This window comes from Roseiflexus sp. (assembly GCF_057785375.1).
Genome location: NZ_JBYNRX010000052.1, coordinates 1 through 57,671, shown reverse-complemented (window position 1 = coordinate 57,671; position 57,671 = coordinate 1). Strand labels below are relative to the sequence as shown.

The following is a 57,671-nucleotide window of genomic DNA, read 5'->3' as shown; positions in this document are numbered from 1 at the left end:
TGTTTCAACAGAGCGGCGCCGTATCCTTTGCCGAGACGGGTTTCACCGAGCAGATAGACCGAATTGATTTTTCGGCGTCCAAACCCTGGCGTATCGACCATCAGGTCGCGCGGGAACGACAGCATACTGACACGACCGGTGCGCGGGTTGATGTGGAGCAGGATGATCGCATCGGTGCGACTGATCTCCTCATCAGCGCGCGCATCGGCGCCGAGGAGCAGAATATTGACCGGATCATCATTCTCTGGCGCAACCGTTGGCGCGACGGTAGGAAGAGGAACAGGGAGGACAGGACCCACCGATGTGTCGGCAGGCGCCGGAGCGCTGATCACCGGTTCAGGGGTCGGCGCCAGGACGACAGGCGTCACGATCATCGCGTCCACATCGTCGAGCGCCTGTTTCCATTCGAAGCCGAGACGGGCAATGGCGATGATGCCGGTCAGCGCCATAACGCCCAAAAGGACAAGAACGAAGCGACGACGCATACCGGGGTGACGTATCAAGCGCACAACTCCGTGGTTTTTCAGACGTTCACCCTGCTACTATACCACATATTTGCAGCGGCGATTCAGAAAAGGATCTTTGCCAGGCGCAGCACGCCTTGTTTCCACGGGACGCGATGCGAGACGCCCGAAGCGCCTTCGAACTCCTGCAGATGTTCAATATACCAGCGATAGTTACGAACGAGCGCCTCTTTGTTCGAGTACTTCGGCGTGAACCCGAGCAACCGTTCAGCTTTTTCGATCGACACGAACGAGTCGGTGGCGGCGGTTTCGTACACCCACTTGTAGAGCGGCGAGAGGCGGAGCGCCTCCAGAGCGCGCAACGTCCAGATCGCCGGCGCTGCGGGGAAGGGAATGATCTTCTTGCCGAAACCGGCAGCGTCCAGCACAGCCTGATAATCTTCGCGCATTGTCGTGAACTCTTTCGCGCCAATGTTGAAGGTGTCATTCACACGATCCCGATCAAGCGTCGCACACAGGTAGATCGCTTCGCACAGGTCTTCGACATCGAGCAACTGATAGCGGTTATTACCGCTGCCGATCATGGGGAAGTTCTTCCCGTCCTTTGCCCAATCATAGAGCAGCGCAAATACGCCAAGACGCTCTGGTCCGACGAATGATTTCGGGCGAATAATCGGCACACACATCCCTTTGGCGCGATACTCCAGGCAGATCTGCTCAGCCTTCACCTTCGCCTCACCGTAGGGACCGACGCCGTGGAGCGGGTCGTCCTCGGAGAGCGGGTGATGATCAGGAATCCCGTAGACCGCCGTCGAAGAGATATGGATCACCCGATCGACGCCGTGCTCGAAGGCTGATTGCAGCACATTGCGCGTGCCGTCGAGGTCAGTGGAGAAGATGTCTTCTTTTTTATACAGTGGCAGCGCCGCCGCCGCATGCACAACGATCTGCACGCCCTCCATGGCGCGATCAACGCTCGAACGATCGCGGATATCGCCTTTGATTGCTTTGACCTGGTTCCGTTCCGGGTAGTTGAAGTCGGCAATATCAAGCGAGACGACGGGATGCCCACGCTCCAGCAGGTAGCGGATCAGATTAATGCCAAGAAAACCGGCGCCGCCGGTAATCAGAAAGGTAGATGCTGTCATGGGTGTAATCCTTGCTGCGCCAGGCGATCCTGCAAGCGAGCGATGGTTTCGCGAACGGCCGCCAGGCCGTCGCGTTCGCGTTGCACCACAGCCGCAGGCGCCTTGTCAACGAAACCAGGGGTGGACAGTCGCGCTTCGCGCCGCGCCGCTTCCGCCTGCGCCGCTTCCAGTTCTCTGAGCAGACGCGCGCGCTCGGCTTCCAGGTCAATCATACCGGCAAGCGGCAGATAGGTCTCGACCGCTCCGATCACGAGGGTTGCGGCGTTCGATGGCGTCTGATCGAGCGCTTCGATGATCGTCAATTGATTGGCATCGACACGCGCCAGACGCGCAATGATCGAACGTTGTGATTCGATCAGCGTCATCTGTGCGCCTGCCACGATCGTCGCCGCAATCAGGCGCGCCGGTTCGACTTTGTATTCGGTGCGGATGTTGCGGATGCCGGTGATCAGCGCCTGGACGAGCGCCCAATCTCGCTCAACGCGCTCATCGATCTGCGTCGGGTCTGGTTGTGGATACGACGCGATCATAATCGACACCGGAGCAGTGTCGGATCGGCGGTCGTCCACCAGATACTGCCAGGTTTCCTCGGTCACGAACGGCATAAACGGGTGCAACAGACGCAATGCGCCTTCCAGCACCGTATAAAGCACGGCGCGCGTCGATGGCCTGAGCGATCCCTGCTCGAACTGCACTTTTGCGACTTCGACGTACCAGTCGGCGAATTCGCTCCAGAGGAAATCCTGGATGCCGCGCCCCGCCTCGCCGAAATTGTATGCCTGCATCAACCGATCCACATCTGCTGCCAGACGATGGTAGCGCGACAGGATCCAGCGATCGGCGAGCGTCGCCGGTTGAGGATCGCCGATGGCTTGTGACCCGTTCGCGTCGTCCAGTTTCGAGAGCACGAAGCGGGCGATGTTCCACAATTTGTTGGCGAAGTTGCGCGCCGACTCAATGCGCTCCGGATTGAGGTTCAGGTCCTGACCGGGCGAACTGCTGGTCGCCAGCGTGAAGCGCAGCGCATCGGCGCCATACTGGTCGATCACATCCAGCGGATTGACCACATTGCCATAGGTTTTCGACATCTTGCGTCCATCTTTGTCGCGCACCAGCCCGTGGAGGTAGACCGTATGGAAGGGCGTTTCGCCTGTCAGGTAGCACCCCATCATCATCATGCGCGCGACCCAGAAGAACAGGATGTCGTACCCTGTTTCCATAACGCTGGTAGGATAGAAGCGCCGCATATCCGGCGTATCGTCGGGCCAGCCAAGCGTCGAGAAGGGCCAGAGCGCACTGGAGAACCACGTATCGAGCACATCCGGGTCCTGAACCAGCCCTTCACCCTGTGGATCGGGATCGTCGGGACCGGGCACGATCATCTGGCCGTCGGGCGTGTACCACACGGGAATGCGATGACCCCACCAGAGCTGACGGCTGATGCACCAGTCCTGAATGTTTTCGAGCCAGTGGAAGAACACTTTCTCGAAGCGTTCCGGCACAATGCGGGTGCGTCCTTCGCGCACTGCTGCGAGCGCCAGATCAGCCAGCGGTTTGGCGCGCACGAACCACTGCTCGCTGAGAAGCGGCTCAACGACTTCGCCGCCGCGCTGACTGATCCCCACTGACATACGATGGGGACGCACCTCGACCAGCAACTCCTCGCGTTCCAGGTCATCGATCAGGCGCCGCCGCGCCTCGAAGCGATCCAGCCCGGCATACGGACCGGCTTCGGCGTTGAGGGTCGCATCGGCATTCATGATGTTGATCATCGGCAAATGGTGGCGCTGACCCACCAGATAGTCGTTCGGGTCATGCGCCGGCGTGATTTTCACCGCGCCGGTGCCGAACTCCGGGTCGGCGTAGTCGTCGGCAATAATCGGTATCAGGCGGCCAATGGCCGGCAGCGCGACCATCCGCCCGATCAGATGTCGGTAGCGCGGATCGTCGGGGTTCACCGCCACTGCGGTATCACCCATGATCGTTTCCGGGCGCGTGGTGGCGACGGTGATAAACTCTGGGGCGCCGGCAGCCCACCGACCGCTGCCCCAGACGCCAGGACGCCAGTCATCGCTGGCGAGCGGATAGCGCACGTGATACATCGCCATGTCGCGCTCTTCATATTCCACCTCCAGATCGCTCACCGCAGTTTGCAGGTTGGGCGACCAGTTGACCAGGCGATAGCCGCGATAGATCAGGCCGTCGTCGTACAGCCGCTTGAAGGCGGCGCGCACCGCACGCGAGAGCATCGGGTCGAGCGTAAACCGCTCGCGCGTCCAGTCGCACGAGGCGCCGAGGCGACGCAACTGACGGGTGATTTCGCCGCCGTACTTTTCTTTCCACTCCCAGGTGCGGCGCAGAAACTCCTCACGACCGATCTGCTGACGACTCGTCCCCTCGCTCTGGAGCAACCGTTCGACCTGCAATTGCGTGGCGATGCCGGCGTGATCGGTTCCGGGCAACCAGAGCGTCGGCTCGCCGAGCATCCGATGCCAGCGCACCATGACATCCTCAATCGTGACGAACATCGCGTGCCCCATGTGGAGTTCGCCGGTCACATTCGGCGGGGGCATTGAAACAACGAAGGGCGGACGGTCGGACGTTTCGGGCGGCGTGAAGAAGCCGCTGCGCTCCCACCATTCGTAGAGGCGCTGCTCAACGCGCTGCGATTCGTAGGCTTTCGCCATTTCAGCCGGTCGCTGACTATCGGGCGTTTTCATGGCACTGATCACTTACCGCGTAGAGATGGCAAAAAAGTGCGCAGAGCGATCCGCCGTCATTGCGGTGCGCTGCTGCGACAGACAGTACGTATTATAGCGGATTCTGTGATCAGCACAAGACCACTCACGTCCAGACGCGCAGAACCTGTTTTCGCAACTCGCCGTGCGCCGGAACCTGAAGATCAGCGCCGGTTTTCGTCCGTGGCGTTTCAAGGATCGACCGCCGGTCGAACCAGAGGTGGCTGCATTTTGTACAGCGCCCTCGGAAGGCTGGACCGTGCTGGCGACCGTCGATACCCTCACTATTGCTGCGCCGCCGCCCGGAAATGAATATGCTGCCGTAACCGGCGCTGACGGAATGCGTTCCGTTTGCACAGCAACAGGACTGGGGGGCGATATGCGCATTATCTGCGACTCACCCGGAGGAGGGACATTGAGCGTCAAGGAGTATACGTGGCCAGGATGGCAGGCTCGGGTAAATGGAGCGCCTGCTGTTCTTCTGGAAGGACCCTGGCTCAACACTGTCGTTCCGCCAGGGAAGATTGAGGTGATCCTGCGCTACCGTCCCTGGGACGCACCTCCTGGCATCGCGCTCTGCATCGTCGGGCTGGCAATCTCCGTATGGATGTGGCGATCAGAACGCCAGAACCCGCCAGTGGACCCTGAACCGCTTGTCGCTTCCAAAGAGGAGTGATCACGGCTGCCAGGACCCTCTCGCCCCTCGCCCCTCGCCTCTCGCCCCTCTCGCCTCACCCCTGCACCCGCTCGACCAGCCACGTCACCGTGCCGGGGAAGAGGATGACCAGGATCAGCACGACGAGTTGCAGCGCTATGAACGGCAGCGCCCCTTTGTGGATATCGGCGGTCTCAACTTCGGGAGGCGCGACGCTCTGGAGGTAGAAGAGCGAAAAGCCGACCGGCGGCGACACGAACGCCGTCTGCAAATTGACCGCCATCATAATGCCGAACCAGATCATATCGACGCCGAGTGCAGTGGCAGCGGGAACGAAGAGCGGCATCACAATGAAGCAGATTTCGACGAACTCAAGGAAAATGCCGAGCAGAAAGACAACGATATTGCTCACGATAACGAATGCCAGAATCCCACCGGGCAACCCGGTCAGGACCTCAGTCACGAACTTCGTGCCGCCGAGCGCCTCGAAGATCAATGAGAAGAACGTCGAGCAAAACAGGATCATAATCACCAGCGTACTCGTGCGCGCCGTACTGAGCGCCGAGTCCGCCAGCAATTTCCAGTTCAGGCGTTTATTCGCCCACGCCAGCAGGATCGCGCCGACCGCGCCGACCGAACCGGCTTCTGTCGGCGTTGCCAGACCGAAGAAGATACTGCCGAGCACAGCGAAGATCAGCGCGATCGGCGGTACCAGCGCCTTCAACGACTTCAGGAGGAGCGCCCGACCGCGGATCTGGCGCATTTCCAGCGGCAGCGGCGGCGCGAGTTCCGGCTTCAGATAGGCGATCACCACACAGTAGAGCGCATACGAGCCGGCCAGCATCAACCCCGGTATCAGCGCGCCGGCAAACAGGTCGCCGACCGAGACGCCAATCTGATCGCTGAGGACGACGAGCACCAGGCTTGGCGGAATCATCTGCGCCAGCGTTCCCGACGACGTAATGGCGCCGGTTGCAAGACCCTTATCATACCCCAGGCGCACCATGATCGGCAGCGAGATCAGCCCCATGGCGATGATGGTCGCAGCGACGACGCCGGTTGTGGCCGCCAGCAGGGTTCCCACGACAACCACTGCGAGCGCAATGCCGCCGCGCAACGGACCAAGCAGAATGCCGACGGTTTCGAGCAATTCTTCAGCCAGACCCGATTTTTCAAGAACTGAACCAAGGTAGATAAAGAAGGGTATCGCCAGCAGGGTGAAATCGGACATTGTACCAAACCAGCGGTTCGGCAGAAGGCGCAGCAGGTCGATTTTGACTGCATCGAGCGACAACCCGATCAAACCGAAGATGATTGCTGTTCCTGCAAAGGAGAATGCCACCGGGTATCCGCTGATCAGCAGGAAGAAGAACCCGACGAACATGGCGATGGCCAGCCACTCGTACCCCATCGTACACTCCTATTCAACTAAAGGCGCGTGGTATTCCTCGATCTGCGCCGCCTTTTCAGCGCGCACCATATTGGTGATAATTGCAAAATACTTGATAGCCTGGGAAATCGCCTGCAACAGCAGTAACACGAAAGCGACGATAATCATCGACTTAATCGGCGCGCGCGGCAGGCCATCCGGGTCCGGCGACACCTCCCAGGTTCCCCAGTTGCCATTCGGAAGACGGCCCCATGAAAACAAGACCGGATTGATGGTCACAACGATGGCGAGGATACAGAAGGGGATGAGGAACAACAGCGTTCCGGCGAAATCGATCAGGGCGCGTCGTCGGGGGGGCCAGTTGGCATACCAGAAATCGACGCGCACATTCAGGTTATGCTTCAGAATATAGGCGAAGCCCAGGAAGAACATGATCGAGAACAGGTACCACTGCAACTCAATAATCGCATTCGAGGTGAGGCGTGTGCCAATGAAGCGCCCGACATAGCGCGCGACGACATTGACGAAGCCGATGGCGACCATCGCCATGACGATATACGCCGTTTTGCTGCCGATCCACTCATTGATCGCATCAATCGCATCACTCACGCGCAAAAGCACTTGCATAGAACGTCGCTCCCTTTTCTTGAGCCTGGAGACCTTCGCAGCACAGGAGACGCATAAGGAGACTTACCCCTGTACGACAGGCGCACGGTCATTCACTGCGCATCATGGCGACAGCGGAGCATTCTTATGAAATATTGTATCAGATGAACAACAAGAAGGCAGAGAGACTACCTGACAACGTTTATTATACCATAATTCTCGCTACACAATTGCCAGCACAATCGTCAGCGTTACGATGCTGAGGAGGGTGGAAAACAGGACGGTTGTGATGACGAATTCCGGCAGCAGGTCATTTTCGACTGCAATGATCGACGCCAGGACGGCGGCAGGCATGGCCGCCTGCAACACGCCAACCGCGCGTTCGATGCCATCGAGACCGAAGAGCGGCGCCAGCAACAGCGCCAGCGCCGGTCCTGCAACCAATCGAGCGGCGGCTGCCAGCACGGTATCGAGCGTCAGGCGCGGCATGCCTGCGCCGGAGAGCTGCACGCCGAGCGCCACCAGCATGGTGGGAATCATGGCAGCGGCAAGGAGACTGATCGAGCGTGAGAGGAGCAGCGGCAGTTCGATCTGCAGGCTGTTGACCAGCAATGCCGGCGGAACGGCAATGAGGGCTGGCGTTTTGACCACGGCAAGCGCAGCGCGCCAGGCGCTGCCGCGATGCCAGTTGGCGGCGGCGACGCCGACGACAAAGGCGATGCTGGAAATTGCCAGAAAGTAGACGGTCCCGGCGACCAGCGCCTGATCACTGCCGGGAAAGCGGAACTGAATGATCGGGATGCCAAAGTTCCCGACGTTGCCAAAGATGGCGATGAGCATGTAGGCGGCGACCATCTTCGGCGAGCGGCGCAGCAGCGTGGCAACCACATACCCTACGCCGGCGCACGCCAGATGCACAACCACCGTATAGGCGACCATCTGACCGGCAAGCGCTGCGCCAATGCGCGCGCTGCTCATCACATCGAACGTGAAGGCGGGTATCAGGATGAAGTAGGAAAAGCGGGTCAGAGTGCGCGATTCGAGACTGAGACGGGGACCAGCGACATAACCGAACGACACGAGCAAGAAGACCGGCGCCAGAACGTTGAGAAAGATCGACAGCAGGGCAGGCACATTCTACTCCATACAATCAACGCAGCGAAAAGAACGACCGCACGATCCGCGCCCTTCGACACGCGGGAAGGGCGCAGACAGGCGCTCTGGCGCCAGGAATATCCGTCGTCTTATCGTGCGGTCGGGATAGAGACAGGCATTATCCGCCGCTGGCGCGCTGCCGGAGGTAGCCGAGCAACGCCTCGATTGCAGCGCGCTGTTGATCGGTCGTCTCCTGGCGCTGCGATGCGCGCGCCAGCAACTCCTGCGCCTGCTGCACCGCCTGATTATAGCGCAGGAGATCGCTCAACACAATGGTATAGTTCTGGCGCGCTTCCAGGTTGTCCGGCTGTAATCGCACCGCCTCGGCAAATGCGTTCGCGGCGGTTTCGAGGTCGCCAGCGCGCACCGAGAGCAGACCGATGATCGATGACAATTGCGGGTCGTTGGGACGAGACGCCTGCGCTGCGCTGTACGTGTCGCGCAGGCGCGTCAACTGCGCCGGGTCGGACGAGAGCGCCGATGCGATTGCGCTTATCTGTCCATCGAGCGCGGACGAGTCACGGGCCAGCAACGTCAGATACTGATCGACAGCTTCTGCGTACCGTCCCTGCGCCCGCAGGATCTCGCCCTTTCGCAGCAGCGTATCATTGTAGAGCGGATCGAGATTGCGCGATGTTTCGAGCAGCGCCAGGGCTTTGTCGTAATCGCCGGATCGTGCAACTGCGCTGGCATACTCGTTCAGAATGGCAACATCCTGGGGGGCGATTGCGTGCGCTTTTTGATACCACTCGATTGCCTGCACAAGCGCGTCACGATCCTGACCGCCGCTCAGGTTCTGATACCAGAAGTTGTACATACGCGCCAGGTTGGCGGCGTGGTCTTTGTTGAGCGGCGCAAGTTGCTGGGCGCGCAACAGGACGGCGCGGGCGTAGCTCATCAATTCCATGGGCGAGCGCTGCAGCACAAACGCCTGCAGCGCCGCCGTGTCATCGAGTTGCAGCAGGGTGGCGACGCTGGCATTCGGATTGACCTGGCCAAGGGGGGCGCCGGTGCGGCGCGCTTCATCGGCGCGTATCGAGACCATGGTCATGAGCGACCGGCCAAGCGTCAGGTAGTAGAAATCCTGGCCCGGCTCCATACGGATCGCATCCAGCAGATACCCTGCGCCGACGATCTGCTGATCCAGCCGGGCGCGTGGATCGTCGATGTACCCCTGCGCCTGCTGCAACCGCATATCCGCCAGGACGCTATCCACGTTGAACGTCCAGACGCCGAGGAAGGCGAGGATCAGAATGATGGCATAGACCGCCATCGCCGCGGTGCGTCCTTCGGAGCGGGTACGGGAAGCCGCTGATCGACCGGTTGACGGTGATCCGCGCTTAACCGCCTGGGCGCGCCGTCCGCCGCGCTGGCGCGCTGGCGCCGCCGGGGTGGCCACGGCGGGCGCCGGCGCTGGCGCTGTTTGAACCGGTGCAGCGCCTGGCAGATGATACTCGCCAGCGATTCCTCCCACGACCACGACGAGCGCAAACGACACCCACTCGAGCATGAGCGTCGATACGATCGGAATACCGGTCAACCCCTCGATCGCGTGCGCCGTCACTGCAGCGACTGCCGCCGTGATCAGCACTTGCAGTCCCCAGTCCGTCACACGGGTCGCCAGACGCCACGCCAGCGCAAAGAAGCTGAACAGGAGGAAGAGATAACTTATGAGACCCAGGATGCCCTTGTTGATGATTTCATCAAGGTACGCCTGGTGCGACCGATCCGGCGATGCCGTACGCGCCTCGAGGCTGGTCAGGGACGGCGGATAGAAGGGATTGTACGCCACGAACATGGTTTCGGGACCCCACCCGACGATCGTGCGCAATGGATCAGACCGGATGAGCGCAGCGGCGCCGCCGGCTTTGTCGTCGCCAAACCAGATCAACCAGCGCACCCGCCCGGTGCCGGTCTCGACTTCGAGCAGGCGACCCATGCGACCGATATACGGCACATCGCGCAGTTGCTGGAACACCGGCGCATCGGAAAGGTTGAAGGCCGCCAGAAAGCCTGCCAGTGCAATCGCAAGCGCCACCTCGCCGATGAGCAACCCTCGCCAGAGGCGCGCGCGCGCCTGGTTGCGCTGCTGCGCCCGGCGCAGCGCCAGGATCAGGAGCATGGTAAAGAACACGAACAGCGCCGCAAAGCCGCCCAGCCATGGTCCGCGACTCTGAGTGAAGAAGATGGCCGCCAGGAGCAACGCGGCAATGGTAAACGCGCCAACCGCTTCAAGAACGAGACCGAAGCGCGACGGTCCGGCAGTACGGCGAGGGAGCAAGATCAGCAGCGCATACCCAGACGTCATAAGCGCCACTGCGATGCCCAGCCAGAGAGGCCACTCGACGCCGGGACGACCCTCGAGCGGAACCACGCGCTGGTTCGGTCCCTGTCCCAGCGTATACGACATACCGAGGAAGACGACATACCCCAGCATCAGGACGCCTGGCATGAACATGCTGAACGTGAGGCGTTCGGCGCGGTGCGGCGCCAGCGCAATAAGCAGGAACAATCCGCCAGCGACGACCAGTGCGCCGGGGTAGACCCACCAGTAGCGCAGGTCGGCGGCGCGCACGACGGCGCCGAACATCATTGCGGCAAACACCAGCGCCAGCGCAGACAGCGCCAGCAAGACATACGCTGCGCCCCATCCCAGATCGATTGGCGGACGGGACGGTGAAGCGTCTGCGTTCCGCGCCTGATGGACGGCGACGATGCCGCGGTAGAGCGCATAGGGCAGCACCATAATCATGTAGGCGGCCACGAAGATTGAGTTCCCCATCGTGGACGCCACACGCGACACCACATCGCCGCGCCAGGGAAGCGGATCGAGCTGCATGTGCTGAACCAGACCGTAGCACGCGGCGATCAGACCGGCGAGGATCATCACTATCACCAGGCGATCGAGTTGCTCGCGGCGACGGAGATAGAGGGCAATGAACGCGCCGAGGCCAATGTACGAGAGGTTGGTGAACGTCCCCTGCAGGCGCTGGTACGACCCCCAGAAACTGACCGCTGGCGCGATCGAGACGGCCGTTGCCAGAAGAAAGACTGCTGCATAGATAATGGTCGGAACAGCCAGCGGCACAGCAGCGATGCGCCGGAACCAGGGCACATTGGACGCATCCTCGGCGGCGCGACGGTTTGTCAGGCGTTCGAGCGCGTCGATCAGCGCAACCGCCAGCATGACCATCACAATCGAGCGCAGCGTAGTCGCTTTATCCGGCTCGAAGTGACGCGCCGATAACAGATTGAAGTAGGTTGGTATCAGCAAGAGGGCAAGCAGCCATCCGCCCTCAATCATGCGCTCACACCAGATCGAAACAGATGATCGAGACACCGCGAATCCTCCCGCGACGAACTGCATCAGCGCCGGATCATGACGTGCGCTCAACACCGACGCGCAGCGGCTCTGGCGCCAGGTCGCGTTCGAGCCGCTGCTTGTACGCCCGCGCTCGTTCGAGCATGTCGAGCGCGCTGCGGAGACTATGCTCGCTCACCGGCGTACCATCGAGCATAGCAGCGATCTCGTGCGCCCGTTGCGCATCGTCGAGCCGCTCGACCACCGTTCGCGTTCGTCCATCACCGAATACTTTCGTGATCGCATAGTGCGCATCGGCGAACGTGGCAACCTGCGGCAGGTGGGTAATACAGATGACCTGATGGCGATCACTGATGCTCCAGAGTTTTTCCCCCACCACCTGACCGGCGCGACCGCCGACGCCGACGTCGATCTCATCGAATACCAGGGTGGGGATATCATCAACGCGCGAAAGGATCGATTTCAGCGCCAGCAGGAGACGTGCGCTCTCGCCGCCCGATGCAATCCGCGCCAGCGGCTTGAGCGGCTCGCCGGGATTGGGCGAGAGCAGAAACTCAATCGTATCGATGCCGGTGCGATCAAACGCCAGGCGACGTTCGACCCCACAGTCAACCAGCGGAACGCCGTCAGGGTCTTCGGTGCGCTCGATACTCACCGCGAAGCGCACATGCGGCAACGCAAGATCGCGCGCCGCCTGATCCACGGCATGCGCCAGGCGGTCACCCGCCTCCCGGCGACGTTGAGACAACTCAGCGGCAAGATGGCCGATCTCCGCGAGCAGGCGACGTTCTTCCGCCTCAAGGTCCGCCAAATGTTCGGCGCTGCGGGTCAGGCGTTCGATTTCCGCTTCGGCGGACGCTGCTCGTTCGAGGATCTGATCGATGCTGCCGCGGTACTTCCGCTGCATATCGCGGATCAAGGTCAGACGATCCTCGATGGCGTCGAGTCGCGCCGGATCGAATTCCATCGCATCGCGGTAAGCGCGCACGCGCGTCGCAAGATCCTCGACATTGTAGAGGAGATCGGCCGCCTGCTCGGCAGCCGGCTGCAACGACGGATCGAGACGCGCCAGTTCGGCAAGCGCATCGCTGATAGCGCCGAGGAGTTCGACTGCCGACCGGGCAGCGCGCCGGCCAGTCTCATCGCCGGTGTAGAGCAGCGCATAGGCTGTCGCAACCAGTTCGGTAATACGCGCGCCATTCTGGAGCAGGGCGCGTTCGCGCAGCAATTCATCTTCTTCGCCAGGACGAAGGCGCGCTGCGCGGACATCTTCCAGAAGGAAGGTCAACTCCTGAATGCGTTCGGCACGGCGCGCCGCAGCGCTGCGCAACGTTGCGAGTTCATCGCGCACATGGCGCAACGCCGCGACCTGTGCGGCAATCTGCTCACGCAGCGGGATCAGACCGCCGAAACGGTCGAGCATCTCGCCGTGGGTGCGGCTGTTGAAGAGCGACAGACCCTCGTGCTGACCGTGGATATCGACCAGGCGACTGCCAATGTCGCGCAGCACGGCGCTGCTGACCGCGCGCCCGTTGACGCGCGCAACACTCCGCCCGCTTTCGCGGATTATCTCGCGTGACAGGATCGCCTGATCGTCGTCATCGCGCAGACCATACTCATCAAGGAGCGACAGGAGATCGGGACGGTCGGCAATGCTGAACACCCCTTCGATGCGGGCGCGTTCGCAGCCGGAGCGCACAAGGGAAGGATCGGTGCGTTCGCCGCGCAGCGTTCCCAACGCATCGATAATAATCGACTTGCCGGCGCCGGTCTCGCCGGTAAGGACATTGAACCCGTCGCAGAAGCGCAGATTGAGGCGCTCAATAATTGCGAAATCGCTGATGTTGAGTTCAAGCAACATGCACGTGACGGCGTATGCGTCGCACCTGAATGGACAGGCAACAGCATTGTACCATATTCCGTCCCGGCAGGGCGTTCCGTCCTCGTTTACTTGCCACGTTCCACTGCGTGGATGGGACGTTTTGCGACCGGCTCGGCGCGACTCTGGAGCCACACATGGACAAAGCGCTGGATTGCGGTGATGTTGCTCAGGACCGCCAGACACCAGAGCATCAGCGTCACCCAGCCGGTCAGCAATCCAAGGACGATCAGGGCAATCCGCTCGGGGCGCTCGAGCAATCCGGCTTTACCATCGAAGCCGCACCCTTCAGCGCGGGCGCGGATGTAACTGGTCAACAGCGAACCGATTGCGGACGCGAAGATCAGCAGCGTTTCGACGGCGTGAGGCATCAGACGTTCAAAATAGATCAGCAATCCGAGAAGGATAACCATATCTGCATAGCGGTCGAGCGTCGAGTCGAGAAACGAACCGAAGCGACTGACCTGATTCGTTGCGCGCGCCAGAGCGCCATCGAGCACATCGAACAGACTGGCGAACGCGACGATCAATCCGCCGACGAAGAACTGGCCGGATGCCAGCCACCAGACGCTTGCAATCGTCAACAGCAGATTCAAAACTGTCAACATCGACGGATGCACACCGGTTCGACCGAGCGTTCGCGCTGCCAGATCAGCCGTCCATTGACGGATATGCTTATTGTACCGTTTTGTGAACATCGCCCCGACCTCCGCCGCCTGCATGTCTTCAGAAGAGCAAGATCGTCTTTGGAATAACCGACCGGCGCTATCTATCCATTGACAGACGATCAAAGAACTCCTGCATCTTCTCCTCGGTATGAAACACGATCGTCACCCTGAGATCACGGTCGGTACGGACCAGGCTCACCGGCGTACCGAGCAAACGTTCGAGTTCGCGCCGGATGTTCTGATCGTCCGGCGACAGGTCGGATGACCGGGAAGCGCGCTGGCGTTTGACCGGCGTCTCTTCCGGCAGACGCGGGCGGACCACCGAGAGCGCGCGATGGATGTCGCCGGTCGTCCGGGCGTGGTCGGTGAGACGCTCCACTTCACGAACATTCAGGTCATAATCGATAATTGCCGCCACTGTCGCTTCCTGCGCCGCATCATCGGCGAGTTTGAGCAGCGCACGTCCATGGCCGGCGCTGATGCGTCCGGCAAGGAGCGCCTGTTGCGCGACCGGCGCAAGTCCCAGGAGGCGGCGCGTATTGGCGACCGCTTCGCGGCTCCGACCGACGCGCTGCGCGATGGCTTCATCGCTGAGACCGAACTCATCCTTCAGAGTCTGGTAGGCGTGCGCCTCTTCGAGGGCGTTGAGATCAGCGCGCTGAATATTTTCGATCAGTGCAATTTCGAGCGCCTGCTGGTGGGTGCTTTCGCGGACAATGATCGGCACGCGATCAAGCCCGGCGCGACAGGCGGCGCGCAGGCGACGTTCGCCGGCGATCAACTCATAGCGACCATCGTCTCGTTCGGTGACGATCAATGGCTGGATAATCCCATGCTCGCGGATGGATGCCGCCAGTTCGTCGAGCGCGGCTTCATCGAAATCGGTGCGCGGCTGATACGGATTGGCATCGATGCTGTCGATTGACGTCTCCCGCACCACAGCGCGTTCCGTATCGCCGGGAATCAGCGCAGCAAGACCGCTGCCAAGCCCACGAGGACGTTTCATTGCACAACCGCCTGTCGATCAATACGGCGCAGCACTTCATCAGTAAGCGCTGCATATGCGAACGCACCACGGCTGGAAGGATCGTACTCCGCAATCGTGCGCCCGTAGCTGGGCGCCTCGCTGATGCGCACACTGCGCGGGATCAGGGTTTGGAAGATGCGTTGCGGGAAGTAACGACGCACCTCTTCGACGACCTGCTGCGCCAGGTTGGTGCGACCGTCGAACATGGTCATGACCACCCCGACAATCGTCAGACGCGGATTGAGATGGTCGCGGACCCGATCGATCGTCCCCTTCAACTGCGCCAACCCCTCGAGCGCCAGGTACTCGCACTGAAGCGGTATGATAACTCCACGCGCCGCGCAAAGCGCATTCAACGTCAGCAATCCCAGGGAAGGCGGACAGTCGAGCAACACCCAATCATACCCGACCACCTGGCCAAGCGCGTCGGCAAGGCGCCATTCGCGGCGTTCAGCCGTGACCAGTTCGACCATGGCGCCGGCGAGATGTTCATTTGCTGGCACGATGTCCAACCCGGCGCGGCCAGTTGACCGGATTGCCCGATCCAGACCGGCGACGCCGACGATCGCCTCATATGTCGAATAGCGCAGATCGCGTTTGGGGACTCCCAGGCTGGTCGTCGCGTTGCCCTGCGGATCGCAATCAACCAGGAGCACCTGCTGACCGCGGCTCGCCAGTTCACCCGCGAGGTTGACGGCGGTCGTCGTCTTGCCGACGCCGCCCTTCTGGTTCGCCAGAGCGAGGATGTACGGTTCCGAAGCGCCGATGGTTGACATTGCAGTACTGTTTCACGTGAAACGTCGATCGCCTCTCCGACGCTGCCTCATTGTAGCATGAGGAAAGAGTTTGCGCGAACTGCCGTGATATGGGTGTGGACCTGATGGGTCGACGAAATGCCGTATCGCTGCGGTTTGGCGCCCCCGCCGGGAACGTGAACGCTCATACGGGGCTGTACGCACACGGGACAACACAGGAGGGCACGGCGTGGGCTTCGACAGGCTCAGCCCACGCCGTCTGTGATCAGGCCGGCGGTATAGACAACATTGGGAGGGTATGGCGTCGCACCCGCAGTACATCACACACCGCCTCCGCCGCAGGCGCTTCAGGTATGGCGCCAGGAAAGATGGCGCGATTGCGGACAAATTCACGCCGTCTCCCCGCGCCGCTGTCCAATCCTGCGCACGCGGCAGCCCCGCCGGGGCGTGCGCACGGGCTTTCGCCCGCAGCGCCGGGATGCCGTCTGACTATGCATGGACCCGACCTTCTGATTCCGCCTTGACGTACCAACTCACACCGTGTTAGTATGGAAGCTAGCGCTACTATCAGACATCTTTACGCTTGCCGTGCTCAAACGCGCAAGCGATCCTCAGAAAGGTCGATCGATGATCCGTGTAACTGTTGACAGCATCCGCGTGAGTCTGCTGACACAGCACCGTGTCGTCGTCCTGCGCGAAGCCGAGAGTCGGCGCTACCTGCCGATCTGGATTGGCGCCTTCGAAGCCGACGCGATCGCGCTCGCCATGCAAGGGCACGAACCACAGCGTCCGATGACGCACGATCTGCTCAAATCAGTCTTCAGCGAATTGGGTTCGACAATTAGCCACATCGTCATCAACGACATCCAGGATAGTACGTTCTATGCACGGATTGTCGTTGAGCAGGGCAGTCACACCATTGAGATCGACGCCCGTCCAAGCGATGCGATCGCGCTTGCCGTGCGCGCCGATGCGCCGATCTACGTCGAAACCCATGTCTTCGAGACTGCCGGCGTGCTCTTCGAGGAAGAAGAAACTGCCGCCGCCGATGAGAAACCCAAGAGCGCGTCGCGCACGCTGGCTGGTGCAACCGAAGCCGACGAACCAGAAGCGGATACATCAACTGATGAGAGTCTCTCGCTCTTCCGCGATTTCATCAACACGCTGGATATCGACGATGACGAAAAGAACAAGGGGAAGAAACAGTAGTCCGCCGGCCACGTCGGTTCCTCAATATGAGTCTCGTCGAGCGTCCTCCTGAATTCAGGAGGACGCTCCCGTTCAATGCGCAGGACTGGCGTGCCATTGTCGTGGAAAACATACATGAGATCCTGTGGATACGTCGGTGGAGCAGGGGCGCGTTGATGGTGGAAGAAGGTGAACACATCCTCCACGTCCAACGTTTCTCTGGATAGATTGCGGAGATCTCTCCACCAGTTGTTCTACAAGGTTTGCGCGCTCTGGACGATTGTTCACCGCTCTTTCCACACTTCCACACACACTACTATGACGGTGATCATCTTCTCCAATTATGAGAAGAGAGACTCCTCCGGGCAGGAAATCGCATGGATTGACAGCAACCCGACTCTATCGTATACATAACATGAGATGACAGAATGAGCGCATCGCTCTCACCAAACTGATCCGCGCGCACCGATTTCGCTTACGGTGGGGTAACCGATATGGCCGCAACAATCCTCGTTGTTGAGGATGAGGAGCCGATTCTCAACCTGGTCGTCGCCTATCTGAGGGCTGACGGCTTTGTCGTGCATACGGCGCGCGATGGCGAGGCAGGGCTGATGCTTGCGCAGACGCTCCGTCCCGATCTGGTTATCCTTGATCTACTGCTGCCGGGACTGGACGGTCTTGAAATCTGCCGGCGTCTTCAGCATGATGGTGGACCATATGTGCTCATGCTAACAGCGCGCGCTGAGGAAGTTGATAAAGTTGTGGGGTTGTCCGTTGGCGCGGACGACTATCTGACCAAACCATTCAGCCCGCGTGAACTGGTTGCGCGCGTTAAGGCGATCCTGCGTCGGCGACGCCACGCGAGCGCCGCCTTCTCCCCTGAGTCCGCCCTGTTGACCTTTCGCGATCTTCAGATTGATGTGGCGCGGCGAGAGGTGCAGCGTCGCGGCGTGCCGATCACGTTGACGGCGCGTGAGTTCGATCTGCTCTATACACTCGCAGCAATGCCCGGGCGCGTGTTTACTCGTGAACAGTTGCTCGAACGGGTCTGGGGGCATGATTTCGATGGGGTTGATCGCGTGGTTGATGTCCATATCAGTCTGCTGCGGCGCAAACTGGAGGATGATCCGACTGAACCGACATTGATCCAGACCGTTCGCGGCGTCGGATACAAATTCACCGGTTGATACGATTGTTCGGCGCGGAAACCGCCGGTTGCTCTTCCATGTTGCGTATGAACTGGTTCCATCAACTCCGCTGGAAACTGTTCGTCTCACACGCGATCATTATTGTGATTGCGATTGTGGTGCTGCTTGGCGCCGCGCAGATTCTGGTGCGCAGCAGTATGATGGAGGGCGCTGCGATTGCATCATTGTCCAGAGCAGAAGCAGAAGATGATATGCTGGTTCTGGCGGGAGAAACGGCAATCCAGCGTCGTTTCCAGTCCATCCTCGAACAGGCGCTGCTACTGGCAAGTTTCGGCGCTCTGGCAGCGGCGGTGGTCGTCAGCCTGTTCGTCTCACGGCGCATCGTCGAGCCGCTCCAGGACCTTACCGCAGTGAGTCGCCGTCTGGCGCAGGGGTATTATCGGGAGCGGACGTTTATTTATTCGGATGATGAACTGGCTGAGTTGAGTCAGAGTATCAACCATCTGGCGGAGGCGCTCGACCGCACCGAGCAGCGGCGTCTGGCGTTGATCGCCGACGTAGCGCATGAACTGCGCACGCCGCTGACCACCATCGAGGGATATATGGAAGGGCTGCTGGATGGCGTCATCGCACCGGATGAGCAGACCTTCACCCTGATCCGGCACGAAGCGGCTCGCTTGCGGCGCCTGACCGAGGAACTTGGTCTGTTGTCGCGTGCGGAAGCCGGGGAATTGCACGTTCAGCCGCGCGTTTTCGATGTCTGTTCGTTGTTGCAGGAGTTGATCGCCCGTTTCCAGCCGCAATTTGTTGCGTGCGAAGTGGATCTGCGCCTTCATGTGCCTGTCCCCGCCCTCGATATCTATGCCGATCCTGATCGGCTGATGCAGGTGATGGTGAATCTGCTGTCGAATGCGTTGCGCTACACCCCCGCCGGCGGTCAGGTTGAGGTGTCGCTGACGCCGCTTGGTGAGTATGTGCGCATATCGGTGCGCGATACCGGGATCGGTATTGAAGCCGAACATCTTCCGCTGATCTTCGAGCGTTTCTACCGGGTCGATAAGTCGCGCACGCGCAATAGCGGCGGCACCGGCATCGGTTTGACCATTGCCCGGCACCTGGTGTATGCCTGCGGCGGTGAAATCTGGGCTGAGAGCGATGGCGTCGGAAAAGGCTCGACGTTTCATGTGACTCTGCCAACCGCCGTTGTCCATCAACCGGTTCGCATCGCCGTGGCTGAATAGGCAGGCATCCCGCTCCTGATCACAAAGGAGGCTGTTCTGAACTGGACCGGTCTGCTCATTGGGGCGACGTTCTGGCTGGCGATGATCGCGATTGCGCTCATGTTGCTGACGTTGCTGTTTCCGCAACTTGAGCGCCGCGCCGATGACCGCCGCCGCGCGTCGCCGCTGCTGCATGTGCCACGCCGACAGAATGAACGGCGCGACCTGCCGGCAGTAACGATTGTTGAAACGCAGAAGACCGCTGCACTGTCACCTTCCGAACAAGCCGTCTACTGGTCGTCGAACGTGCGTGTGATTGTCGTTCTGCTCCTCGTATGGGCTGGCGGCGCGTTTCTCTCCCCTCTTCTGGCGCCTGCCCTGACTCAGATCCGGGTATTGACCGGCTTTCCGCTTGGGTACTTCCTTGGGGCGCAGGGCGCCCCGCTTCTCTTTCTGGCGCTGACGGCGCTCTACACGGCGGTGATGACACGGCGCGACCGTCGCTTTGGCGGTCGCGTCGTCGGAACCGCGCCGGCGATGACCGATACCTTGCTGCCGGTAGCCCTGGTGGTGGTCGGCGGCGTCCTGATTATTGTCGCTGATGTTGTGCTCTCTCTGCCGTTGACTGTTATCGGTTGGGGGGCAATTGCGCTGACTATTGCCATCTACGCCGCGATTGGCGTCCGTAGCCGCGCTGTCGACCTGGACGAGTATTATGCAGCCGGACGACGCATTCCGGCGTTTTTCAACGGGCTGGCGATCAGTGCGGACTGGATGAGCGCCGCGACATTCATTTCACTTGCCGGGACGCTCTGGATGCTGGGCTATGAGGGTCTGGCGTACATCATTGGCTGGACCGGCGGGTATGTGTTGCTGGCGCTGCTCCTGGCGCCCTATCTCCGCAAGTTTGGTCAGTACACGATTCCTGAGTTTATCGGCGTGCGGTATGCTTCAACCGCAGCGCGCCTGGTGGCTGCGGTCGTGACGGTGATTGTCTCGTTTACCTATCTGACGGCGCAGGTGTCGGGCATTGGCCTGATTATGGGGCGCTTCCTCGGCGTCAACTATCTGTTCGGCGTGGCGATCGGACTTGGCGCTGTGCTCTTCTGTTCCTACCTGGGAGGGATGAAAGCCGTCACCTGGACGCAGGTCGTTCAGGCGATCGTGATCGTCGTGACCTATCTGACGCCGGCTGTGCTGCTCTCGCTTAAGGATACGGGAATTGCGCTGCCGCAGGTGATGTATGGCGCCGCTTTCGATGTGATTGCCGATCTGGAAGCGACACAGGGGATCGCCAGGTCGTATGCCGACCCGTTCAATGACTGGTCGGTCTGGCAGTACCTGGCGCTGGCAGCCTGCCTGATGTGCGGTACAGCCGGTCTGCCGCATATCCTGGTGCGCTTTTACACGACGCCATCGGTGATCCATGCCCGGCGCAGCGTCAGTTGGGCGCTTCTGTTCATCGTCCTGGTCTATCTGACGATCCCTGCCTACGCCGCCTTTTCCCGCTGGGAGATTCTGGCGCATGTCGTTGGCCAATCGGTGCGCTCGCTGCCACAGTGGGCGGTGAATTGGGGCAATGCCGGTCTGTTGAGCATTACCGATTTGACAACGCTCGAAGATCGCAGGGTTACGGAACTTCCGGCGTGGGCGGCGGGAGCGCTGGAAAGTGGCGCTCTCCGGTTTGCCGACGCCAATGGCGATGGCCGCATTCAGCTCGATGAACTGAGCGGTCGCATGGTCACACCTTTGTCAACTGACGGCATCCTCCAGTACAATGAGTTGAAGATCAGTCCTGACCTGGTGGTGATCTCAACCCCTGAAATTGTCGGGTTGCCCGGCGCAGTCGCTGCACTGGTGATCGCAGGCGGTCTGGCGGCGGCGTTGAGCACTGCCGATGGCTTGTTGATGGTCATTACCTCATCGGTGGCGCTGGATGTCTATCAGTCGCTCAATCGGCGCGCCGTGACGCGCACGCTGCTTGCCATCGGTCGCGCGACACTGTTTCTGGCAGCGTTGCTGGCGGCATTGACGGCGCTGCGCCAGCTGGGGATCATCGTTGAACTTGTCGCCTGGGCATTCTCGATTGCCGCCGCGACCATGTTCCCCGTGCTGACGCTTGGCATCTTCTGGCGCCGCGCCAATCGGCAGGGTGCGATCGCTGGCATGCTCGCCGGATTACTCACGATTATCGGCGCAATCCTGGCCAACTGGCTGAGTCCAACCACCGCCATCCTTGGCATTTCTGGTCCGGCGAGCGGTATCTTCGGAATAATCGCCGGTCTGACAGCGACGGTCGTGGTCAGTCGGTTGACCCCGCCGCCGCCGCCGGCAACCCAGACGTTGATCGATGCGCTGCGGCGTCCGTGATGTGCTGGTCCAACAAGCGTGACGGAAACACGGATTCGCACGGGTGCGACGTCTCTCCATGGATCTCTGAGGGATGAAAGTCAATCCGTGCGCTCCCGCGCCGGATGGCGGTGAGTGTGGTGAACCGCCAGAGCATTCGGACTTCCTGCCAGCTCACGGTTGCCGCCGATACTCGCGGAATCCTTGACATACCGCACCTCGTCGTGTACCATAACAGAGCAGTACGCGAACAAATCGCTCACTATTGCGTTGACGAGGACGAGTAGCTGCGCAACGGCCTTCAGGGAGGGCGCGCCGATGACTGTAAGCGCACCCGGTAACGGACGCAGCGAAAACCCCCTCCGAGCCGCCTCTTGAACGTCGCACCGACAAGTATGGGGGCGCGGGTCCGCCCGATAGCGCGGTCATGAGGGAATGCGCTGCCATCACGTGTGCTTCGGTAGCGCCGTTCTGAACATGGGTGGAACCACGAAGCAGCCCTTCGTCCCATGCGGGATGAGGGGTTTTTTATTCGACTATGACACGATCCTATCGACCTGTGCAGCGTCAGCCGAAGTCGCGCTCACGTCGCGGCATCGCCTGTCTGGGATGGATAACCGCGCTCATCTGGGTATTTGTTGCGCTTGTTGCCGTCTACCTGTTCGTGCTGCGCCCATCGCTCAGCCGCATGGTCGGCGAACAGGCAGTGCAACGCCTGGGTGGTGATGAAACGCTGGATGGCGGAGGCCTGCTGCCGACGCTGGTCGCTGCGCTTCCTGCCGGCGAAATGCGCATCAATGAGCAGGAGATCAATGCCTACCTGCAGACGAATGCCGACTTGCTGGCGCCGATCGAGCAGGCGACGGTTCGCCTGGTCAGCGGCGGTCTGGAGGTCGATCTTCGCGCGTTTGGACTGAATGGAACGGCGCGTATGGGTGTGGCGCTTCAAAATGGTCGCATCATCGCGCTTGATCCGCGTCTCGATGGACCGCTCGGTCGTCTGATCTCACCCGGTGATCTGCTGGCGCCGGTTGAGCAACGGCTGAACGAATTGCTGGAAGCGCAGGGGCGCCGGGTCACCGATCTGCGTATCGAACCCGGTGAAATGATCGTTACCGTGACGGACACATAGAAGCGGCGAGGTTGTCTATGCCGGTTAAGCCAGACACAGATCCCTACTATCGTTTACGCCATTCTGCTGCGCATGTAATGGCACAGGCCGTGCTCGAACTCTTTCCGGAAGGAAAAATCGCCATTGGACCGCCCATCGAGGACGGGTTCTACTACGATTTCGACCTGCCGCGCCCGTTGACGCCGGATGATCTGGAGGAGATCGAACGGCGGATGCGCCGGATCATCGCCGGAAAGCATCCCTTCGTTTATCGCGTCGTCGATCCCGATGAGGCGCGCGCGTTGTTCCGCGACCAACCATACAAACTGGAGTTGATCAACGGACTGCTCCACGGCCAGGACGAGTATGGCGAACGGGGGAATGCGAGCACGGTCATTTCGACGTACAAACACGATACCTTCGAGGATCTCTGCCGTGGTCCGCATCTGGAACACACCGGACAGATCCCGCCGGATGCCTTCAAGTTAATGAGCGTGGCCGGCGCGTACTGGCGCGGCGACTCGAACCGTCCGATGCTCCAGCGGATCTACGGCACAGCGTGGAAGAGCAAAGAGGAACTCAACGCCTATCTGCATCGCCTCGAGGAAGCGAAGCGGCGCGACCACCGCCGAATCGGGAAAGAACTGGGACTGTTTTACTTCTCCGACGACATTGGCCCCGGTTTGCCGCTCTTTACGCCAAAGGGCGAGATGTTACGGCATCTGATGGAGTCGTATGTGCGCGAGGTCCAGACGCGCTATGGGTATCAGCACGTCTGGACGGGGCATATCGTCAAGGAGACGCTGTACAAAAAGTCTGGACACTATGAGGCGTACCGCGAGAACATGTTCCCGCCCATGGTCGAGGATGAGGAGCATATCTACCGCCTGAAGCCGATGAACTGCCCCAGCCATATGACCCTCTATAAGGAGATGGGGATTCATTCGTATCGTGACCTGCCGTTGCGCTTCGCCGAGTTCGCAACCCTTTATCGCTATGAAGAGCGCGGGACGCTGACCGGTCTGACGCGGGTGCGGGCGCTGACCCAGGATGACTGCCATATTTTCTGTCGTCCAGACCAGATCGAAGAAGAATTTGGGCTGGCGTTGCGTCTCATTCGCGAGGTGCTCGAGACATACCGGTTTACCAACTATCGGGTGCGTCTCTCGCTACGCGGCGAGGGCGGGAAGTACATTGCCGATGACGAGGCGTGGGACCTGGCGGAGAACGCGCTGCGCACTGCCCTCGATCACTACAACGTGCAGTACGAAGAAGCGCCGGGCGAGGCGGCGATTTACGGACCGAAAGCCGATTTTTTGGCGCGCGATGTTCTGGGGCGCGAGTGGCAATTGTCAACCATCCAGGTGGATTTCATCCAACCGCGCCGCCTGGGTCTGGAATACATTGCGGAAGACAGTCAGCCGCGCACGCCGGTGGTGCTGCACCGCGCCGTGACCGGAACCACCGAGCGCTTTCTGGGGGTGCTGATCGAACATTACGGCGGCGCTTTTCCGCTCTGGCTGGCGCCGGTTCAGGCGGTCGTCATTCCCATTTCCGATGAACGGCACAGCGCGTATGCCGCTGAAGTCGGGCGACAGTTGACCGCAGCCGGGTTGCGGGTCGATGTTGATACGAGCAGGGAGCGTATGCAGGCGAAGATTCGTCAGGCGCAGTTGCAGAAGATACCGTATATGCTTATAATCGGCGACAGAGAGCAGAGCGCCGGCGCCGTCGCAGTGCGCGCCCGGTCGGGCGAAGACCTTGGCGCACTGCCGGTTGCAGCGTTCATTGCGCGCGCCCTGGCGGAGATCGAAGCAAAAGCATAAGCAAGGAGCATCGATGAAGCGGTTTATGGTCGGCTTTGCCGTCGGTGTGGCGATCGGTGCGGCAGCCGTAGCGATCGGAACCGCGCGCTTTGGCGGCGTTGAAGCCCTGGCGGGCCGCGTTCGCGGCGCCATTGCCGCCGGGCGACAGGCAATGGAAGCCTATGAGCAGGACTTGTGGGCTAATGTGCGTCGCCGCCGTGCTATTGGCATGGCGAACACCGATCACACTCCGTCCGATGTGCCAGGGGCGCGGTATGAACGCTGAAATTCTGGCGATCGGCTCAGAGTTGCTGCTCGGCGAGACGATCGATACGAACAGCGCCTATCTGGCGCAGCAACTGGCTGCCACCGGCATCAACCTGTTTCGCAAGTCGGTTGTTGGCGACAACGAGGAGCGCATTGCCGCTGCAATCAGTGAAGCGCTCGATCGCGCCGACCTCCTGATCTGCACTGGCGGGCTTGGTCCGACGGTCGATGATGTAACGCGCGAAGCGGTTGCGCGCGCGCTCCAGCGTCCGCTCGTCTTCCATCAGCATCTGCTTGACCAGATCGAAGCGCGTTTTCGCGCGTTCGGTCGTCCGATGCCGCAGAGCAACCGCCGTCAGGCATACGTTCCCGAAGGCGCGCGGATTGTGGAAAATCCGCGCGGCACCGCACCGGCTTTCATTGTCGAAGATGCACGCGGCACGGTTGTCGTGCTGCCCGGCGTCCCCTCTGAGATGCGCTACCTGTGGGAGCATGCTATCCTGCCGTACCTGCGCGACGAACGTGGTGAAACCGGCGTCATACTGGTACGCACCCTGCACGCCGTCGGTTTGGGCGAAAGCGTCATCGGTGACATGCTCTCCGATCTGATGACGCAGACTAATCCGACGCTTGGCATTTCCGCCAAACGTGCGCAGTACGAGTTGCGCATCGGCGCCCGGGCGAGCAGTCGCGCCGATGCAGAAGCGCTGATCGCCGGGGTTGAGTCGACAATCCGCGAACGCCTTGGCGCGAACCTGCTTGGCGATGAGCGCCTCGATCAGACGGTCGCCCGCTTGCTGCGCGAGCGCGGCAAAACGATCGCCCTGCACGAAGGAGTGGTTTCTGCGCCGCTGTACCGTATCCTGAGCGCCCAAAAGGATGCGCTTGCCGCGTTGCGGGGCGTGATCGTCCACCCGGCGGACATTCCAGCCGACGATGATGCGGCGCAGAGCCTGGCGCGCACCGGCGCCGTCGCGGTGCGTCATCAGTGGCGCGCCGATATCGGGCTGGCGCTGCAACCTTCGAGCGTGATTGTGCCAGATGGCTTTGCGACGATCTGTGTGGCGATCGCGCACGATGGCGGGGTCGATGAGTGGCGCCGCCGCTTCGATATGCGCAGCGAGGATGTCTGGGATTTCGCAGGCACGATGGCGCTCGATGCGCTGCGCCAGCATCTTGCGGCGTTATAGCGTGGCAGCGTTTCGCCCTTCAGCACCCCCTTGATTGCATGGATCTCCGAACCGCCATTCGAACTGTTCACAGCGACCCGCTCTGGTGGCGCAAAATCCTGATCGGCGGCGCGTTCTTCATGTCGATAGTCGGTGCGCCGTTTGCAGGCGGATGGATTATTGAGTATATCGACAACTCGCGGAAAGGGTTTCCTACGCCGCTTCCCCCCTGGTTCGACTGGTCAACGCGCTGGTTGATGGGGATGTTTGCCTGGATTATCGACTTTCTGTTCTATGTCATGCCGTTCATGGTCGTGGGGGTTATCGCTTTTTGCGTTGCATTCTCGGCGGTGTTGGGCAATTCTCCGGCATTCGCCAATCAGGCGTTGACGATCATTGGCGGCGTGATGATCGTGTACGTGCTCTTCATGTTCATGAGCAGCGTGTCGATGGTTGGTCGCCTGATCTATGTACAGGACGCCTCGCCGGAGCATGCGATGAGCATGCGCTCTCTGCGCGAAGCGTTGCGCCCTGGCGCGCGCGCCGTCTATTTCCGTGCGCGTCTGGCATCGCTGCCCGCCTATCTGCCTGCTGTCGCACTTGGCGGGTTGACCTTCCTGGTCGCCAATCTGACCTTTCCCGGCGTCCTGGTGATCGTGCTGCTGCTGATCTGGTTGACGCTGAGCGCACTGCTCTATGCACACCTCCTCGTGGTTCAGGTATACGTTGCAGCGGAACGCGAACTCGAACGACGCGGTTTCTCCCGTGTCAGTGAGTTGATGTAGCAAAGGAGGAGACATGGAGATCGGAAAGACCTTCACCTTCGTGACCGAAGATGAACAATGGATCACAAAGGTGCTGATCGGCGGCCTGATACCCCTGATACCGATCGTGGGAGCGTTCGCCGTTCAGGGGTATTACTACCGCGTGGCGCAAAATGTGGCGCGCGGCAATCCGCGTCCGCTGCCGGCGTGGGGTGAGTTCGGCGATCTTCTGAAGACGGGCTTTATGACATTTGTGATTCAGTTCGTCTATGTGTTGCCGGTGGCGATCATCTATGGAATCTTCGCGTTTCTCACCATCGCTGCCGCAGCGATTTCAGGCGAGTCGGAAGGGGGAGCAGCATTTGTCGGTTTGATCAGTTTGTGTTTCATTCCGCTGATCTTCATCGCTGTGATTGTGTGCGGTGCTGCTGGACTGGCGGCAACCATGCGCTACCTGGCGACCGATTCGTTCGGCGAGGCGTTCAAGTTCGCCGATGTGCTCGCTATGCTGCGTAACAACATCGGAGTGTTCTTGATGATCCTGGTCGTGGGCATCATCGCTGGCATTGTTGCAGGTCTGGGCGCCATTGCGTGCGGTGTTGGCGTCCTGTTCACGTCATTCTACGCCTATTGCATGATCGGGCATGCGGTCGGTCAGGCGATGCAACGCATCTTCCCGCCGGATCAGCCAGTCTATGCTGCGCCAGGCTACTATGGAGCGCCGCCGGGCTACGGACCGCCTCCGTCGTACTGATATGTCTGCACGTTTGCGCCATGCCTTCAAAATGCGTGAAGTATTCTACCCTGCCAACCTGCTAACACTTGCGCGCCTGCTGATGCTTCCGGCGGCGCTGCACGCGATGCAGCGTCCCGAACAGCGCTGGCGGGCGCTCGGCATTCTTGGCGCCGCAATGTTTACTGACGCCATCGACGGGGCAATCGCCCGTCGCAGGCATGAGGTGTCGCCGCTGGGCAAACTGCTCGATCCAGTGGCAGATAAATTGATGATCGATGCGACGGCTGTCACCCTTTCGCGGGTGCGTGGTTTTCCCTGGTGGGCGACGGCGCTCATCGTCGGACGTGATCTCGCGATCCTTCTAGGCGGGTTGCTGATCTATCGGCGCCGGCGCGTCATTGCGACCGCGCATCCATCCGGCAAGGCAACGACCCTGGCGCTAACGCTGGCGATGCTCTTGTACCTTGCCGACGGTCCGCGCAGCGGACGTCCGGCGCTCTACGCTGCGATGGTTCCCTTTGCGCTCTCAGCGTTCGTTTATCTCCGGCATTTGGTTCAGGCAACCGGTGAAGCGCCGCCGTCGGATTCTGCTGGTGGAGCGTGAAGGCGGAAGAACATTCGGCAAGGAGGCGAGCGATGCCGATAGCCCTGGTTGTCCACGGCGGCGCGTGGGATATTCCCGATGATGAGGTTGAACCGCATCGCGCCGGTTGCCGGCGTGCGCTGGCGGTCGGTTGGGAGGCGTTGCGCAGCGGCGCCACGGCGCTCGATGCCGTTGAGGCGGCGGTGCGCGTCATGGAGGACGACCCCGCCTTTGATGCCGGAGTCGGTTCGGTGCTCAACCGCGATGGTCTGGTTGAACTCGATGCCGCGATCATGGACGGTGCGACGCTGCGGTCAGGCGCGGTGGCGGCAGTGCGCGGCGTTCGCAATCCGGTCACGCTGGTGCGTCGCGTGCTCGACAGCGAAGCGGTGGTGCTGGTCGGTCAGGGCGCCGAACGCTTTGCTGAGGCAGTCGGTGTGGAGCGCTGCGCCGACGAAGACCTGATCGTGCCGCGCGAGCGTGCACGCTGGGAAGAACTGCGGCGTCTGGAGGCGTTCCGCGCGCCAGACGCGTTTCAGCGTCCGCCTGGCGAGGTCGCCGGGCAGCGCGGCATCGTATGGGGCGGCAGCGACCGCGAAACAGCATATGCGGCATCCCTGCATCTGGAGGCTCCTCCTGTGCGGATCAACCATCCTGGCGACACGGTTGGCGCCGTGGCGCTCGATGGCTATGGACAGTTGGCGGCTGCCACATCGACTGGCGGCACGCCGTTTAAACTCCCCGGACGGGTCGGCGACTCGCCGTTGATCGGCGCGGGGTTGTACGCTGATGTGCAGACTGGCGGGTGCTCGTCAACTGGTTGGGGGGAATCGATCATCAAGGTTTTACTGGCGAAGACCGCAACCGACCTGCTGGGCGCGGGGTACGCGCCGGCAGTTGCGGCGCGAATGGCGATTGAACGGCTCGAGCAGCGCGTCTTTGGATTAGGGGGCGTCATTCTGCTAGATGCGCGGGGACGGATAGGATTTGCCTTCAACACGCCGCGCATGGCGTATGCGTATCGTGTTGAAGGTGGAGAGACAGTGATAGGAGTATGACAATGAGCGCCGAACTGGAAGCGAAATTCGCGGCGGCCGCCGAAGCCGCTGCCCGTCTGTCGAAGCGTCCCGACAACGATACGATGCTGCAACTGTACGCGCTCTACAAACAGGCGACGGTCGGCGATGTCGGCGGCAAGCGGCCTGGCGGCTTCGACTTGGTTGGACAGGCGAAGTATGATGCCTGGGCGAAACTCAAAGGCGTGGCCAGGGAAGCGGCGATGCAGCGGTACATCGACCTAGTCGAGCGGTTGAAGGTTGAGCGTTGAACGCAGGAAGATGAGAAAGCGGAAGGTTGCAGGCAAGGGAGTCGCGCTGTTGCAGCGCCTGATGGAGCGAACAACCAGATATTGCCCATGGGCAACATCTGGTTGTTCGCTCCATAGTATAACCCCTAACCCTTAACCCCTAACTCCCGCCGTTTCTGTTCGCGCTGACGCTCGTTGAGGGCGAGCAGTCGCTTGCGCAGCCGGATGCTCTTTGGCGTCACCTCGACCAACTCATCGTCGCTGATGTACTCGATGGCGTCATCGAGACTCAGCACGCGCGGCGTTTCCAATCGGATGCCCTCTTCCGCCGTCGAGGAGCGGATGTTCGTCAGATGTTTGCGGCGACAGACATTCACTTCCAGGTCACGCTCACGGATGTGCTGACCGACGATCATCCCTTCGTACACTTCTGTGCCGGGTGTAATAAAGAGCGTGCCCCGCTCCTGAACCTGGTTGAGGGCGTAGGCAGTGGCGACGCCGCTTTCAGATGCGATCAGCGACCCGTTCGGGCGAGTGACGATCTCGCCGGTCAGCGGTTCATACCCGATAAACAGCGAGTTCATCACCCCTTCACCGCGCGTCGCGGTCAGGAACGTCTGGCGAAAGCCGAGCAGACCGCGGGTTGGCACATGGAAGATCATATGCACCAGTCCGCCATCGCGAATGCTCATATCGCGCATCAACCCGCGTCGCTGCCCCATCAGCTCAATAACCGCGCCCTGATATTGTTCGGCGACCTCCAGTTCAACCTGCTCAATCGGCTCATATTTGTCGCCATCGATCTCTTTGAAAATGACCTCAGGGCGCGAGACCTGAAACTCATACCCCTCGCGGCGCATCGTCTCGATGAGTATCGTGAGGTGGAGTTCGCCGCGTCCGCTGACGACGAAGGCGTCGGGCGAGTCCGTATCGGTTACGCGCAACGCCACATCGCGCTCGAGTTCCTGATAGAGCCGCTCACGCAGTTTGCGTGAGGTCACGTAAGTCCCTTCGCGTCCGGCGAACGGGCTGGTGTTGACACTGAAGGTCATGCGCACCGTCGGCTCTTCGACCGCAATCGGCGGCAACGCTTCCGGATATTGCGCATCGGCGACAGTGTCGCCAATGCCAGCGTCGCCAATCCCCGCAATGGCGATAATATCGCCGGCGGCAACCTCCTCAACCTCGTTCCGGTCGAGGCCATTGAAGACGAAGAGTTGGCTGACCTTTGCCTGCGACACGTCACCATTGCGCGCAATATGCGCCACCGTTTGTCCCTTGCGCAACGAACCGCGGCGCAACCGTCCAATCAGAATCTTTCCTTTGTAATCGTCGTACACCGTGTTCGTCACCAGCAACTGCGCCGGACCGTCGGGGTCGACCTCTGGACCGGGAATCTGATCGAGAATGGCTTCGAACAGCGGCTCGAGCGAGTCATGGATTTTGAGCGGTGAGCGTCCAGCGACCCCTTTGAGCGCATTGGTGTAAATTGTGGCAAACTCGGCCTGCTCGTCGGTTGCGCCTAGTTCGACGAAGAGATCGAACGTTTCGTTGACGACATGGTTTGGGCGGGCATTGGGGCGGTCGATCTTGTTGACGACCACGATAGCCCGGTGGCCAGCCTGTAACGCCTTACGCAGCACAAACCGCGTTTGCGGCATGGGACCATCGACTGCATCGACCAGCAGCAGCACCCCATCGACCATATTCATCACCCGCTCGACCTCGCCGCCGAAGTCGGCGTGTCCCGGTGTATCGACAATATTGATCTTGACGTCTCGATACGTGACCGAGGTGTTTTTCGCCATGATGGTAATGCCGCGTTCGCGCTCAAGGTCATTCGAGTCCAGCACACGCTCGGCGACCTGCTGATTATCGCGGAAAATGCGCCCCTGGCGCAGCAACCCGTCGACCAGCGTCGTTTTGCCGTGGTCAACGTGGGCAATAATTGCAATATTGCGGATTTCGTTCCGTCGGATCATCTCATTCACCTGCAAAATGCCCCGGCCATTGCGACCGGGGCGAGACATAGCATACCGAGGGAGCAGTTATTCTCAACATTTCCGATGCCAGTGTACCACAAAACCTGGGGAGCGTCCATGGCACGGGTCGGCTGTCGGCGGACCGGATCATCGCCTGGCACAGCGCCTGGCGGTACACGATGCTCATACTAACGTGCGGTCAGTCAGACAAGATGTTCGAGCGCCGGTTCGCAGGACGTAACGATCCGCAACGCGCATTCGCAATCCGCCCGGCAGCTGAAGCCGCGGGCTACGGTTGCCAAGCCCGCCTGCGCGGGCTGCACCGGGCGATGCCGGATGATGTGCTCAAAAACCATGATTGACTTCACTGCACAAAGCGGTAACCACGAAGGTCACAAAGGGACATAAAGGACATGCGCTTCATGGTTCTTCACCTTCGTGCGCTTCGTGTCCTTGGCGGTGAAGCCTTTGTGCAGTGGACTCATGGTTATCCAAATGGCCGCGTATCAGTATCAGGTTGAGCGGTCTGCCGGTCGTTTCGTGCGAACGCGCCATGGGCGTGGTATACTTATAGTGCATCGCACCATGCCATTGAGGGGACGAGCATGGAGGAAGCGCTCAGGATTGAACTGTTCGGCACACTGACCGTCAAAGTCGATGGTCATCCGTTGCCGGACTCTGCCTGGCGTTCCCGGCAGGAGCGGCGTCTGCTCGCCATTCTCGCCGCAGCGCGTGGACGACTTATCACTGCCGACCGGCTGTATGAGTGGTTATGGCCCGGTTCTGACAACGCCAGCGCAGCGGTGAACCTGCGCAGCGCCATCAGCAGTCTTCGGCGCATTCTCGAACCGGAAGCTGATCGCGCCTCACGCCGCTACATTCTGACCCGTTCCGGCGGGTATGTCTGGAACACGGAGAGCGGCGCGTGGATTGATGTTGATGAGTTCCTCGCACTGACCGAACCCGCCGTCGCCGACGACGTTGTTCCTGCAAAGCGGGAAGCGGAACGCCTGGAGCGCGCCATTGCTCTCTACCGTGGCGATTTTCTCGAAGACGAACAGGATCTTGCGTGGGTCATCATGGAGCGTGAGCGGCTGCGCGCGCGCTACCTCGATGCATTACGGCGACTGGCGGAGATTAAACTCGAACGCGGCGATCCAACCGCAGCAATGGCGCTTGCCGGGCGCGGCATCGCGGTCGCTTCGCTCGCCGAGCCGCTCTGGCGGGTATTAATGCTGGCGCAGGCGCGCGCGGGCGATACGGCGGGCGCGCTTCAGAGTTATGAACGGTACCGGCATCTTCTGGATCACGAACTGGGCGCCGTGCCATCCCCTCAGACACAGGCGCTCCACATGGCGATTCTGCGCGGCGATCTCGGGGGTGAACTGCGGATCGGCAGTCCGCCGTCGCAGGAAAATCAACACGAACGACCGCGCTCAACCGCAGCGCGCGGCGCTGGCGTCCCGCTTCAAGCGGTGCGTCCGCTGCGGTCGATGCCGACGCCGATTGTTGGGCGACAGGAGGAACTGGCATTGCTCCGGCGCTGGCTTGCCAATCTCGATCAGCGTACTGGCGGGATTGTAACGATCGTTGGCGAGGCGGGAATCGGGAAAACGCGCCTGCTGGCGGAAACGTTGCGCATTGCCGCCGACCGTGGCGCTCTGACGATTGAGATTCGCGCGACCTCACTGGAGCAGGGGTTGCCGTTCGCGGCGGTCAGTGAGATGCTGCGTTCGCTGGTGCGCAACGCGCCGGAACAGCGCCTGCGCCAGTTGCCGCAGTTTGCGCTGGCGCAGATCGCCGACCTCTTTCCGGCGCTGCGCGAACGGTTGCCAGACCTGCCGGAGTTGCCGGATGTACCGCCCGATGAGCGCCGAAATCGCCAGATCGAGGGCTTATGCGAACTGGCGCTCGCACTGGCGCGCACACTGCCGCTGGTGATCGCACTCGATGATGCGCAGTGGGCGGATGACGCCACGCTGGCGACGATTGGACGGCTGGCCCGCCAGGCATCGCGTCGGGCATTGCTGATCATTCTGGCGTACCGTGCTGACGAACTCAGTGATAACCCGTCGCTCCATCGCCTGCTCCGCACGCTCGGGCGCGATATGCTGTTGCGCCCGCTGGTGCTCAGCCGTCTCGACGCCGCCGCAGTAGCGGAACTTCTCGCCCTGCTTGCCGGGGTTGAAACCGGACGAGTTGCGCGTCTGGCGCCTCAACTGGCAAGCAGCACCGGCGGCAATCCTCTGGCGCTTATGGTGACGGTGCAGGCGTTGTTGGAGAGTCGTGGCGCCGCGTCGCTTGCCGCATTACTCCCCGATCTTGATGCGGGTGCGCCGTTCCCCGATCCAGCCGAAGCGCCGCAGATGCGCGAACTGGTACGTGCACGCCTCGACCGTCTGCCGGCGGCAGCGCGTGACCTGGCAGAACATCTGGCGCTGATCAACCGTCCGGCGTCACTCGACCTGATTGAGCGACTCGGCGGTACGGACGCCCTCGAAGCCGCACAAATCCTGATCGAGCGCCAGATACTGGTCGAAGATGACGACGCGCACCTTTCGTTCAATCACGATCTGGTGCGTTCGATCACCGCTGCAACCCTCTCGTCGCCGCGACGACGCCTGCTCCATCATCGAATCGGCACAGCAATAGCGGCGCTGGAAAGGCATCTGCCAGAACGCGCCGCCGAAATCGCCTATCACTTTCGGCAGGCGGGCCGCGCAGCCGATCGCGAGACGCTGCGGTATGCAACCGATGCCGGCGATCATGCCCGTCGCGCATTCGGCTATCGCGACGCATTGCGTCACTACGACGCCGCTATCGAGGCAGGCGAGCGTCTCGGCGATGCCGCGCCGGTCGAAGGAGTGCAGCGCGCTTTCGCCGGTCGATTGTTGACATGCGAGACGCTGCTGGACTGGAATGGGCTTGAGGAAACATCGGCGCGCTATGAGCGTTGGGCGACTCAGCATCGTGTAACGCCGCCAACGCTGGTTGCGCCACGTCGGTTGGTGCTGCTGCGTGCACTGATGGGCGACCTGGCAGGCGCTGCCGCGATCAGCGCTGCGCACACGGCGCGGGCGCAAAAAGATGGTTGTATCGAACCACTGCCTTCGATCACCGACATGCTCCGGCGTACAGCATTGATCCTGCAACCCGATACGCTGCTCGTGGCTTCTGAGCGCTCGCGCCGGGAAACGCGCGAGCGTCAAAGCGGCATCGGCGCCCCGCTTTCTCTGCACGCGGATACTGTTTCACGTGAAACACCCGAACCGGGCGTCCAGTTTACCAATCCGCTTTCCATTGGCGACTCTGATGCGGCATGGCGGACATTTCCGTCATTCACGCCGGCCAATCCTGTTCCGGGTAATCCAGCGGAAGAATTGCCTGAACTCCTCGGAGCGGACGAAGCAGCAGCGGCGCTATTCCAGATTGGATGGGCAGCGCTGATGCAGGGGTTGCTGCGCAGCGCGCGCCCGTGCCTGATCCAATCATATGCGCTGGCGGTCGAAACCGGTCAGGCGCCGGCAGCGGTCGTGTCGGCGCTGCAACTGGCGCACCTGAATGCGCTCGCTTGCAAGCCCGACGAAACAACGATCTGGCTGGAACGCAGCCTGGAAACGGCAGCGCGTGCGTCTGAAGCGGCATGGGCGGCGATCTGGCCCCGCATCCATCAAGGGTTTCTCTGGTTGCTCGATGATCGTCTGGCGCTGGCGGAACAGCGCTTTGGCGAAATGACGGCGCGTCTCGCCGGCGCACCGGCATTTCAATCGCACCGCGCCAGTATCGCGGTGGGGATGGGGATGATCGCGCTGGCGCGCGGCGACCTGGCAGGCGCAGACGCCCATTTTCACGAGGCGTTGCGCGTACCGCATCAGTTGTACGGTTTCATCTATGTAAGCGCACACCACGGCATGGCGCGTCTGCTGGCGCTGCGCAACGACCTGCCGCACGCACGCGCGGTGTTGCTGCACGCGCTGCACTACAGCGCCCAACGGGCGCTCCTTCCCGAATATGTTCGCACCGTTATAGAGGTTGTTCGCATCGAACGCGATTTCGGCGATCCAACGCCGATTACCTCTCATTTGCGCGTCGCTGCTCGTCTGGCGCACGATGCCGGGCTTGCGCCGCTCGCTACAGCCGCCTTCGCTCTGTATACCCGTCTCGAGGAGAGTCGCCGTGTCCCTTGAACCGATCACTCGCCACGATGCGCCCGGCGGCGTTCGCATCTATCGCATGCCGCTGCGCGTTTTTCCTGGCCTGACAGCCAACGTCTATGTCGTCATTGCAGGCGATTACACTGCGCTCATCGATACCGGCAGCGGTCTGGGAGACAGCGACGCCGATCTGCGCGCCGCCTTCGCCGCCCTGCGCTCCGACTGGAACGAACGCCTGACCTGGACCGACCTGCGCCGCATTATCATCACTCACGCACATATCGACCACTACGGCGGGTTGACGGCGCTGCGCACCCTGACCGATGCGCCGATCGCGGTGCATGAACTCGACCGGCGTGTGCTGACCCACCACGAAGAGCGGTTCATCCTGGCGCGGCGCGCCCTCGCGGCATTCCTCCGGCGTGCGGGCGTGTCACCGGCAAAACACGCGATGCTGATGCAGTTGTATGGTTGGAGCAAGAATCTCTTCCGCTCGGTCGATGTCGCAACCATTTTTCGTGAGGGAGATGTGATCGACGATCTCTTCCGCGTCTATCACGTCCCTGGTCACTGTCCGGGACAGGTCTGTCTGCAGATCGGCGATATTCTGCTCAGCGCCGACCACCTGCTGCCGCAGACCTCGATCTTCCTGCCGCCGGAGAGCATCACTCTCTCCACCGGTCTCGACCATTACCTCAGAGCGCTACGCGCGATCGATGCACTATCGGGCATTCGCCTGGCGCTCGGCGGTCACGGCGCCCCTATCGAGGATCTGCACGGCTGGATTGAGCGTATCATCGGCGTGCAGGAGCAGCGCCTCGATCATGTGCGCGCTCTGTGCAGCGAACCGCGCACGATTGCTGAGTTGACCGCAGCGCTCTACCCCGGCGTCGCCGGGTATGACGAATTGCTGGCGCTGCAAAAAGCCGGGGCGTATGTCGAGTATCTCGATATGCGCGGCGAACTGACCATCGCTAATCTTGCCGATGTTGACCTCGACGAAAGCGCCGCGCCGCGCTACTGGCGGGGGTAAGGTTTGTTAGGCGTTGAATGTTGAAGGTGGGAAGGTGGCAGGTGGTCGTTGTACGCTGCCCGTTGGGGGTGGGCAGGTGCGGCACGGCGTGAGGCGCGGGACAAGAGGCGAGAAGGTTGCAGGGGGAAGGTTGAATGTGGTCGTTGCACGTTGCACGTTGAAGGTGGGAAGGTGGCAGGTGGGAAGGTGGCAGGTGCACGTTGAACGTGGGAAGGCGGAAGGTGACTCTAACTTCTAACTTCTAACTCCTAACTCCTAACTCCTAATTCCTGACCCCTCATTGTAGCGTATAATCAACACGAAACATCGCGCAAAGGAGAGGTGCATGCTGGCGCCCGACATGCTCGTCCATGGTCGATACCGCATCATCCGCGCCATTGGCAAAGGAGGCATGGGCGCCGTCTATGAAGCGTTCGACCTGCGGTTGCAAAGTCCGGTTGCGCTCAAGCAGATGATTGTCGAGGGCGAGCAACTGAGCCGCGCGTTTGCACGAGAAGCGCAGTTGCTCGCGTCGCTGCGCCATCAGGCGTTGCCGCGCGTTATTGACCACTTTGTTGATGATCAGGGTCAGTTTCTGGTCATGGAGTTCATCCCCGGTGATGATCTTGTAACACTGCTGCAACAGCGCGGCGCGCCGTTCCCCGTCGATCAGGTGTTGTCCTGGGCGGATACCTTGCTGGATGCGCTCAGTTATCTCCATTCGCAGCAACCGCCGGTCGTCCACCGTGACATCAAGCCGCAGAACATGAAGTTGACCCCGCGCGGCGAGATTATTCTGCTCGATTTTGGGTTGGCGAAGGGCGCCACAGCAGCACAGACTCGCTCGATGACCGGCAGCGTCTTCGGGTATACGCCGCAGTACGCGCCGCTGGAGCAGATCAAGGGGTCCGGCGCCGAGCCGCAGAGTGATCTCTACTCGCTGGGGGCGACACTCTACAACCTGATCACCGGCTCGCCGCCGCCTGACGCATTAACGCGCGCTGCTGCGACGATCACCCGTGAACCTGATCCGCTTGAACCCGCTTACCGTTTGAATCCGGCAGTGCCAGAAGATATCAGCGCTATCCTGAGCCAGGCGCTTGCGCTCGATCCGGCAGCTCGATTCGCCAGCGCTGACGCCTTGCGCCGCGCGTTACGTCAGGCGCGCGGGCTATCGGCGTCACTGCCCGCAGTTGATGCAACCATCGTTGTTGGGCGACAGAAGATCGCCGATCAACCCTATGCTGCATCGCCAGCATCCGACAGGCAGGCGACCGTGCCGGTCGGTGCGATCCGGGCGATCCGGGCGGATGCACCGCTATCCACACCGTCGCCGGCGCCACCGTCGGCCGCGCCTTCCCAACGCCGTGGACCGGGAGTCTGCGGCTTCCTGGGGGTCGTCACGCTGATCATTGCCGTCGTTGCTATCGTCGGCATTGTCTATATTGTGCGTCAGATTGGCCAGGGCATTCAGCAAGGGATCAGGTGATGGAACAGGTCTCCACCGTCGCGCCAACGGTTCTTGCTGCACAACAGACGCTGGAAGCGGTTTCGACACAGGCAGCGGCGGGTATTGGAGAGCAGGCGACCGCACTCGCGCCGACGCTGGAGGCTATGCAGCAAACGGTTGTTGCCGCAGCGACGACCGTTGTCGAAGAAGCGCCGTTTCCGCCGGGCGAAGGACGACCGGACACGGTCGTCCCCTACCGGATGAATGAGATGATTAGCGGCGAAATAACGGCTCCGAACGTTCGATTGGGGTATGACTTCGTCATCGATGCGCCGCAGCAGATCTTCATCGAAACCCGGAAGTACACCCGCGGGATGGAGCAGGTCAAAGTCATCCTGATTGAACCGACAGGGGGACGGGTGCTCAGTACCTGTCTGGGATGCGGTCATCCCGGTCTCCAGTCGCTTCGGCGCCCCGGCAGATATACCCTGGTGATCGGCGGGACATCAAATGCCGGCACGGGTGCGTTTGAGATGCAGATCTATGATGTGCCGCCGCCGCAGCGCTTTGAGATCACGCTCGACGCCGGCATTGGCGCCGGTCTTCCGAACGCGGACGCCGGGCAGATTATGTCGCCCGGCGCGCACCAGGAGTATATCTTCGAGGGACGCCCCGATCAGACGATCTTTATTGTCACCCGGCGCCGTGACCCGGCGCTCAGCCAGGTGCGTCTCAGACTGATCGACCCGATTGGCGGCGAGGTGTTCGCCACCTGTCTGGGATGCGGCAACCCGGGGGCGCGCACCCTGAAGCGCGCGGGGCGGTATATCCTGGTTGTGGGCAGTGACCGCGATCCTGCCGTCGGCGCCTATGAACTGGGCGTCTATGATGTCCCGCCGCCACGTGAGTTCACCATCGGCATCGATACGGTGATCGCCGGTGATCAGCCGGCGCCTGGTGCAGGACGCATCGAAACCCCAGGAGCCAGAAATGTCTACCTGTTCGAGGCGCAGGCCGGGCAGCAGGTTGTTGTGACGGTTACGAAATATGACCGGGAAGTATCACAGTTGTCTCTCACGCTGCACGCTCCTTCCGGCAAAGAGGTGTTCGCCACCTGCCTGGGGTGCGGCGACCCCGGCGAGCAGACCCTTCCTGAAACCGGCGTCTACCGTCTGACCGTGGGCAGCAATGCACACGAGGGCGTTGGCGCGTTTGAACTGCGGATGGCGTCGGCGAAATGATGACGGATCAGGTCTCCATCCGTCGATCAATACGCAAGATCTCGATGAGAAATGGGATTTCCAGTTGCTCTCTGTCAAAAAGTGTAGTAGAATATCAGCGACTTGCACAATACGGGTGTCTGTCGTGAGCAGTAAAGCGCAGAGTTGCCCGCACGCAAGAAGACAGGACCAGCTTTCGTTCATTCCAATGTCCTGAGGAGGACCTGAATGGCTAGCAGAACCGAGGAGATGGTTCGGCATCTCAAGGCCTTGCAGATGAACACGCCCGACATTGAGGCGTCTGCTGTCGTGAGTGTAGACGGCCTGATCATGGCCTCGGCGCTGCCGGCTGATGTAGAAGAGGATCGCGTCTCCGCGATGAGCGCCGCCATGTTGTCGCTTGGTGAGCGGATCGCGAACGAACTGAAGCGCGGGCAGCTTGATCAGGTGTTCGTCCGTGGCGAAGAAGGATATGTCGTGCTGGTGTCCATCGGAGACGAGGCGGTGCTGACCGCGCTCGCCGCCAGCAAGGCAAAACTCGGCCTCGTCTTCCTCGAGATGAAGCGCACCGCAAATGAGTTATTGAGCCTGGTATAAGCGCTCGTTTCTGTACAGGTATGACCGGCGAGGTCGGATCAGCGATCCCTCCTCGCCGCTTTTTTCTGTTACGCCATGCGAAAAACCATTACCGACATTCAGCAGATGAAGACGCGCGGCGAGCCGATTGCAATGCTGACCGCCTACGATGCGATCACTGCTGCGCTGTTCGATGCCGCCGGCATTCCCATGGTACTGGTCGGCGACTCGCTCGGCGATAATGTGTTGGGCTTCGGTTCGACCATCCCGGTGACCCTCGACGATATGGTGCGCCATACGGCTGCCGTGGCGCGCGGGGCGCAGTCGGCGCTGATCGTCGCCGATATGCCCTTCCTGACCTACGCAACGCTGGAGATGGCGGTTTCTGCGGCGCGCCGGTTGATGCAGGAAGGGGGTGCACAGGCGGTTAAGCTCGAAGGCGGGCAGACGATGACGCCGGTCATCCGCCGCCTGGTTGAATGTGGCGTTCCGGTTATGGGGCATCTGGGGTACACGCCGCAATCGGCGCACGTCTTTGGGAAAGTGCGGGTGCAGGGACGCTCCGCTGCTGCCGCCCGTCGCTTGATCGAGGATGCCCTGGCGCTCGAAGAAGCCGGCGCGTTTGCGCTGGTGCTTGAACTGGTTCCGGCACAACTGGCTGCGGCGATTACCGAACGCCTGCGCATTCCGACTATTGGCATCGGCGCCGGTCCGCACTGCGACGGGCAGGTGCAGGTGTCCACCGATATGCTCGGGTTGCGTGACGATTTCAAGCCGCGCCACGCGCACCGCTTCGCAGAATTGGCGCCGATCATCCGTTCCGCCGCTGCCGCCTATATTGCCGCTGTTCGTGAGCGCAGCTTCCCCGCTACCGAACACAGCAGCCGGATGAATGATGAGGAACTGCGCGCCGCCCTGGAAGGATTATCGTGAGGCGCTATGCGCGTCATTGCTACGATTGAGGAATTCCGCGCGGCGCGCGCCGCCCTCCACGGCACAGTGGGTCTCGTGCCAACGATGGGGTATCTGCATGAAGGGCATCTCTCACTCGTGCGCCGCGCCCGTGCCGAGAACGATAACGTCATCACGACGATCTTCGTCAACCCGACCCAATTCAGTCCCGCAGAGGACCTGGCGCGCTATCCGCGCGATCTGCCACGTGATCTGGCGCTCCTCGAAGCCGAAAAGGTTGATCTCGTCTTCGCGCCGGACGTTGCCGAGATGTATCCGCCTGGGTTCGGTACGTTCGTCGATGCCGGACCGATTACAGCGCCGCTGGAAGGCGCGGCGCGCCTCGGTCATTTCCGCGGCGTCGCTACGGTGGTGTGTAAACTGTTCAATATTACCACGCCGCACCGCGCTTACTTCGGCCAGAAAGACGCGCAGCAAACGCTTGTCATCCGCCGGATGACCCTCGACTTGAACCTCCCTGTCGAAATCGTCGTCTGCCCGATTGTGCGCGAGCCGGACGGTCTGGCAATGAGCAGCCGCAACGTCTACCTGAACCCCGAGGAACGCCGTGCGGCGACAGTGCTGTTTCGCGCGCTGCAAGCGGCGCAGGACCGCTTTCGCGCTGGTGAACGCAATGGTGATGCGTTGCGCGCAGCTATGCGCGCTGTCATCGATGCCGAACCGCTGGCGCGCGCCGATTATGTTAGCGTCGCCGACCTGGACGACCTGCACGAACTGGAGGAAGTGACCGCTCGCGCGCTGGCGTCGCTCGCCGTGCGCATCGGAACAACGCGGCTGATCGATAATTGTCTTCTCGAGGTGAGAGGGGAGAGGGGAGAGAGGAGAGAGGAGAGGGGAGAGGGGAGAGAGGAGAGGGGAGAGAGGAGAGGGGGTATGTGACCTTTGAGGTCTCCGCCGCTGATCGAGGTCTGCTACGGAACCTCGCTGGCGGAACGGTCCCTGTTCCTGGTCTGTGCGTATCTTGACCTCAAAAGTCTGGTAGAAGGCAAAGTGGAGGGTGAAATATCCTGCCCCTTACCCCTCATCTCAGGTTCTCGGCGCTATGGAGGTTCTCTATGACCATTAACCTGGCTGATCTGATCCGCAATGTTCCCGATTTTCCCGTTCCCGGCATTCAGTTCAAAGACATTACCCCGCTGCTGCAACATGGTGCAGCGTTCAAACAGGTGATCGACACGCTGGCGGCGCGTTACGAAGGGCGTGCGCTTGATGCTATCGTCGGGGTCGAGTCGCGCGGCTTTATCTTCAGCGCACCGCTCGCGTACCGCCTCGGAATTGGATTGGTGCCGATCCGCAAGCCGGGTAAACTGCCATGGGAGACTTTTGTGGTCGAATACGATCTGGAGTACGGCTCGAACAAACTCGAGATGCACCGCGACGCTCTGGCGCCTGGCGCGCGTGTCGTCGTCATTGATGATGTGCTCGCCACCGGCGGAACGGTTGCTGCAGCATGCCAGCTGGTCGAAACGGCTGGCGCCGTTGTCGAAGAAGTGGCGTGCCTGATCGAATTGCTGTTTCTCAAGGGGCGTGAGCGCCTGGCAAACTATCCCTTCTTTTCGATGATTCAGTACTGATCACGCGCGATCATGCACATCGTTCGGTTGATCCTGATCGCGGCGCTGCTGATGTCTTGTGGCGCGACCCCGACTGTCGTGGCGCCGCCGGTGATCACCTCGTCCCCTGTCGTTGCCACGTTACTGCCTGCGCCCACCTCGCTACCCACTGCTACGCCTACTGCCACCCCCCTGCCCACGGCTACCTCGACACCGACTGCCACCGCCATGCCCACTTCCACCCCGTCGCCTACGGCTACGCCAGCGCCGGTTCGCGCCGGTCCGCTCCAGTTTGGCGTTGCGGCGCACCTGTTCTATACCTCGCGCCGGTTGCCGCTACAACGCGCCAGAGAAGCGGGGTTTGGCTGGATCCGTCAGCAGATCCACTGGAAGGACCTGGAAGGTCCGCCAGGACGCTATGCGTGGGGGGAACTGCCCGCTGTCGTCGATGCCGTCAATGATGCGAAATTGCGCCTGCTCATCACGATTGTGCGCGCGCCAGCGTTCTACTCGCGCGGAACCTACGGCATGCCGGATGACCCGGAGCGCCTGGGCGATTTCGTCGATGCGCTGGTGCGACGATTTCCCGGCACGATCCACGCTATCGAAATCTGGAACGAACAAAACCTGGCGCACGAAAATGGCGGTCGCGTCACTATCGACGATGCGGGGAAATACGTCGAACTGCTCTGCGCTGCCTATCCGCGCATCAAAGCGCTCGACCCATCGATTGTCGTCCTGGCGGGCGCCCCGTCTTCAACCGGCATTACGGATGTGCGCATTGCAGTGGACGACATGGCATACTATTCAGCCATGTACGCCTATCGAGACGGTGTCATTCGGGAGTGTATGGACGCACAAGCGGTGCATCCCGGCGGCGCGGCGAACCCGCCGGACACCCTCTGGCCGATCAATCCGAGCACCGCGCGCGGTTGGACCGACCATCCCACGTTCTATTTCCGCCACGTCGAGAATGTGCGGCGGATCATGGTCGCGTATCGGCTGGGAGACATCCCGATCTGGATCACCGAATTCGGCTGGGCGACACGCAACACAACGCCAGGGTTCGAGTATGGAAATCAGGTGTCATTCGAGCAGCAGGCGGAGTACATTGTCGGCGCGATGCGGTTGACCGAAGAGCAGTATCCGTGGGTTGAGGCGATGGTTCTCTGGAACCTCAATTTCGCCATCCTGCGCGCGCGCAGTGGCCAGCCATTGCACGAACAGGCGTCGTTTGCCATTCTCAACGCCGACGGCAGTCCGCGCCCGGCATTCATCGCCATTCAACAGTATCTCAGCGAGGCGAGAGGGGAGAGGTGAGAGGGGAGAGGCGAGAGGCGAGAGGGGAGAGGGGAGAGGGGAGAGGGGAGAGGCGAGAGGCGAGAGGCGAGAGGCGAGAGGCGAGAGGCAAGGGATCATCTGTAGCGGCGTTGCACCGCACTGCTACGGTGCACGTGGGAAGGTTACAGGCAGGAGTGCGCTGGTGTGACGCCCGTTACGGCAACGGTTACGGGCGTCGCACCGCGATGCCCGTGCGACAGTATGGCTGAACGTCGAACGTTTTTGTCACACAAAGGCGCAGAGGTTGCGGGTTAGCGAGTAGGGGCGCGGCGCTGGCGCGCCTACAGGGACGACGAGCGCCGGTGTTGAAGGTGGTCAATCACACAAACGCGCAAAGGCGCAAAGGTTGCAGAATCGAAGGTGCAAAGTGAGCAGGTGGGAAAGGGGAAAGTGTTGAAGGGTGAACATCTCTAACCCTTAACCCCTACCCTCTAGTTCTCGGTTCTCGGAGGCACACCGTATGGAGAACGACTTCGAACGCATGTCGTCGTGGTCGCCGGAAGAACTGCAACGATTGAACAAACAGTTCGAGATCCAACCGCCCGAAGCGCTCTTGACCTGGGCAGTGCATACGTTTCGTCCCCGCATCGCGTTGACGTGCAGTTTCAGCGGACCGTCGGGGATGGTTCTGCTCGATATGGTTGCACGACTCAATCTGGATATTACGGTGGTTTTCCTGGACACGGACCTCCTCTTTCCCGAAACGTATGAACTCGCCGACATGGTCGAGCGTCGCTACGGCATCCCGATCCAGCGTCGTCGCCCTGCCCTGTCGATCGAGGAGCAGGATCGCCAGGAAGGACCACACCTCTATGCGCGTGACCCGGATCGCTGCTGCCAGTTGCGCAAAGTGGCGCCGCTCGCCGAAACACTGCGTTCCTACGATGCCTGGATCAGCGGCATCCGCCGCGATCAGTCAGTCACACGCGCAACCATCGACCTGCTGGAGTGGAACACACGCCATAACCTGGTGAAGATCAGTCCGCTGGCTTTCTGGACCGACCAGCAGATTTGGGGATATATCCACCGTTACCAGGTGCCGTACAACCCGCTGCTCGACCGGGGTTATCCGAGCATTGGCTGTATGCCCTGCACCCGTCCCGCCGACGCGAAAGATGCGCGTGCAGGGCGCTGGGTCGGGTTCGCCAAAACTGAGTGCGGGTTGCATACCGCATAATTTGGCAGGCGCGCACAGGTCTGGTACCATGCGCGGCATGCTATGGAGCATCTCAGATCTGCACCTCTCCTTTGCCCGACCCAAGCCGATGGACATTTTCGGCAGTCGCTGGAAGGATCACCCGGAGCGCATCGCCGCCGCCTGGCGTGCGCGCGTCCGTCCCAATGATGTGGTGTTGCTTGCCGGCGACACGTCATGGGCGATGAAATTGCAGGATGCGCTGGTCGATCTGGAATGGCTTGCGGCGCTGCCAGGGCGAAAGATCATCTCACGCGGCAACCACGATTACTGGTGGAGTTCGGAGCGCACCAATCGCGTGCGTCGTGCGCTGCCTCCAGGGATCGACATCCTCGAAGCGAGCGCCATCGACATCGGCGCAGCGGTCGTCTGCGCCACACGCGGCTGGAACGCACCAGAAACGCCCGGCTTCCAGGAGTCGGTTGATCGACCATACTACGAACGTGAACTGGCGCGCCTCGACAGAGCGCTCGCAGAGGCGCTGCGCCTCGCAGAAGGCAGGCGCCCTATTGTGGTGATGATCCACTTCCCCCCGTTCGCCGCGCGTCGCCCCACCGAATTTGCACGCCGGATTGCGGCGGCAAAGGCGGCTGCGTGCATCTATGGGCACCTGCACCGTCCCGAAGATTGGGCAGCCGCGACACAGGGGATCGTTGACGGTGTGTACTATCAGTTGACCGCGTGCGACTACCTGGGGTTTGGACCGGTGGCGGTGCGCGGGTTGCCGCTTCCTCTTGATTCCTGAGCAGCGATTCGGCGTATGAAGCACCCCGCAGCCTGAGCGTGTCAAAGGGCGGCGGGCATGCCGTTGGAATACCCGAATCCATGAGTCGCCAGGCGGAGTGCGGATAGCGGATTGATCTCTGCGCCAGGAATAAAAGAACAGATGCGCTAAAATCCTGGACAAAACCGGGATCGAGCGGTATACTGTGCATAGCAAATACGCAGGCAGGGCGACACCCGGCGGCTTCCATGCCGCCGTTGATCATGTTCAGGAGATTGTATGGAAATCGGGATCGTCCGAACGCGCAACATTACTGAAGAAATGCGCAGCGCCTACCTGGATTATGCGATGAGCGTAATTGTATCGCGCGCGCTTCCCGATGCACGTGACGGGTTGAAACCGGTCCAAACGCGCATCCTCTACGGGATGTGGGACATGGGCATTCGGGCGAATCAGCCGTTCAAGAAATGCGCCCGCATCGTCGGCGAAATCCTGGGTAAAATGCACCCCCACGGCGACAGCGCCGTCTACGATGCACTGGTGCGTCTGGCGCAGCCCTGGAATATGCGCTACCCGCTTGTCGAGGGGCAGGGCAATTTCGGCAGCGTCGACGGCGACCCGCCGGCGGCAATGCGCTACACCGAAGCGCGCCTGACGCCAATTGCCGAAGAAATGCTCGCCGATATCGAGAAGAACACCGTCGATTTCCGCGACAATTTCGACGGTCAGTACCGCGAGCCGGTCGTCCTGCCGGCGCGTATTCCCAACCTGCTGCTCAACGGCGCCGCCGGCATCGCCGTCGGTATGGCGACGAATATCCCGCCGCACAACCTGAGCGAAGTCTGTGATGCGATCGCCTACCTGATCGACACCCCTGATGCCACGGTCGAAGACCTGGTGAAAATCCTGCCCGGTCCCGACTTTCCTACGGCGGGCATGATCCTCGGTACGGAAGGGATCATGAATGCCTACAGCACCGGGCGTGGTCATATTATTATTCGTGCAAAAGCGCACATCGAAGAGGCGGCGCGCGGCGCCTTCCATATCGTCGTGACCGAACTTCCCTACCAGGTCAACAAAGCCCGTCTCCAGGAGCGCATCGCCGAACTGGCGCGCGACCGCAAGATCGAAGGCATCCGCGACGTGCGCGACGAGTCCGACCGCAGCGGCATGCGGCTGGTCATTATTCTGAAGCAGGATGCACAGCCGAAGAAGGTGCTGAACGCGCTTTACAAGCACACGCAAATGCAGACGACGTTTGGCGTCAATATGCTGGCGCTTGTCGAGGGGGGGCGGCAGCCGCGTTTGCTGACGCTCAAACGTTTGCTTCAGGAGTACATCGATCACCGCCGCGAAGTCATCCGACGCCGTACCGAGTTCGACCTCGACAAGGCGCGTGCGCGCGCCCACATCCTCGAAGGTCTCAAGATAGCGCTCGACAATCTCGACGCGGTGATCACGACCATCCGCAATTCACGTGCGCGCGATAATGCGCGCACGAACCTGATGAACGGGTTTGCGTTGAGCGAGGCGCAGGCGAACGCGATTCTCGAGATGCAACTGGGACGGCTCGCCGCGCTCGAACGCCAGCGGATCGAGGAGGAGTACCGCGAGGTTATTCAACTGATCGGCGAACTCGAGGATATTCTGGCGAACCCGCGCAAGATTTTGCATCTCATCAAGCAGGACCTCGCCGATCTGAAGGCGAAGTATGGCGATGCCCGTCGTACCCGCATCGTTCCCGAAGCCAACGGCGAAGTGAGCGACGAGGACCTGATCCCCGATGTCAGAGTGCTGATAACCCTCACCGACCGCGGGTATGTCAAACGTCAGTCGCCCGACGTCTATCGAACGCAGCGGCGCGGCGGGCGCGGCATCCGCGGCGCCGTCACCCGCGAACAGGACGTGGTGCGCCATATTCTTGCCGCCAATACGATGGATGACCTGCTCTTCTTTACCGACCGCGGCAAGGTCTATCAGATTAAGGCGCATGAATTGCCCGACGCCAGCCGTACCGCCAAAGGGTTGCCGCTGGTCAACCTGATTTCGCTCGAACCAGGCGAACAGGTAACCTCTGTGCTGGCAGTGCCCGACTTCGAGAAGGCGGAATACCTGATTATGGCAACGGTGCGCGGCAAAATTAAGCGCACGTCGATCAAGGAGTACAGCCAGGTGCGTTCCAACGGACTGATCGCCATCGGTCTCGAAGAAGGCGATGAACTCGGCTGGGTGGCGATGACCCAGGGGCACGAGGATGTGCTGCTCACCACAGCGCGTGGGCAGACGATTCGCTTCCGCCAGGAAGAGGTTCGTCCGATGGGACGACCGGCGACTGGCGTCATTGGCATTGCGCTCGCCGAAGGGGATCGCGTTGTCTCGATGGACCTGGTGCAGGAGAACGCGGCGTTGCTGGTAGTGACCGCGCAAGGCTATGGCAAACGCACCGATCTGGAGGAATACCCGATCAAAGGACGCGCCACCGGCGGCGTCATCACCATCCGGCTCCGCCCTGGAGATGAGGTTGCGGTTGCGCATGTGGTGCACGGGCACTCGTTGCTGACCATTATCACGGAGGGTGGTATGGTGATGCGCACCGAAGCCAGCGGCATTTCGATGTTCGGGCGCAACACCCAGGGGGTGACGATTGTCAGCCTGGCGCCGAATGATCACGTGGCGGCGCTGTGTGTCGAGGAGCCGGACGAGAATGAGGAGCGGAGCGACCGCGTGCTGATTGACCCGACGCAGGGGTGACCGTCATTTATGCAGCGGCATCTCGTTGTAGGTGCGCCCCTCCAGTTCACGACCGGTCAGGTCCTTCCGCACCCCGCCCCACTGCTTGAAGAAGAAGGGCGTCCGCGCGCGACGACACTGATCCAGGATCGAAAGCGCCCATTTCTTGCGCATCGGGCGCGCGCCCGGACCTGACTCGCCGCCAACGATCACCCAGTGAATCCCGTCGAGCGGCAGATCGTCGAGCGGACCCAGCAGCGGCTCGCACGACAGGAAGCGCACATGCGCCGGGACGGTTCGGAGATCGTGAATCCGGTGAAGCACGCGCTGATTCTCAACGCTGACCCCCATCCAGATATTCGGCGTCCAGTCGAGACGCGGCGCCATCTCGCGCAGGCGTGCACTGCGTTTTGTCAGGATCTGAAACGTATGGTGGGGGCACTCGTGCATCACGGCAAATACACGCTGGATGAACTCCTGCGGTACGTCTTCGTGAAACAGATCGCTCATCGAGTTGACGAAGATCATCCGCGGCTGCCGCCAGCGCTTCGGCAGGTCGAGCACGGCGGGATGCAGCCGGACGGCGAAGCCGTCGCGGTAGCGGACGCTGCCCATTGCCTGAAGCCGCAACGCAAGGCGCTCGGCGTAGCAGTGTTTGCATCCGCTGCTGACTTTCGAGCAGCCCGTTACCGGATTCCATGTCGCTTCGGTCCACTCGATGTGGGAGTGTTCAGCCATGCTCACTTGCTCAGAATATCTTGGGCGATCTTGATAGCTGTCTGTGACCCCTTTGGATTGCCCGACGCAAAACAGAGCAAATAGAGTGGATTATTACAAGAATTGCGCAGGGGCAAGGGATTTTCTGCCACTCCGTGGAAAATCGTCTTCAGTCATTCGACGAAGAAACGCCCGATCAGTTCAAAATCAGCCTCTTTCTCATAGGACTCTTCCTCACCAAAGAACGTGAGCTGTTTCTTTTGAACATAAAACTCTCTCTTCCAAGCATCAGTGCCTGAAATTCTGGTCAACGCATCAGCCCACGCGCCGGTTGGCGGCGCTTTTTTCGTCAGCAGACGATTGACCGCTACACCCAAGGGAAACAGAAACCATAGATCTATTGCTTTGGTTCGAGCCAATGCCTCGATCAAATCCCAGGATACCTGCATGCCATAAGGGTCAAGGAAAACCACGGCGCGAGAATATCGCCAGTCTTGCTCAGCGCACCACTGCGTGAGATATTTATTGGCGTCCTCTTCGACAATCTCGATCTGTTTGTCACGAAAATCGCGTTTGAGTTGTTGCAGCGCCTGCGCCCTCGCCGGATCGCGTTCGATAAGCAGGTATTGCTTGAACGGCGGCTCGACTCTGAGCGCAATGCGCGCGCTGCCGTCGAGAAACGCAGCCGCTTCGGGTTCTTCCAGTTCAGGAAAGAGGGGCGATTGATAATTCGGTTGCGTCTTCCTGGCGCGGTACCCTGTTCCGGCAAAGGCATCCACATAGATGGTTTTCAGTTTTCGTGCGCGCTCGTTCTTATTAAAAATCGTTGTGTATGCCGCCAGGTACTTCCGCAATCGCTCTAACTTATCGTCTGTCCAGTCGCCGCCAAAGGTATGAGGGGTCATACAGTTGCTCCGATATGTCTAGTACAATTGTACTGCAACATGTACGATAGGTCAACCATCTTCCACCTCTCGCATGTCCGTCACTCCTCCCACTGCTGCCAGCATATCACACAGGGCACCGTGGTGTCGTGCGTGTGCGCGATGATCGCGCCGGGGCCAGCGGTGTCGCTAATGTCGTGCATCAACGTGGCGATGGCGCGCATCTCACGACAAGCAGCGCACTGCGTCGGGCAGCGCCTGTTGCAGTCCATCGCTCGAGTGTTGACCGATAGGGTCGAAACGGGTGTGAGAGATTTTTTCGATTTCTACGTTTCCATGAGTGACGTAAGTAAAATATGCGCTGTTCGACCGAGAGGTGCTTTGAGTGGCACATATGGGGGTTGATACATGGATATCAGTCCAGACACGCTCATTTTTCAAGTTTCACTATTCGAGAAAGATGAATCAATGCTCGTTGAAGCAGCGAAACAAGACCGGGCTGCTTTTGGTGTGTTGTACTATCGCTATGCCTCTCGTGTCTATAAGTACTTACGAACGCGCCTCGACAATGATGATGACGCAGCCGATCTTACACAACAGGTTTTTTTACAGGCTTTCACGGCGCTTCCAAAATATAAAAATCGCGGAATCCCTTTTTCTGCATGGTTGTTTCGTATTGCTGCTAATGCTGTCACTGATGTTAGACGTCGCAAGCATTCAACGATAGAATTGGAGAAAATTCCCGAGACTCAACATCCACTCGCCGAGCAATCGGTTGAAGGTGCGATCTTAAGAAATGAAGCCGTTTTAAGGATTCAGCGATTACTAAACGATCTAGAGTCTTCATATCGAGAAGTTGTACTGCTTCGCTTTATTGCGGGTCTAACAGTACGCGAAATTGCGACAGTTCTGGAAAAAAGCGAGGCCACCGTATACCGTTATCTGTCCGATGCTTTGAATATCCTGAAGGAGAGGATGGACGATGAGACAGACGAAAATGCATGACAGGTATCATGATATTCAAGATCTGGTATCTGATCCGGAGATGGCTCGTGTAGTCGAGTATCTCGAAAGATCTTCACGCGCAATAGAGGTGCCTTTTTTGAAACCTCCGCTCGATATTGAGCAAAGTAATCGTCTTTCGTCGAACAAGAAGATGTATAAAAATTTCTATGGAAGTAGGAACCTTCGTCCGTTGATTGGTATTCTGATGTTCTTGCTTGCGATTTTTTTAACCGGATCATCTTTAGGGGTGTTTTCGATTCTTGATCGAGCTTTTCTTTCTGAACCGGAAACAGCCGGTATTATCATCGGTAATCAGGGTCAAACTGTGTCTTTATCCCAGTCATTTGATGGTTTTACTGTGACCGTCGAGCGGGTATATGCCGACGAGAAGCAGATTATTGTGGGGTATACAGTAAGTGGTCCTCCTGAAAGAAAATTTAGTAATTTTGCACTCTTTGGAACTTATTCTTATGATGAAAATAGATTGATTGCGACGATGCCCCTTCTTTTTGATGATGAAGGGAGATTATACCTGGCAAGTTCTACTTCTTGGGGTTCTGGGGTATATGATGGTTATGGCGGGTATATACTGAAGTATGAGATCGATGATCTAAAGGAATCCGTTGAAAAGCTGAATCTCAGGCTGGAAGCAAATGCTCTGCAAGCTATTGAGATTATGCCGGCAACGAACGAGACGCGAACCTTGATCATCCATCATCCGTTCGTGTACGACTTCACCGTGGGAATTACCCGAAGATAAATAGAAAATCTCCTGGTGCATCATCGCAAGATGTGCTGGAAGTCGTATCTTATCCGCCAGAATACGAAAAGGAGGAACACCATGACTCTCAAGCCAACGCTGTTCACCATCATCATCGGGTTGTTGCTGGTCATAAGCGCTCTCGTGAGCACAAGCGAATCGCGTCTCTCGATAAGCAATGCACAAGAACAGGGTGAGCACTGCGTCGTGTATGCCGAAGCAACGGCGCCTGGAAGCAGCGCTGCGCCGGTCATCTGGCGCGGGTGCTATCCGACCTTTGCTGAGGCCATCGCGGTTGCAACCGATGGCGGGCAGCTTCCTCCGTCCTCTTCCGAGGATAATCCGACAGACGCGCAGAGCGCTTTCCCCGCTGCTTCGAGTGTGGCGCCACCGGTTTCGGAGTCGAACTCAGACGCGGATGAGAGCCGGTCCCTTCCAGGCGGCGTTTCAGCACAGGGTGAGCACTGCGTCGTGTATGCCGAAGCAACAGCGCCTGGAAGCAGCGCTGCGCCGGTCATCTGGCGCGGGTGCTATTCAACCTTTGCTGAAGCCATCGCGGTTGCAACCGATGGACGTGTGCATCTTCCTCCTTCAGCCTCGCCTGATGATCTATCGGACGACATGCTGCATAGCCAATCAGCAACCGATGTACACCCCGCACAAAGCAGCTTTGTGCTCACTATCGAGTATGACGACACCAACTATAGAGGCGCATCTCTGACTACAACCGGCAATATGCCCTGCCCTTCGGATGGATCGGCGTTTCTGCTTCCGTCTCTTGGCGCCTGGGACAACCGGATAGAGTCGGTGCGACTCTATAGCAACTGTAATCGGGCATTTCATTATGAAAATGAGAGTTATGGCGGCAATTACGGTGATTACCGCTCAGATACGCCTGATATGACTTCTATGCGCAATCAGACCTCGTCACTCAAGATATGTCAGAATTGTCTGGCCCGGTAGACTTCGACGCGGCAGGATCGATGTTCACACGATATGCACGAATACCCGCATTTCTGATAGAATTATTCGACTACTGATGTCAGAAAGGAAGGGATGCAGAAAGTTGCCTCCCTTCCTTTTCAGTGCTTTCACTGCTGTTGAAGACGAAGCCTCTTGCACTGCCGGGTGCTGCGCTTCCTTCTCGCACCGCACACGTGTGCGGATATGGTACAATGATGCTGTGCAGAATCGCCTGACCGCCACACCCGTCCCGACAACCGGACGCGCCAGGGAGGACCCGCGATGACCCAGACGACCATCCCCGCCGAGCCGCCGGATGCGGCGCCCGCCGACGATCCCTTCCGCTACGGCTGGCGCTTCGTGCCGCGTCCAACCCCCGATGATCCCCATCACCTGGAACAGGTTCCGCTGACGCTGGAGGATGTCCTGCACCCTGAAGTGGGAGATTTCATCGTGCATAGCGACCGCCACGAGACCGACCGGATGTATCTCACCGCCGTGCTGCGCGCGCGCCTGGAGGAGTCGGGTGCGGCGATTGTGCTCAGCGATGTACGTGTCGCGTGGGACGTTCCCGACCTGCGTCCGCACGGACCGGATGTGATGGTCATTCCCGGCATCCACGAACGTCAGGACTGGAGCACGTTCGAGGTGGCGGTCGAAGGGGCGCGTCCGGCGCTGATCATCGAAATCACCTCGCCGGAAACGCGCGAGAACGACCTGGAGCGCAAGGTGGAACACTACGCGCGCGCTGGGGTGGCGCAGTACGTTATTGTGGACAATATGAGTCGCGGCGGTCGTGAGCGACGTCTGCGCCTGCTTGACTATCGGTTGGAGGGGGATGCGTACCGGCTGTACCCGCCGGATGCAGCGGGGCGGGTGCATCTGGTGATCGCCAACCTGTGGCTGGGTATCGAGCGGGATCACGTTGTCTGCTACGACGAACGCGGCGTACCGTTCGGTAGCTACGCGACCGTCGTGCGGCAGGCGGCGGAGGCGGCAGCACGAGCGCAGCGGGAGGCGGAACGGGCGCAGCGGGAGGCGGAAGCGCGCGCAGCGGAAGCGCGGGCGCGCCGCGAAGCCGAGGAACGGGCGCAGCGGGAGGCGGAACGGGCGCAGCGGGAGGCGGAAGCGCGCGCAGCGGAAGCACAGGCGCGCCGCGAAGCCGAAGCGCGCCTGCGCGCCCTGGAAGAGGAGTTGCGCCGATTGCGTGGCGGGGGGTAGAAGGGGCGGGTCTGCGCCCCGCCCCTACAACGGTCTCAGAGGTGTCCATGCGGTCGGGTCTCAGACCCGCCCCCTGCTCACACCAATCGTGAGCGCGCGCCCTTCATCGAGTTCGAGCACGGTCGTATGCACGTGATCCGGTGGTGCACAGAGTCGCAGGTCGTCCGCCAGCGTCTCCTCGCGCACATAGTCGCCCCAGGCGCGCAGCGTCGCTTCCACTTCGGCGTCGCCATCGGCGCCGCCAAGGAAGACGATGATCCGGTCGCTGATGGCAAACCCGGCATCTTTGCGCGCATCCTGGATGTTGCGCACCAACTCGCGCGCCAACCCCTCCATCGTCAGTTCCGGCGTCAGGGTGGTATCGAGCGCCACCAGCACGCCGCCATCTTCCGCTACCGCATATCCTTCTGGTGAACTGCTTTCGACCAGCACTTCTTCCGGCAACAGGTCAATCGCCCGCCCTTCAACGGTCAGCGTAATGGTCTCTCCCGCTTCAACTGCCTGCGCGGCAGCGCGCGCCGCATCACCGGTCAGATCACGGAGCGCCGCTGTGATGGCAGGCACCAGTTTTCCGTATTTGCGACCAACCAGGCGCAGGTTGGGTTTGAAGCGGTACTCGACCAGCGTGGCGGCGCTGTCGAGGTAGTGCACCGCTTTAACATTGAGTTCGTCGCGCAGTTCCGCCTCGAAGCGCCGTAGACCTTCGAGCGCAGCCGGGGTTGACGCGCGCACCCACAACTCGCGCAGCGGCTGGCGCACCTTAATCCCCGCCGCGCGTCGCGCTGCGCGCCCGACCGAGACCGCTTTCAACAGCACTTCGGTGTCGGCTACCAGACGCTCTTCGAGCAACGCCTCGTTGACCTGCGGCCACGCGGCGAGGTGCACGCTCTCCGGTGCGTCGGTCTGCCCCTCGTGACCTTCCAGCCCGACCAGGTTGCGGTAGATCGCCTCGGCGACGAACGGCACGAATGGCGCCGCCAGTTTCGCCACTGTGAGCAAACAGGTGTAGAGCGTCGCGTATGCCGCCTGTTTGTCGCGGTCGTGTTCGCTCTTCCAGAAGCGTCGCCGGTTGCGTCGCACATACCAGTTCGACAGTTCATCGACAAAGTCTTCGATGGCGCGCCCTGCCGTCGTGACATCATACGCCTCGAATGCGTCGGTCACGTCACGCACCAGGCTGTTGAGCCGCGCCAGCGCCCATCGGTCGATGGGAACGAGAGTCGCCGGATCGAGATGCTGATCAACGCCGTCCTTCGTCGGCGTCCAGCCGTCGAGATTGGCGTAGGTCACGAAGAACGCATACGTGTTCCATAGTGTCAGCAGGAACTGACGCAGACTTTCGGCGACCAGCCCTGCCGAGAAGCGGCGCGGACTGCCAGGAGGCGCCGCAGTAAACAGATACCAGCGCAGCGCGTCGGCGCCATGCTCATTCATCACCGACCAGGGATCGACGACATTGCCGCGCGATTTGCTCATTTTCTGACCTTCGGCATCGAGAATGTGCCCCAGACAGATGACATTCTTGAACGCCGGACGGTCGAACAGCAGGGTTGCGATCGCGTGCAGCGTGTAGAACCAACCGCGCGTCTGATCCACTGCTTCGCAGATGTAGTCCGCCTGCTTTGCCAGTTCGTAGATCTCGGCGTTTTCCATCGGATAGTGCCACTGCGCGATCGGCATAGCGCCCGAGTCGAACCAGCAGTCGGCGACGTCGGGAATGCGCCGCATCAGCCCGTGCTGTGGATCGACCCAGGTGATCTCATCGACATAGGGACGGTGCAATTCCAGGTCCTTCAGGCTGCGCCCGACTTTCTGCTCCAACTCTGCCAGCGAGCCGATGCATTCGGCGTAGCCGTCTTCTGCCATCCAGATCGGGATGGGCGTGCCCCAGTAACGCTCGCGGCTTACGGCCCAGTCGATATTGTTTTCCAGCCAGTTACCGAATCGTCCGTCACGGATGTGCTCTGGCACCCAGTGGATCAGCAGGTTGTTCGCCACCAGGCGATCCTTCATTGCCGTTGTGCGGATGTACCATGAGCGTTTGGCGTAGTAGAGCAGCGGCGTGTCGCAGCGCCAGCAGAAGGGGTATGAGTGCTTGACGCGCCCGCTCTTCAACAACAGGCCGCGTGACTTCAGGTTGCGCGTAATGTCCGGGTCCGCCTGTTTGAAGAACTTGCCGGCGAACCCGAGCGACGCGAACTCCAGCAGCACGTTGCCCGCCAGATCGACCGAGAAGAGGGTCGGCAGCCCGTACTTCCTGCCGATCTCAAGGTCGCCATAGGCGGGCGCGATATGCACAATGCCGGTGCCGTCCTCCAGCGACACGAAATCGTCGGCGACGACGGTGTAGGCGCGTGACCAGTCCACTGTGTCACCCGGCGCAGGCACGCCGTCGAACAGGTTTTCGTAGCGTGCGCCGACCAGATCGGCGCCCTGGAACGTGTGCTCGACGGTCACGCCATCGCCGAGGACGGAGTGGACCAGCGCCTCTGCCAGCACCAGGCGCTCGCCGTCGTGCGACACCACGACATAGGTGGCATCGGGTTTGACCGCCAGCGCCACATTGGCGGGCAGCGTCCAGGGAGTGGTCGTCCATGCCACGAACGACGCGCCGCGCAGCGCCTCGTGGTGCGTCTCACGCACGTGGAACTTTATCCACACACTCGGATCATCCACATCGTCCTTGAAGCCGAGCGACACTTCGTGATCTGAGAGGGACGTACCACAGCGCGGGCAGTGCATCGAGACCTTGTAATCGCGGAAGAGCAGCCCGCGATCCCACAACTGACGGAAGATCCACCAGAGCGACTCGATATAGTCGTTTTCGTAGGTGATGTAGGCGTCTTCGCTCACCCAGTAGGCAATACGGCGGGTGAACTGCCGCCAGTCTTGGATATACTCCCAGACGCTCTGGCGGCACTGCGCATTGAACTCCGCCACGCCGTATTTTTCGATGTCGGGCTTGCCGCTGAAGCCGAGTTTCTTTTCGACCTCGATCTCCACCGGCAGACCGTGAGTATCCCACCCTTCGCGCCGCCCGATGATCTTGTACCCCTGCATGGCGCGATAGCGGCAGATGACGTCCTTGAAGATGCGCGAGATGGCGTGGTGAATCCCCGGACGACCGTTCGCCGTCGGCGGACCCTCGTAGAAGACAAACGGTTTATTGCCGGACTCCAGACTGCGTTCGACAATCTGTTTGCGCTGCCAGAGGTCAAGGACCTGTTCTTCGAGTCGCGGAAAGTTGACCCTGGTATCGACAGGCTGAAACGCCATGCACAACCTCCTTGCCAACAAAAAATCCCCGCCCCTGAGCAGGGACGAGGTGTGAAGCCCCGCGGTACCACCCTGATTCAGCCGGTGTATCATCGACTGCACTCATCGAGGCGCTATCACGCCTCCGCCGGGATAACGGTCGGCGAAACCGGAGCAGACTACTGACGCTGGCGCGTTCGCCCTTCGGCTCAGGAGTGATTTTCAGCGACCGAACACCGACGCGCCTCACACCGCCTGCGCGCTCGCTGACCGGTTTACTGCCGCCTACTCGTCTCCGTCACGGCCTTTGCGCTGTATTCTACCATAGAACCAAGAACTGAGAACTGAGAACCGGGCTTCCCACGGCGACCGTCACCGCGCGCATGTCCCGTCTGTTCCGATAGGAGCGCCGCGCCGGAGAGATGCACCAGGAAGCCGGGAGGCGTCCGGCGGTGACGGTCACATCCGCCTGCCACTGCGGGTTAGCGCACACGCGTGTGGCGC

General features: G+C 60.7%; 44 protein-coding genes, 1 pseudogene and 1 other annotated feature (1 of these 46 running past the window's edge). Of the genes and pseudogenes, 30 read left to right on the top strand and 15 right to left on the bottom strand.

Annotated features, from left to right (window positions below):
- The 3 genes in view from AC3EA7_RS09165 to AC3EA7_RS09155 are tightly spaced (at most 59 nt apart) and all read right to left on the bottom strand, a layout consistent with a single transcriptional unit that may run on beyond the window.
- Window positions 1-509: the start of an LCP family protein gene (locus AC3EA7_RS09165; RefSeq protein WP_488613742.1), read on the bottom strand. Its footprint begins 574 nt before the window's first position; only the first 509 of its 1,083 coding nucleotides appear in the window; it begins with the start codon at window positions 507-509; its stop codon lies beyond the left edge, outside the window.
- Between the two features lie 59 nt (window positions 510-568).
- On the bottom strand, window positions 569-1,612 hold the full coding sequence (locus AC3EA7_RS09160) for an NAD-dependent epimerase/dehydratase family protein (RefSeq protein ID WP_488613741.1): 1,044 nt from the start codon (window positions 1,610-1,612) through the stop codon (window positions 569-571).
- Window positions 1,609-4,332, bottom strand: coding sequence for a valine--tRNA ligase (locus AC3EA7_RS09155; RefSeq protein WP_488613740.1), 2,724 nt, complete (start codon window positions 4,330-4,332; stop codon window positions 1,609-1,611). The genes AC3EA7_RS09160 and AC3EA7_RS09155 overlap by 4 nt, the downstream gene beginning before the upstream one ends.
- Before the next feature lie 163 nt (window positions 4,333-4,495).
- Here AC3EA7_RS09155 and AC3EA7_RS09150 point away from each other — a divergent pair, with 163 nt between their 5' ends.
- On the top strand, window positions 4,496-5,026 hold the full coding sequence (locus AC3EA7_RS09150) for a hypothetical protein (RefSeq protein ID WP_488613739.1): 531 nt from the start codon (window positions 4,496-4,498) through the stop codon (window positions 5,024-5,026).
- A 55-nt stretch (window positions 5,027-5,081) separates the two neighbouring features.
- On the opposite strand, the gene AC3EA7_RS09145 is transcribed toward AC3EA7_RS09150, so the two are convergent.
- The 8 genes from AC3EA7_RS09145 to AC3EA7_RS09110 all read right to left on the bottom strand — a co-directional run bounded on the left by AC3EA7_RS09145 (window position 5,082) and on the right by AC3EA7_RS09110 (window position 15,828).
- Window positions 5,082-6,416: a TRAP transporter large permease gene (locus tag AC3EA7_RS09145; RefSeq protein ID WP_488613738.1), complete on the bottom strand. Its 1,335-nt coding sequence runs from the start codon at window positions 6,414-6,416 to the stop codon at window positions 5,082-5,084.
- Window positions 6,417-6,425: 9 nt separating this feature from the next.
- Entirely contained in the window at window positions 6,426-7,022 is a 597-nt protein-coding gene (locus AC3EA7_RS09140) for a TRAP transporter small permease subunit (protein ID WP_488613737.1), read from the bottom strand.
- Window positions 7,023-7,223: 201 nt separating this feature from the next.
- Window positions 7,224-8,135: an AEC family transporter gene (locus tag AC3EA7_RS09135; protein WP_488613736.1), complete on the bottom strand. Its 912-nt coding sequence runs from the start codon at window positions 8,133-8,135 to the stop codon at window positions 7,224-7,226.
- 139 nt (window positions 8,136-8,274) lie between these two features.
- Window positions 8,275-11,496, bottom strand: a complete 3,222-nt coding sequence (locus AC3EA7_RS09130; protein WP_488613735.1) for a hypothetical protein — start codon at window positions 11,494-11,496, stop codon at window positions 8,275-8,277.
- A gap of 37 nt (window positions 11,497-11,533) precedes the next feature.
- Window positions 11,534-13,339 carry a DNA repair protein RecN gene (recN, locus tag AC3EA7_RS09125; protein WP_488613734.1) on the bottom strand — a complete coding sequence of 602 codons (1,806 nt, stop codon included), beginning with the start codon at window positions 13,337-13,339 and terminating at the stop codon, window positions 11,534-11,536.
- A gap of 86 nt (window positions 13,340-13,425) precedes the next feature.
- Window positions 13,426-14,055 carry a CDP-alcohol phosphatidyltransferase family protein gene (locus AC3EA7_RS09120; protein WP_488613733.1) on the bottom strand — a complete coding sequence of 210 codons (630 nt, stop codon included), beginning with the start codon at window positions 14,053-14,055 and terminating at the stop codon, window positions 13,426-13,428.
- Between the two features lie 67 nt (window positions 14,056-14,122).
- Window positions 14,123-15,031, bottom strand: coding sequence for a ParB/RepB/Spo0J family partition protein (locus AC3EA7_RS09115; RefSeq protein WP_488613732.1), 909 nt, complete (start codon window positions 15,029-15,031; stop codon window positions 14,123-14,125).
- Window positions 15,028-15,828 carry a ParA family protein gene (locus AC3EA7_RS09110; RefSeq protein ID WP_488613731.1) on the bottom strand — a complete coding sequence of 267 codons (801 nt, stop codon included), beginning with the start codon at window positions 15,826-15,828 and terminating at the stop codon, window positions 15,028-15,030. Before AC3EA7_RS09110 ends, AC3EA7_RS09115 begins: the two co-directional genes overlap by 4 nt.
- 606 nt (window positions 15,829-16,434) lie before the next feature.
- On the opposite strand from AC3EA7_RS09110, the gene AC3EA7_RS09105 reads away from it, so the two are divergent.
- The 13 genes from AC3EA7_RS09105 (at window position 16,435) to AC3EA7_RS09045 (ending at window position 29,474) form a co-directional block, all read left to right on the top strand.
- A complete protein-coding gene (locus tag AC3EA7_RS09105) occupies window positions 16,435-17,016 on the top strand; it encodes a bifunctional nuclease family protein (protein ID WP_488613730.1) in 582 nt (193 codons plus the stop codon).
- Between the two features lie 473 nt (window positions 17,017-17,489).
- Complete coding sequence (locus tag AC3EA7_RS09100; protein ID WP_488613729.1) at window positions 17,490-18,182, top strand: response regulator transcription factor; 693 nt, start codon at window positions 17,490-17,492, stop codon at window positions 18,180-18,182.
- 47 nt (window positions 18,183-18,229) lie between these two features.
- The gene (locus AC3EA7_RS09095; RefSeq protein WP_488613728.1) at window positions 18,230-19,384 is read left to right on the top strand and encodes a sensor histidine kinase; all 1,155 of its coding nucleotides are present in this window, start codon (window positions 18,230-18,232) and stop codon (window positions 19,382-19,384) included.
- 81 nt (window positions 19,385-19,465) lie between these two features.
- Window positions 19,466-21,733 carry a VC_2705 family sodium/solute symporter gene (locus tag AC3EA7_RS09090; RefSeq protein WP_488613727.1) on the top strand — a complete coding sequence of 756 codons (2,268 nt, stop codon included), beginning with the start codon at window positions 19,466-19,468 and terminating at the stop codon, window positions 21,731-21,733.
- Window positions 21,734-22,250: 517 nt separating this feature from the next.
- Window positions 22,251-22,844, top strand: coding sequence for a hypothetical protein (locus tag AC3EA7_RS09085; protein WP_488613726.1), 594 nt, complete (start codon window positions 22,251-22,253; stop codon window positions 22,842-22,844).
- Window positions 22,845-22,861: 17 nt separating this feature from the next.
- Entirely contained in the window at window positions 22,862-24,649 is a 1,788-nt protein-coding gene (gene thrS / locus AC3EA7_RS09080) for a threonine--tRNA ligase (protein WP_488613725.1), read from the top strand.
- A 13-nt stretch (window positions 24,650-24,662) separates the two neighbouring features.
- Window positions 24,663-24,914: a hypothetical protein gene (locus tag AC3EA7_RS09075; RefSeq protein ID WP_488613724.1), complete on the top strand. Its 252-nt coding sequence runs from the start codon at window positions 24,663-24,665 to the stop codon at window positions 24,912-24,914.
- Window positions 24,904-26,085, top strand: a complete 1,182-nt coding sequence (locus AC3EA7_RS09070; RefSeq protein ID WP_488613723.1) for a CinA family nicotinamide mononucleotide deamidase-related protein — start codon at window positions 24,904-24,906, stop codon at window positions 26,083-26,085. The genes AC3EA7_RS09075 and AC3EA7_RS09070 overlap by 11 nt, the downstream gene beginning before the upstream one ends.
- A gap of 38 nt (window positions 26,086-26,123) precedes the next feature.
- On the top strand, window positions 26,124-26,849 hold the full coding sequence (locus tag AC3EA7_RS09065; protein ID WP_488613722.1) for a DUF4013 domain-containing protein: 726 nt from the start codon (window positions 26,124-26,126) through the stop codon (window positions 26,847-26,849).
- 13 nt (window positions 26,850-26,862) lie between these two features.
- Window positions 26,863-27,582, top strand: coding sequence for a DUF4013 domain-containing protein (locus AC3EA7_RS09060; RefSeq protein ID WP_488613721.1), 720 nt, complete (start codon window positions 26,863-26,865; stop codon window positions 27,580-27,582).
- 1 nt (window position 27,583) lies between these two features.
- On the top strand, window positions 27,584-28,168 hold the full coding sequence (locus AC3EA7_RS09055) for a CDP-alcohol phosphatidyltransferase family protein (protein ID WP_488613720.1): 585 nt from the start codon (window positions 27,584-27,586) through the stop codon (window positions 28,166-28,168).
- Between the two features lie 32 nt (window positions 28,169-28,200).
- Window positions 28,201-29,205: an isoaspartyl peptidase/L-asparaginase family protein gene (locus tag AC3EA7_RS09050; RefSeq protein WP_488613719.1), complete on the top strand. Its 1,005-nt coding sequence runs from the start codon at window positions 28,201-28,203 to the stop codon at window positions 29,203-29,205.
- Between the two features lie 2 nt (window positions 29,206-29,207).
- Window positions 29,208-29,474, top strand: coding sequence for an acyl-CoA-binding protein (locus AC3EA7_RS09045; protein WP_488613718.1), 267 nt, complete (start codon window positions 29,208-29,210; stop codon window positions 29,472-29,474).
- 125 nt (window positions 29,475-29,599) lie between these two features.
- Here the strand turns inward: AC3EA7_RS09045 and typA are convergent, their stop codons facing one another.
- The gene (typA, locus tag AC3EA7_RS09040; protein WP_488613717.1) at window positions 29,600-31,435 is read right to left on the bottom strand and encodes a translational GTPase TypA; all 1,836 of its coding nucleotides are present in this window, start codon (window positions 31,433-31,435) and stop codon (window positions 29,600-29,602) included.
- 605 nt (window positions 31,436-32,040) lie between these two features.
- Between typA and AC3EA7_RS09035 the strand changes: the two genes are divergently transcribed.
- From AC3EA7_RS09035 to gyrA, 12 genes and pseudogenes are all read left to right on the top strand, one after another.
- Window positions 32,041-35,622, top strand: coding sequence for an ATP-binding protein (locus tag AC3EA7_RS09035; protein ID WP_488613716.1), 3,582 nt, complete (start codon window positions 32,041-32,043; stop codon window positions 35,620-35,622).
- The gene (locus AC3EA7_RS09030; RefSeq protein ID WP_488613715.1) at window positions 35,612-36,622 is read left to right on the top strand and encodes an MBL fold metallo-hydrolase; all 1,011 of its coding nucleotides are present in this window, start codon (window positions 35,612-35,614) and stop codon (window positions 36,620-36,622) included. The genes AC3EA7_RS09035 and AC3EA7_RS09030 overlap by 11 nt, the downstream gene beginning before the upstream one ends.
- A gap of 325 nt (window positions 36,623-36,947) precedes the next feature.
- Window positions 36,948-38,090: a serine/threonine-protein kinase gene (locus tag AC3EA7_RS09025; protein WP_488613714.1), complete on the top strand. Its 1,143-nt coding sequence runs from the start codon at window positions 36,948-36,950 to the stop codon at window positions 38,088-38,090.
- Window positions 38,090-39,292 carry a hypothetical protein gene (locus AC3EA7_RS09020; RefSeq protein ID WP_488613713.1) on the top strand — a complete coding sequence of 401 codons (1,203 nt, stop codon included), beginning with the start codon at window positions 38,090-38,092 and terminating at the stop codon, window positions 39,290-39,292. Before AC3EA7_RS09025 ends, AC3EA7_RS09020 begins: the two co-directional genes overlap by 1 nt.
- A gap of 207 nt (window positions 39,293-39,499) precedes the next feature.
- A complete protein-coding gene (locus AC3EA7_RS09015) occupies window positions 39,500-39,868 on the top strand; it encodes a roadblock/LC7 domain-containing protein (protein WP_411854009.1) in 369 nt (122 codons plus the stop codon).
- A 75-nt stretch (window positions 39,869-39,943) separates the two neighbouring features.
- Window positions 39,944-40,780 carry a 3-methyl-2-oxobutanoate hydroxymethyltransferase gene (panB, locus tag AC3EA7_RS09010; protein WP_488613712.1) on the top strand — a complete coding sequence of 279 codons (837 nt, stop codon included), beginning with the start codon at window positions 39,944-39,946 and terminating at the stop codon, window positions 40,778-40,780.
- Window positions 40,781-40,786: 6 nt separating this feature from the next.
- Window positions 40,787-41,629, top strand: a pseudogene (panC, locus tag AC3EA7_RS09005) (pantoate--beta-alanine ligase); the annotation flags it as partial.
- Between the two features lie 245 nt (window positions 41,630-41,874).
- On the top strand, window positions 41,875-42,393 hold the full coding sequence (locus AC3EA7_RS09000; RefSeq protein ID WP_488613711.1) for an adenine phosphoribosyltransferase: 519 nt from the start codon (window positions 41,875-41,877) through the stop codon (window positions 42,391-42,393).
- Between the two features lie 12 nt (window positions 42,394-42,405).
- On the top strand, window positions 42,406-43,692 hold the full coding sequence (locus AC3EA7_RS08995) for a glycoside hydrolase 5 family protein (RefSeq protein ID WP_488613710.1): 1,287 nt from the start codon (window positions 42,406-42,408) through the stop codon (window positions 43,690-43,692).
- A 481-nt stretch (window positions 43,693-44,173) separates the two neighbouring features.
- The gene (locus AC3EA7_RS08990; RefSeq protein WP_488613709.1) at window positions 44,174-44,890 is read left to right on the top strand and encodes a phosphoadenylyl-sulfate reductase; all 717 of its coding nucleotides are present in this window, start codon (window positions 44,174-44,176) and stop codon (window positions 44,888-44,890) included.
- Window positions 44,891-44,918: 28 nt separating this feature from the next.
- Entirely contained in the window at window positions 44,919-45,653 is a 735-nt protein-coding gene (locus AC3EA7_RS08985; protein WP_488613708.1) for a metallophosphoesterase, read from the top strand.
- Window positions 45,654-45,911: 258 nt separating this feature from the next.
- Window positions 45,912-48,383: a DNA gyrase subunit A gene (gene gyrA, locus AC3EA7_RS08980; RefSeq protein WP_488613707.1), complete on the top strand. Its 2,472-nt coding sequence runs from the start codon at window positions 45,912-45,914 to the stop codon at window positions 48,381-48,383.
- Window positions 48,384-48,386: 3 nt separating this feature from the next.
- Here gyrA and AC3EA7_RS08975 read toward each other — a convergent pair whose 3' ends face one another.
- Window positions 48,387-49,100: a DUF5131 family protein gene (locus AC3EA7_RS08975; RefSeq protein ID WP_488613706.1), complete on the bottom strand. Its 714-nt coding sequence runs from the start codon at window positions 49,098-49,100 to the stop codon at window positions 48,387-48,389.
- Between the two features lie 152 nt (window positions 49,101-49,252).
- Window positions 49,253-49,984, bottom strand: a complete 732-nt coding sequence (tcmP, locus tag AC3EA7_RS08970; RefSeq protein WP_488613705.1) for a three-Cys-motif partner protein TcmP — start codon at window positions 49,982-49,984, stop codon at window positions 49,253-49,255.
- A gap of 387 nt (window positions 49,985-50,371) precedes the next feature.
- Here tcmP and AC3EA7_RS08965 point away from each other — a divergent pair, with 387 nt between their 5' ends.
- The 4 genes from AC3EA7_RS08965 to AC3EA7_RS08950 all read left to right on the top strand — a co-directional run bounded on the left by AC3EA7_RS08965 (window position 50,372) and on the right by AC3EA7_RS08950 (window position 53,912).
- Window positions 50,372-50,968: an RNA polymerase sigma factor gene (locus AC3EA7_RS08965; protein ID WP_488613704.1), complete on the top strand. Its 597-nt coding sequence runs from the start codon at window positions 50,372-50,374 to the stop codon at window positions 50,966-50,968.
- Window positions 50,946-51,728: a DUF4179 domain-containing protein gene (locus tag AC3EA7_RS08960; protein ID WP_488613703.1), complete on the top strand. Its 783-nt coding sequence runs from the start codon at window positions 50,946-50,948 to the stop codon at window positions 51,726-51,728. Before AC3EA7_RS08965 ends, AC3EA7_RS08960 begins: the two co-directional genes overlap by 23 nt.
- Before the next feature lie 81 nt (window positions 51,729-51,809).
- Entirely contained in the window at window positions 51,810-52,691 is an 882-nt protein-coding gene (locus AC3EA7_RS08955; protein ID WP_488613702.1) for a hypothetical protein, read from the top strand.
- 282 nt (window positions 52,692-52,973) lie between these two features.
- Entirely contained in the window at window positions 52,974-53,912 is a 939-nt protein-coding gene (locus tag AC3EA7_RS08950; protein ID WP_488613701.1) for a Uma2 family endonuclease, read from the top strand.
- A 60-nt stretch (window positions 53,913-53,972) separates the two neighbouring features.
- On the opposite strand, the gene ileS is transcribed toward AC3EA7_RS08950, so the two are convergent.
- Entirely contained in the window at window positions 53,973-57,188 is a 3,216-nt protein-coding gene (ileS, locus tag AC3EA7_RS08945; protein ID WP_488613700.1) for an isoleucine--tRNA ligase, read from the bottom strand.
- Between the two features lie 37 nt (window positions 57,189-57,225).
- Window positions 57,226-57,478, bottom strand: a binding site (T-box leader).
- Window positions 57,479-57,671: the final 193 nt, after the last annotated feature.

Bases quoted from the DNA above. Each gene is read 5' to 3' on its own strand.
- AC3EA7_RS09110 (WP_488613731.1), bottom strand. From the start codon at position 15,828: ATGTCAACCATCGGCGCTTCGGAACCGTACATCCTCGCTCTGGCGAAC.
- AC3EA7_RS09145 (WP_488613738.1), bottom strand. From the start codon at position 6,416: ATGGGGTACGAGTGGCTGGCCATCGCCATGTTCGTCGGGTTCTTCTTC.
- gyrA (WP_488613707.1), top strand. From the start codon at position 45,912: ATGGAAATCGGGATCGTCCGAACGCGCAACATTACTGAAGAAATGCGC.
- AC3EA7_RS09140 (WP_488613737.1), bottom strand. From the start codon at position 7,022: ATGCAAGTGCTTTTGCGCGTGAGTGATGCGATTGATGCGATCAATGAG.
- panB (WP_488613712.1), top strand. From the start codon at position 39,944: ATGCGAAAAACCATTACCGACATTCAGCAGATGAAGACGCGCGGCGAG.
- AC3EA7_RS09060 (WP_488613721.1), top strand. From the start codon at position 26,863: ATGGAGATCGGAAAGACCTTCACCTTCGTGACCGAAGATGAACAATGG.
- AC3EA7_RS09020 (WP_488613713.1), top strand. From the start codon at position 38,090: ATGGAACAGGTCTCCACCGTCGCGCCAACGGTTCTTGCTGCACAACAG.
- AC3EA7_RS09065 (WP_488613722.1), top strand. From the start codon at position 26,124: ATGGATCTCCGAACCGCCATTCGAACTGTTCACAGCGACCCGCTCTGG.
- AC3EA7_RS08990 (WP_488613709.1), top strand. From the start codon at position 44,174: ATGGAGAACGACTTCGAACGCATGTCGTCGTGGTCGCCGGAAGAACTG.
- AC3EA7_RS08995 (WP_488613710.1), top strand. From the start codon at position 42,406: ATGCACATCGTTCGGTTGATCCTGATCGCGGCGCTGCTGATGTCTTGT.
- AC3EA7_RS09100 (WP_488613729.1), top strand. From the start codon at position 17,490: ATGGCCGCAACAATCCTCGTTGTTGAGGATGAGGAGCCGATTCTCAAC.
- AC3EA7_RS08950 (WP_488613701.1), top strand. From the start codon at position 52,974: ATGACCCAGACGACCATCCCCGCCGAGCCGCCGGATGCGGCGCCCGCC.
- AC3EA7_RS09160 (WP_488613741.1), bottom strand. From the start codon at position 1,612: ATGACAGCATCTACCTTTCTGATTACCGGCGGCGCCGGTTTTCTTGGC.
- AC3EA7_RS09090 (WP_488613727.1), top strand. From the start codon at position 19,466: ATGATCGCGATTGCGCTCATGTTGCTGACGTTGCTGTTTCCGCAACTT.
- AC3EA7_RS09105 (WP_488613730.1), top strand. From the start codon at position 16,435: ATGATCCGTGTAACTGTTGACAGCATCCGCGTGAGTCTGCTGACACAG.
- AC3EA7_RS09000 (WP_488613711.1), top strand. From the start codon at position 41,875: ATGACCATTAACCTGGCTGATCTGATCCGCAATGTTCCCGATTTTCCC.
- ileS (WP_488613700.1), bottom strand. From the start codon at position 57,188: ATGGCGTTTCAGCCTGTCGATACCAGGGTCAACTTTCCGCGACTCGAA.
- recN (WP_488613734.1), bottom strand. From the start codon at position 13,339: ATGTTGCTTGAACTCAACATCAGCGATTTCGCAATTATTGAGCGCCTC.
- AC3EA7_RS09155 (WP_488613740.1), bottom strand. From the start codon at position 4,332: ATGAAAACGCCCGATAGTCAGCGACCGGCTGAAATGGCGAAAGCCTAC.
- AC3EA7_RS09050 (WP_488613719.1), top strand. From the start codon at position 28,201: ATGCCGATAGCCCTGGTTGTCCACGGCGGCGCGTGGGATATTCCCGAT.
- AC3EA7_RS08975 (WP_488613706.1), bottom strand. From the start codon at position 49,100: ATGGCTGAACACTCCCACATCGAGTGGACCGAAGCGACATGGAATCCG.
- AC3EA7_RS09035 (WP_488613716.1), top strand. From the start codon at position 32,041: ATGGAGGAAGCGCTCAGGATTGAACTGTTCGGCACACTGACCGTCAAA.
- AC3EA7_RS08985 (WP_488613708.1), top strand. From the start codon at position 44,919: ATGCGCGGCATGCTATGGAGCATCTCAGATCTGCACCTCTCCTTTGCC.
- AC3EA7_RS08955 (WP_488613702.1), top strand. From the start codon at position 51,810: ATGACTCTCAAGCCAACGCTGTTCACCATCATCATCGGGTTGTTGCTG.
- AC3EA7_RS08960 (WP_488613703.1), top strand. From the start codon at position 50,946: ATGAGACAGACGAAAATGCATGACAGGTATCATGATATTCAAGATCTG.
- AC3EA7_RS09015 (WP_411854009.1), top strand. From the start codon at position 39,500: ATGGCTAGCAGAACCGAGGAGATGGTTCGGCATCTCAAGGCCTTGCAG.
- AC3EA7_RS09045 (WP_488613718.1), top strand. From the start codon at position 29,208: ATGAGCGCCGAACTGGAAGCGAAATTCGCGGCGGCCGCCGAAGCCGCT.
- AC3EA7_RS09055 (WP_488613720.1), top strand. From the start codon at position 27,584: ATGTCTGCACGTTTGCGCCATGCCTTCAAAATGCGTGAAGTATTCTAC.
- AC3EA7_RS09070 (WP_488613723.1), top strand. From the start codon at position 24,904: ATGAACGCTGAAATTCTGGCGATCGGCTCAGAGTTGCTGCTCGGCGAG.
- AC3EA7_RS09120 (WP_488613733.1), bottom strand. From the start codon at position 14,055: ATGTTCACAAAACGGTACAATAAGCATATCCGTCAATGGACGGCTGAT.
- AC3EA7_RS09085 (WP_488613726.1), top strand. From the start codon at position 22,251: ATGACACGATCCTATCGACCTGTGCAGCGTCAGCCGAAGTCGCGCTCA.
- AC3EA7_RS09115 (WP_488613732.1), bottom strand. From the start codon at position 15,031: ATGAAACGTCCTCGTGGGCTTGGCAGCGGTCTTGCTGCGCTGATTCCC.
- thrS (WP_488613725.1), top strand. From the start codon at position 22,862: ATGCCGGTTAAGCCAGACACAGATCCCTACTATCGTTTACGCCATTCT.
- AC3EA7_RS09095 (WP_488613728.1), top strand. From the start codon at position 18,230: ATGAACTGGTTCCATCAACTCCGCTGGAAACTGTTCGTCTCACACGCG.
- AC3EA7_RS09025 (WP_488613714.1), top strand. From the start codon at position 36,948: ATGCTGGCGCCCGACATGCTCGTCCATGGTCGATACCGCATCATCCGC.
- typA (WP_488613717.1), bottom strand. From the start codon at position 31,435: ATGATCCGACGGAACGAAATCCGCAATATTGCAATTATTGCCCACGTT.
- AC3EA7_RS09075 (WP_488613724.1), top strand. From the start codon at position 24,663: ATGAAGCGGTTTATGGTCGGCTTTGCCGTCGGTGTGGCGATCGGTGCG.
- AC3EA7_RS08965 (WP_488613704.1), top strand. From the start codon at position 50,372: ATGGATATCAGTCCAGACACGCTCATTTTTCAAGTTTCACTATTCGAG.
- tcmP (WP_488613705.1), bottom strand. From the start codon at position 49,984: ATGACCCCTCATACCTTTGGCGGCGACTGGACAGACGATAAGTTAGAG.